Below are 56,025 nucleotides of genomic sequence, written 5' to 3'. Positions count from 1 at the left end.
GCAGCCTTTGTCAGCAAGCTGGACGAAACCCGTCGCAGCTTCAACTTCAAGAAAGTCCTGCTGCTGAACCCGCCGGTCAACCTCTATACCTCGATCACCAACCTCGACAAGCTGGTGCAGACCGAAGTGAAGGGCATCAACAACAGCACCACCTTCTATGAACTGGTGTTGAACAAGCTGACCCGCTACTTCCAGCAAAAGGGCTACATCGACCTCAACGATGCACTGCTCTACGACTTCCAGAACTCCAAGGAACACCTGACCAACGAACAGATGGCGATGCTGATCGGCACTTCGTTCCGCTTCTCGGCGGCCGACATTGCCTTCACCTCGGACCTGATCAACCGCCGCGGCCTGATCATCCCGCCCAAGTACCCGATCAGCGAAGGCACCAGCCTCACCCCATTCCTGAAGCGTGCGCTGCAGTGCGACTTCGACTGCTACCTCACCGAACAGGTGATCCCAATGTGGCGTGCCCGTTCCGACGGTGGCAGCCTGTTGCAACTGGTTGACCAGGTCAGCCTGTATGCCCTCAAGGACTACCTGCACGACAGCCCGAAAATCGCCGTCATGCACAACGCCGACGACGTGATCCTGGGCCCGGGCGACCTTGGCTTCCTGCGTAAAACCTTCGGCGATCGCTTGACCGTCTACCCCCTGGGCGGCCATTGCGGCAACCTCAATTATCGCGTCAACGCCGACGCCATGCTGGAGTTCTTCCGTGGCTAAATATCTTCTGCTGCTCGCCGCCCTGATGTGCGCGGGCGTGGCCAATGCCGACAACAGCAAGGCCCACACGCCGACTGTAGTGGACTCCGACGGCTTCAAGGAGCCACTGAGCCATCTCAAGTTCAACCCCGGCCTGGACCAGCGTGAGTTCGAGCGTTCGTCGGTCAACGCCCTGAATGTCTACGACCCGCTGGAGTCGTGGAACCGCCGGGTGTACCACTTCAACTACCGCTTCGACCAGTGGGTGTTCCTGCCGGTGGTGGACGGTTACCGTTATGTCACCCCAAGCTTCCTGCGCACCGGCGTCAGCAACTTCTTCAACAACCTGGGGGATGTGCCCAACCTGTTGAACAGCCTGCTGCAGCTCAAGGGCCACCGTTCCCTGGAAACCACCGGGCGTCTGCTGCTCAACACCACCATCGGCATCGCCGGCTTGTGGGACCCGGCTACCGCCATGGGCCTGCCTCGCCAGAGCGAAGACTTCGGCCAGACCCTGGGCTTCTACGGTGTACCGGGCGGCGCCTACCTGGTGCTGCCGCTCTTCGGCCCCTCCAACCTGCGGGATACCACCGGCCTGCTGGTGGACTACGGCGCCGAGACCGAGATCAACTTCCTGAACGTGTCCAAGGTCAGCGAAAACCACCCGGAAATCTGGGCCCTGCGTGCTGTCGACAAGCGCTACCAGACCAGCTTCCGCTACGGCCAGATGAACTCGCCGTTCGAGTATGAAAAGGTGCGCTACGTGTACACCGAGGCGCGCAAGTTGCAGATCGCCGAGTAATACCCCCTGTAGGCGCTGGCTTGCCAGCGCCTACATCCCCCGCCGACACCACTTCCGCCACGTAAACCGCAATTGCAGCACGGCCGCCCTGGCCATATCCCGGTCCTGCTCAGCCAGCACCGAAGGCTGCTCAAGGGCTTCAAGCATCGCAACGCTGGCCGCATCCATCAGTGACTCATTCGCCACGCTCGGTCCCCCCTCCTCCAGCGCCGCCTCCAGCGCCCGCAAATAGCGATCGCGTTCAATCGCCAACGCGCCCCGGCTGCCCGCCAGGCAGGCACGCAATTCCAGCAACTCATCCCCCAGGTCCAGCCCGAGCAATCCATTATCCCAATGGGCACGGCGATCAGCAGGCAAGGTTTCGCTGTAGCGCGACAAGCGAATCAGCCGGTCCGCCATGCGCCCGCCAAACCAGCTTTCAGCCTGCTCCAAGGGACGGGAAGTCAATTGCGCCAGGTCGAACAACGACGCCTTGAACATCCGCCGATAGTGATGCTCACCGGGATTGAGCTGGATCAGCCGAAACACCAGTACGGCGATCCCGACCCCCACCAACGTCGCAATGGCCTTGTTAAGGAAGGCGGCGAAGTCGTAGGTCATCACATTGCTGGGCCCGACGTTGTTGACGAAAAAGATGCAGAACGCTGAAGCCGTCGCCGCCAGTTTGAGGCGGCTCATGCACAGCGAAGCGAAAAACAGCGGCACGCCCAACGCCAGGCATAACAAGGGAAAGCCATCGAAGCCGGGCAACAGCACGAAGCACACAAACCCCGCCACCGGGATCGAAAGCGCAATGCCCTTGAGGAAATTCAGGCTTGAGGCCGACGGATTTTCCCGTGCCGCAAACAGGCTCAGCACCACACCACAAATCGACACCGCGCCCAACCCCGAAGGCCATGCCGTAAAGATCCAGAACGCCGCCACCGCCAGGAACGCCAAGGCACTGCGCAACCCACCGAGCACGCCCTGCTCAATATCCCGGTGCCAGGACATCGCCCCCGGCGCGCCGGGCGGCACCCTGCCTTCTTCGACCGCGACCAGCGTCAATCCCCCCCGCTCAATCAAACGCAGTACTCGAGCCAGTTGCATCAGGCAAAAGTGCGCCTCCTGGCCAAGATGCGAATCCTGCAAGACCAGGCCAAGCCGTTGCGCCAGCTCGGGCAGGTCATCGAGACGCTCCTGCTGCAACGCACCCGCCACCTCTTCAATCAGTGGCACCACCGCTGCCGTCTCATCGAGCATCATCCGCTGGCGCGCCACACCCCGCGCCGCCCGCAGCAGGCTGAGCAGGTCACGGCTGAGCACGCGCAAGGCCTGGGAGCGGCGTCGGCCCTTGGGCCCTTCAAACCAGGCGTGGTCGCGCTGGCTGTCCACCGCCACCAGGCGGCTCAACGCTTCGAGCAACCCTTTACGCTGATCATTGCCCAACAGCTCCGAAGCCGCGGCGCGCACCCCGGCCTGCCACGCGGCCCGCGCTTGAACCGCCAACACCTGCTCCACCCGGCGGGGCCATAAAATCGTGCTGGCGATGGAGGCGCAAAGGATCCCCAGGCTAATCTCCTGACAGCGTGCCACCGCCTCATCGAACACCCCCAGAGGTGCTGCGGTAGCCGGCAACGCAATAATCGCCGTGGTGTAACCCGCCAGTACAAAACCATAGGACGCGTGATTGCGCAGCAGCGAAGCCCCAGTGGTACAGAACGCCAGCCACAGCGCCATGCACAGCAGGAACAACAGCGGTGCCTGGCCAAACACGCCGATCATCGCGATGGAGACCATGGCCCCGACAAACGTGCCTACCAGCCGATACGCGCCTTTGGCCAAGACCATGCCGCTGGTGGACTGGCCAACGATAAACACCGTGGTCAAAGCCCATTGAGGCTGCTGCAAGTCAAAACAGAAGGCCAGGTACAACGCGACCCCGCCGGCGATCATGTTGCGCAAGGCAAACAGCAGATCGTTGCGGGACGGGGCCAGCGTCGCTTGCCAGAAATCAGGGAGCTGAAAGGTGGAAGATTTCATGGAACCCGCATATAGATAGCAAGCTAATGATTAGCATCGTATCTATATTTTTTGCGAATGCCAATGTCGCGGTTATTTGACCAACCGCTTTTCCTTGGACGGCCTGTAGCCAAAGTAGGCGCTGTAGCACTTGCTGAAATGGCTTGGTGAGACAAACCCGCAAGCCACCAGCACATCCACCTGGGACAGCTCGGTGTGTTGAAGCAGCCGGCGAGCCTCGGTAATGCGCAGTTCCAGGTAATAACGCTGAGGTGTGGTGCCCAGCTGCTCCTTGAACAAGCGCTCCAACTGGCGCCGGGAACGGCCCGCATAGACGGCCAGTTGCTCAAGTTCCAGAGGCTCTTCGAGGTTGGCGTCCATCAGGTTGACCACCTCGCGCAACGGCGCGCTCAAGCAGACGTTCTCAGTCGGTTTCACCCGCCGGTAGCGCGACTCCTCAAACGCCAGGATGTCCTCGATCCCCTCCACCAACGCTTTACCGTACAGCCCCTTGATCCAGTCCAGCGCCATATGAAACGCCCCGGACGGACTCGATGCCGTCAACCGGTCGCGGTCAATCACATACGGCTCGCTGCTGACCTGGGTCGCCTTGCAGAACTCGGCCAGGGCCGGGCGATGTTCCGGATGCACGGCGCATCGGTAGCCCCCCAGCAAACCCGCACGCCCGAGGAACCAAGCACCATTCCACAAACCGGCGAGGTTCACCCCCTGCTCCGCAGCGCTTTTCAGCAGATGGATGAATTCGTCGCAGGCCTTCAGTTCGGTGCGATAGCCACCGCAAATCACCAGCAGGTCCAACTCTTTAAGCACCGAAGACTCAAGCCGCGCATCGGGCCGGATCACCAGCCCCAGGTCGCTGGTCACCTCGCCTTCCTGCAAGCCGAAGGTCGAGGTAGAAAACGACGCGGGCCGCAGCAGGTTCGCGGTGATCAGCGTATCCAGCGCCTGGGTAAACGCCGGCAGCGAGAAATGTTCGAGCAACACAAATCCCGCACGCACCGTCTGACGGGCCTCGCCGGGACTTTCATTCAGGTAACGGAGGTTCTTGCCTTTCATGCCCCCGCTGAACTGCCGTCGCTCGATCAATTGCCTACGCCCTCGCCCGCTTCCAGAGGTTACCCACCACGCTGACCACCGCCAACACCACGGCCCCGGCGATGATCCCTGCCACGGCATTGAGCAACGTCGGCATCAACCACGCCAGCCCGCCGGTGCTCTGGCTCACCGTCTCGATCCAGTGATGCACCACCGGTACACCGTGGGTCAGGATCCCGCCGCCGACCATGAACATCGCCGCCGTGCCGATCACCGACAGGCTTTTCATCATGTACGGCGCCGCCCGCAAGATCGCCCCGCCAATGCTGCGCGCCGCCTGGCCGGGCTTCTGGGTGAGCCACAGGCCCAGGTCATCGAGTTTGACGATGCCGGCCACCAGGCCGTAGACGCCGATGGTCATGACGATGGCGATACCCGACAACACGATCACTTGCTGCATCAGCGGCGCATCGGCCACGGTGCCGAGGGTGATGGCGATGATTTCGGCGGAGAGGATGAAATCGGTACGGATCGCGCCCTTGATCTTGTCCTTCTCGAAGGCCACCAGGTCCGTGGCCGGATCCGCCACGGCTTCCACCAGGTGCGCCTGTTCTTCGGTGCGCTTGTGGAAGAAGCTATGGGCGAGTTTTTCGAAGCCCTCAAAACATAAATAAGCGCCGCCCAGCATCAACAGCGGCGTCACCGCCCACGGCGCAAACGCGCTGATCAGCAAGGCAGCCGGCACCAGGATCAGCTTGTTGACGAAGGAGCCCTTGGCCACCGCCCACACCACCGGGATCTCCCGCTCGGCGCGCACCCCGGAGACTTGCTGGGCATTCAGCGCCAGGTCATCCCCCAACACGCCGGCGGTTTTCTTCGCAGCCATCTTGGTCATCAACGCCACATCGTCGAGCACCGCAGCGATGTCGTCGATCAATACCAGCAAACTGCTTCCTGCCATGGCTCAGGCTTCCCGTGATTCAAAGTGCGCCGAGAATAACGCGGCGCACACCGGGTTAGCGAGCCGTTCAGTGCTGAGGGGTTTGCCAACCACCGCCCAGGCTCTGGATCAGCGCCACACTGCCCTGGCTGAGCTGGCCCTGGGTGTCGCGAAGATTCTGCTCGGCTTGCAGCAACACCAGTTGCTGGGTCAGCACGGCTTCCTGGCTGACGGTGCCGGCGCGCAGCTGCGCCTCCTGGCTGCCGAACAGTTGCTGGTTGCGCTGGTAGACCTGCTGGAAGGCGTCGGCCTGGGTTTGCAGGTGGTTGATTGCCGAGAGGTTATCTTCGACGTTCTGCAAGGCACTGAGCACGGTGCCCCGGTAATTGGCGGCGATCTGGTCGTAGCTGGCCTCGGCCTGCTTGACCGCCGCTTCACGGGCGCCGCCGTCAAACAGGGTTTCCGCCAGGGCCGGGCCCAGGGTCCAGATGCGATTGGGCAGCGAGAATAGCCCGCCAAGGGCACTGCCCCGATAGCCGGCTTCAGCGGTGAGGTCCAGGGTCGGGAAGAATGCGGCTTCAGCCACGCCAATTTTCGCGTTGGCCGCCGCCGCCGAGCGCTCCGCCGCGACCACATCGGGACGCCGTTGCAGCAGGGTCGATGGCAAGGTCAAAGGGGGGCGCGGCAGGACGAAGCTGTAGTCATCCCGCACAGCCACGGCAAACTCGCTCGGCGCCACACCCACCAGCACGGCCAGCGCATGTTCGTACTGCTCGCGGTCACGCAGCGAGGTCTGTAGATCGGCGATCGAGGTGGTCAACTGGTCTTGGGCCACCAGCAACTGGTCGTTGGTGGCGACGCCCTGGGTGAACTGCACCTGAATCATGTCCAGCAGTTGCTGATTGATCTTCTGCTGTTGTTGCAACAGGCGCACGTCGATATCCATCTGCCGCAGGGCCAGGTAGTTGCTGGCGACGCTGGAACTGATGGACAACCGCACCCCGGCCAGCAATGCGTCGGACTGCTGGGCGGTGGCCTGGCTGGACTCGATCCCGCGCCGCACCAGGCCCCACAGGTCCGGCTCCCAACTGGCGGTCAAGGTCGCGCTGACACTGTTCGAGACCCCGCCCGTCGTGGTACCGGTAGTCGACGTACCGCTGCCGCTGCCTGTCGACCCCCGCGAACCCGACAATCCTACGCCGACGGTCGGCCACAACCCTGCACGACTGGACGCCACCTGCGCCTGGGCCAAACGATAAGCGGCCTCCGCCGCGATGATCGACTGGTTGGCCTTGGCCGAGCGCGCCACCAGGTCGTTCAACACTGGGTCCTGATAGGCCAGCCACCACTGACTGTCCATCGCCCCCTGGGGATTCGACGCCGCACGCTGCCACTGCGCGCCTTCCTTGAATGACTGCGGCAGCTCCATGGCGGGCTTCTGGTAATCGGGCCCGACCATGCAGCCGCCGAGCAGCAGGCTGATGCAAAGCACGCTGTATTTCACGTTCATAACCTTGCTTCCTTACGCCGACCCAGGCGCTGTGACGCCCGGTCGAGCCACAGGTAGATCACCGGGGTGGTGTACAGCGTCAGCACCTGGCTGAACAGCAGGCCACCAATAATCGAAATCCCCAACGGCCGGCGCAACTCCGAACCGTAGCCGGTGCCCAGCACCAGCGGCAGCGCGCCAAGAATCGCCGCCAGGGTAGTCATCATGATCGGCCGGAAACGGATCAGGCACGCCCGGCGAATCGCTTCCTTGGCCGTGAGGCCGAACTCCCGTCGCTCGGTGATCGCGAAGTCGATCATCATGATCGCGTTCTTCTTCACGATACCGATCAACAGAATCACCCCCACCAGCGCAATGATCGACAGCTCGGTGCCGGTCAGCAGCAAGGCAATCAGCGCACCGACACCGGCCGAGGGCAAGGTCGAGAGGATGGTCAGCGGGTGCATCAGGTTTTCGTAGAGGATGCCCAGCACGATATACACCGAGAGCAACGCGGCGACGATCAGCAACGGTTCGCTGGCCACCGACGACTGGAACACCTGGGCCGTACCGGCAAACTGGCCCACCACACTGGCGGGCATGCGCAGCTGCTTCACCGCGTCGTCCACCATTGCCGTGGCCTGGCCGATGGACGTGCCGGGGGCCAGGTTGAACGAGACCGTCACCGCCGGGAACGTGCCTTGGTGACTGATGGAAATCGCCGTGCGCGCCACCGTGTTGTCCGCCAGGGCCGACAGCGGCACCAGGGTCTGTTGAGTGGTCAGGTTGGGCGCTGCCGTGGTGCCTTTGGTGCTCGTAGCCTGGGTGCCCGTCGGCACGTAAATACCCTTGAGCGCTGAAGGGTCGGTCCAGTATTCCGGGGCGACTTCCATCACCACGTGGTACTGGTTGGCCGCGCGATACAGGGTGGCGACCTGGCGCTGGCCAAAGGCGTCGTACAGCGCCTGGTCGACCGCCGAGATACTCACCCCGAGGCGCGCCGCCGTGTCGCGATTGATCTGCACATTGGCCAGCAGGCTGTTGTCCTGCTGGTCGGTATTGAGGTCGGTCAGTTGCGGCAACTTGTGCAGCACCTCCACCACCTTGGGCACCCATTCGTCCAGGGATTCCTGGTCATCGGCGGTCAGGGTGTACTGGTATTGCGCGCCACTTTGCCGACCACCTACGGTGATGTCCTGGGCCGATTGCAAATACAGCTTGGTGCCCGGCAGGTCGCCAAGGCTGCGCCGGATCTGCCCGATCACCTCGGTGGCGTTGTCCTTGCGGTCGCCCAGGGGCTTGAGCAAGACAAACATCTGCGCGCTGTTGACTGCCCCGCCGCCGCCTCCGCCACCCCCGACAAAGCCAGCCACGGTTTCGATGTTCGGGTTCTTCATCACCTTGCGGTTGATCTCGGTGAAGTCCTTCTGCATTGCCCCGTAGGAAATGCTCTGGTTCGCCAGGATGCTGCCTTGCAAGCGTCCGGTGTCTTCCTGGGGAAAGAAGCCCTTGGGCACCAGCACGTAAAGCACGCCAGCGAGGACGATCACCAGCACCGTGACAAAGCCCATCAGCACCGTATGGTCGATCACCCAGCCGAGGGTGCGATCGTAGAAGCGGTGAAAGCGCGAATCCGGGTGTTCGTTGCCTTGGTGAATCTCCTTCGGCGCCCGCAGCAGCACACTGGCGAGCATCGGCGTGACGGTCAGGGAGATCAGCATCGAGATCACGATGGCCACCGACAACGACACCGAAAACTCACGGAACAGCCGCCCGACAATCCCGCCCATCAGCAGCAGCGGAATAAACACCGCCACCAGGGACACGCTGATGGTCAGTACCGTAAAGCCGACTTCACGGGCCCCTTCCAGCGCGGCCTCCACCCGGGTCTTGCCGCGCTCCAGGTGGCGCATGATGTTTTCCACCACCACGATGGCATCGTCCACCACGAAGCCGGTGGAAATGGTCAGCGCCATGAGGGACAGGTTGTTCAGGCTGTAGCCGAGGAAGTACATCGCGCCGAAGGTGCCAAGCAACGACAGCGGTACCACGATCGCCGGCACCAGGGTGCTGCGCCAGTCGCGGAAGAAACCGAACGTCACCAGGGTCACCAGCAGGATCGACACCAGCAAGGTCACTTCCACGTCGTGCAGCGAGGCACGAATGGTGGTGGTGCGGTCCATCAGCAGGCTGAGCTTGATCGTCGCGGGAATCGAGCTCTGCAAAAACGGCAGCGAGGCTTTCACCGCGTCCACCGTTTCGATCACGTTGGCCCCCGGCTGCTTGAACACCACCAGCAACACTGCCGGCTTGCCGTTGGACAGGCCGAAGTTGCGCAGGTCCTGCACGTCTTCGCGCACGTAGCCCAGGTCGGAGATATGGATCAGGTCGCCGTTGTGGGCCTTGACCACCAGTGGTCCATAGTCCTTTTCATCGAGCAACTGGTCGTTCGCCGCAATCCCGTAGTTACGGTCGCCGATGGCCACGTTGCCCTTGGGCAGGTTGACGTTGGAGGCGTTGATCACCTGGCGCACCTGCTCCAGGCTGACGCCGTACTGGTTGAGCCGGTCGGGGTTCAATTCCACCCGCACCGCCGGCAGCGCGCCGCCGCCCACCGTCACGTCACCGACGCCGGTGGTCTGCAACAACTTCTGCTCCAGCAGGGTCGAGGCCACGTCATACATCTGCCCCGGCGTGGCGCTGTCGGAGGTCAGGCTGATGATCAGGATCGGCGAGTCGGCCGGGTTGACCTTGCGGTACGTCGGGTTGCCCGACAGGTCACTGGGCAGGTTGCTGCGGGCGGCGTTGATCGCGGCCTGCACGTCCCGGGCGGCGCCGTCGATGTCGCGGTTCAGGTCGAACTGCAAGATGATCCGCGCCGAGCCGAGGCTGCTGGACGAGGTCATCTGCGTGACCCCGGCGATCTGCCCGAACTGCCGCTCCAGGGGCGTGGCCACCGAACTGGCAACCGTGGTGGGATCGGCACCGGGCAACGAGGCGCTGACGCTGATGGTGGGGAAATCCACCTCCGGCAGCGGCGCCACCGGCAACAGCATAAAGGCCAGCGCGCCAAACAACGCGAGGCCGGCCGCCATCAAGGTGGTTGCAATCGGGCGGCGAACAAACGGCGCGCTGAGGTTCATCGCCATCAGACCGCTTCAGCCGGACGGCGGCTGAAGCGCTGCCCCAGGCTGTGCATGGCCAGAAAGATTACGGGTGTGGAAAACAGCGTCAGCAACTGACTGAGCAACAACCCGCCGATAATCGCGATGCCCAGCGGATGACGCAGCTCCGAGCCAATCCCGGTGCCCAGCGCCAGCGGTACCGCGCCGAACAGCGAGGCCATGCTGGTCATCAGGATCGGCCGGAACCGCAACTCCGCCGCCTGACGGATCGCCGCCACAGGGCTCAGGCCCCCCTCACGTAAGAGTTCCAGGGCGAAGTCGACCATCATGATGCCGTTTTTCATCACGATGCCGATCAGCAGCACAATCCCGATCAAACCGATAATGTCGAACTGCGTGCCGGTCACCAACAGCGCCAGCAAAGCCCCGAGCGCCGCGGAGAGCAACGTCGAGAGGATCGTCACCGGGTGCACGAAGCTCTCGTACAGAATCCCCAGCATCAGGTACACCACCACAATCGCCGCCACCACCAGGAACACCTGATTCGACAGCGACTGCTCGAACGTCGCCGCTGCACCTTCGAGGTTGGCCTGCACCGACAGCGGCAGGCCGACCTTGGCCTCGATGTCCTTGAGCCGCGTGACCGCCGCGCCAAGGGTCTGGCCGGGCGCGAGGTTGAACGACACGTCGGCATACGGAAACTGGCCCAGGCGGTTGATGGTCACGGGCGTACGCACCACCTGCAGGGTCGCCATGCTCGACAGCGGCGCGACCCCGCCGCCCGGGATGTCCACGTACAAGCCCGTGAGCAAGTCCGGCAGGTTGCGCGGCGGATGGTCGGTGGCGATCACCACGTGGTACTGGTTGAGCTGGGTGTAGATGGTCGAGACCTGGCGCTGACCGAAGGCGTCGTACAGCACGTCATCGATTGCCTGGGGCGTGATGCCCAGCCGCGACGCCGTGGCGCGGTCGAATGTCAGCTGGATCTGGTTGCCGAACTGCATCGCCTGGCTTTGCACATCGGTGAACATCGGGTCTTGCTTGATCGCCGCCAGCAGCTTGGTGGTCCACTGTTCCAACTCGTCCGGGTCGGTGGCTTGCAGGCCCAGGCGGTAACTGGTGGTGGACACCGTAGCGTCGAGGGTCAGGTCCTGTACCGAGTGCAGGTACAGGCGGATGCCGGCGTCATCGGCGTTGGCATCGGAGAGCCGGCGGATCACTTCGGTGGCGCTGTCACGCTCGCCCCGCGGCTTGAGGTTGATCAGCAGGTTGCCCTGGTTGATGGTCGGGTTGGTCTGGTCGATCCCGACAAAGGACGACAGGCTTTGCACCGCCGGGTCTTTGAGGATTCGGGCGGCCAGGCGCTGCTGTTCGGTCTGCATCTGCTGGAACGAAACCGTCGGCGCCGCCTGGGAGATGCCCTGGATCAGGCCGGTGTCCTGGTCCGGGAAAAAGCCCTTGGGCATGATCACCAGGGTCAGCAGCGTCAGTGCGGCGGTGAGCACCACCGAGATCAGAGTCAGGGTGCGGTGGGCCAGCACCCAGTCGAGGCCACGCACGTAGTGGGTGTTGATGCGGTCGAAGAAATCCGCGCGGCGTTCTTCGTGCTTATTCTTGAGCATCCGCGCGCACATCATCGGCGTCAGGGTCAGCGAGATGAAGGCCGAGATAACGATGGTCACGGCCACCGTCATGGCGAATTCGCGGAACAACCGGCCGACCACATCGCCCATGAACAGCAGCGGGATCATCACCGCAATCAGGGCAATCGACAGCGAAATAATCGTGAAACCAATCTGCTCCGAGCCCTTGAGCGCCGCCTCCAGCGGTGAGTCGCCGGCCTCGATATAGCGCGTGATGTTTTCGATCATCACGATGGCGTCATCCACCACAAAGCCGATGGCGATGGTCAATGCCATCAGCGTCAGGTTGTTCAGGGAGAAACCCAACGCATAGGCCACGGCCAGGGTGCCCACCAGCGTCAGCGGAATGGTGACGGCGGGAATGATCGTGGCCGGCACATTGCGCAGGAACGCAAAAATCACGATCACCACCAGCCCGATGGCCATGGCCAGTTCGTACTGCACATCGGTGACCGAGGCGCGGATGGTTTGCGTGCGGTCGGTCAGTACATCGACCTTCAAAGTGCCCGGCAAACTGGCCCGCAGCTTGGGCAGCAATTGCTGCACACGGTCGACCACTTGAATCACGTTGGCGCCGGGTTGGCGCTGGATGTTCAGCACGATCGACGGCGTGCTGTTGGTCCACGCGGCCTGGCGCGGGTTCTCCGGGCCCTGGGTGGAAGTGGCGATCTGCGACAGGCGAATCGGCGCGCCGTTTTTATAGGCAATCACCAGATCGCGGTATTCCTCGGCCGATTGCAGCTGGTCGTTGGCACCGATGGAATACGCCTGGAACTTGCCGTCGATATTGCCCTTGGCCTGGTTTACGTTGGCCGTGCCGAGGGAAGTGCGCAGGTCGTCGATGGACAGGCCCAGGCTGTTGAGCGCCGAGGTATTCGCCTCGACCCGCACCGCCGGGCGCTGGCCGCCGCTGATGGTCACCAGGCCGACACCGGTGATCTGCGAGATCTTCTGCGCCAGCCGTGTATCCGCCAGGTCTTCGACCTTGGTCAGCGGTAAAACGTCGGAGGTCAGGGACAGGGTCAGCACCGGCGCATCCGCCGGGTTGACCTTGCTGTACACCGGCGGGTACGGCAGGTTGGCCGGCAGGAAAGTGCCGGCGGCGTTGATGGCGGCCTGCACTTCCTGTTCGGCGACGTCCAGGGACAGCGACAGGTCGAATTGCAGGGTCACCACCGAAGCGCCGTCGGAACTGGTGGAGTTCATGGACTTGAGGCCCGGCATTTCGCCGAGCTGACGCTCCAGCGGCGCGGTGATGGATGAGCTGACCACATCCGGGCTCGCGCCGGGGTACTGGGTGAAGACCTGGATGGTCGGGTAATCGACTTCGGGCAAGGCCGACACCGACAGCAAGTGATACCCCAACAGGCCCAGCAACAGCACCGCCACCATCATCAAGGTGGTGGCGACGGGACGTTCGATAAAGGGCCGCGAAATGTTCATGCTCGGCAGCTCCTCACTGGGCGACGACCTTCACGGCCGAACCGTCATCCAGTTTGTCGGCGCCTTCGGTGATCACCTGCTCGCCTGGCTTGACGCCGTTTTCGAGCACCGCCGACACATCGCCCATGGACGGGCCGGTCTTGATATTGCGCAGGCTGGCCTTGTCGCCATTCACCACGAACACGAAATCGCCCTTGCTGCCATGCTGGATCGCCCGGGTGGGCACCACGGCGACCTGGGTCAAGGTGTCGGCCTTCAGGCGCGCATTGACGAACTGGTTGGGGAACAGCGCATTGCCCGAATCATCGAACTGCGCCTTGACCTTGATGGTGCCGGTGGTGGTGTCCACCTGGTTATCCAGAGCCAATAGGCTACCGGTGGCCAACAGCGCCTTTTTATTGCGGTCGTAGGCCAGCACCGTCACCGCGCCACGGCTCAACGCCTGATTGATCGGCCCCAAATCATCCTCGGGCACGGCGAATACCACAGTAGCCGGGTTCATCTGGGTGATGACTACGATTCCGGTGGTGCTGGTGGTCGTGACGTAGTTGCCGGGGTCTACCAGGCGCAGGCCTACGACACCGTCGACCGGCGAGGTGATGGTGCAGTAGCCGACCTGCACTTCAAGGTTCTGCACATTGCCCTGATCGGCGGCCACGGTACCCAGTTGTTGCTGGACCAAGGAGGCCTGGGTATCGACGGTTTGCTGGCTGGTGGACCCGGCCTTGACCAGTTCGCGGTAGCGTGCCAAATCGCGCTGCGCATTGCTCAATACGGCCTGGTCATGGGCCAGGGTGCCCTTGGCCACGGCCAGTTGCGCCTTGAGGGCACGGTCATCGATTCGCGCAATCACCTGGCCCTTGCTGACGTGCTGGCCTTCCTTGAATTCCACGCTGCTGAGGATGCCATCGACCTGGCTGACCACGGTCACGCTGCGGGTAGGTGTGACGGTACCGAGGGCATCGATGTAAACCGGCACGTCCTGCAAGGTGACAGGCACCACGGCTACCGGTTCGCCGGGGGCGGGTGGCTTGCCTTTATGCCCACCTGCAAAGAAGTGCAAACCCAGGGCAATCAACAACGCTACCAGTAACAACGTGCCAACTGCCCAGGCGAACGTACGTCGTCTGCTTCTCTCCACGGTTTCTCTCTCGAACGCCGAAATCAGGATGGAGCGAGCCGCCTGATTGGCCGCTCGCTGCCCTGAACTCTAGCAGTGCGTACAACTCATGCCTGTACGACCGTGAATGCGTTCAGCATCAAGACAGACAAAGTCAGCTGAGCGCCCCGTAAAGCAAGGGCTGCAGCGCGATTCTTGAGCCCTGCGCAAAGCCGGTGCTACCATGCCCGACCGCCTGTCTTGGCAAGGAACCTCCTGGTCTATGAGCACCATTCGCGAGCGCAACAAAGAACTGATCCTGCGGGCTGCCAGTGAGGAGTTTGCCGACAAGGGCTTCGCCGCGACCAAAACCAGCGACATCGCCGCCAAGGCCGGGCTGCCCAAGCCCAACGTCTATTACTACTTCAAGTCCAAGGACAACCTCTACCGCGAGGTGCTCGAAAGCATCATCGAGCCGATCCTGGCGGCCTCCACCCCGTTCAATCCCGACGGCGACCCCAAGGAAGTGCTAAGCGGGTACATCCGCTCGAAAATCTGCATCTCCCGGGATTTGCCGTTTGCCTCGAAAGTATTCGCCAGCGAAATCATGCACGGCGCCCCGCATTTGAGCCCCGAGCAGGTGGAACAGCTGAATGCCCAGGCCAAGCACAACATCGACTGCATCCAGAGCTGGGTGGACCGGGGGCTGATTGCGCCGATTGATCCACATCACCTGATGTTCAGCATCTGGGCGGCGACGCAGACGTATGCGGATTTTGACTGGCAGATTTCAGCGGTGACCGGGAAGGCGAAGCTGGATGAAGCGGATTATGAGGCGGCGGCGCAGACGATTATTCGGTTGGTGCTTAAAGGGTGTGAGCCGGACTGATAGACCGCAGCGCCTTCAAGATTCGCGAGCAAGCCCGCTCCCACATTTGGATTTGTGCCAGACATAAATTGTTTAAACGCCGCAGATCCAATGTGGGAGCGGGCTTGCTCGCGAAAGCGCCCTCCCAGACACATCCAGCACCAAGCCAGACCATCACCTCCAGGTTCCCCGATCTAGCCTCTCAGGACACTTTCCGAAGAGAGGCAAAGGAATGCCTGATCCAGCTGCTTCATATCGCCTGCGTATCGGGCGATTCAGCGAATCCAACCGCATTTACCTGATCACCACCAACACCCACGAACGCGTGCCAATATTCAGCGACTTTTATCTGGGTCGGCTGGTGGTCTGGCAATTCAGGCTCGCTCAATACCAAGGGTTGGCGAACTCCTTGGCCTGGGTGGTCATGCCCGACCACTTTCACTGGTTGATTGAGCTGAAAAAAGGCTCATTGGGAGACCTGATGTGCCAGGTGAAGTCCAAAAGCACTCGAACCGTGAATGGCGCTACGGGCCGCAAGGGGCGGCTTTGGCAAACCAGCTTTCATGATCGTGCGCTGCGCAAGGACGATGACTTGGTGAAGATGGCTCGGTATGTGGTGGCGAACCCATTAAGAGCCGGGTTGGTGGAGCGGATTGGCGACTATCCGTTGTGGGATGCGGTTTGGGTTTAGAGCCGGGACCGAGTTGCCGCTTTCGCGAGCAAGCCCGCTCCCACATTTGACCGCATTCCAAAGCTGGAACTCGGTCAAATGTGGGAGCGGGCTTGCTCGCGAAGAGGCACTCCCAGTCACCTCAAATCAAGCACTAACCCCCGCATCCGCCCACAACCCCTGCCCCTCGATCGCACTGATCGCACACTGCTCATCAATATCCGACGTATCCCCGCTGATCCCGATTGCCCCCAGCACCACACCCTCTTGATCCCGAATCAACACCCCGCCCGGTGCCGGCACCACGCTGCCCTGCCCCAAACTGTTCAACGCCGCAATAAACGCCGGCCGCTGCTGCGCATCCAGCGCCAGCAGCCGCGAGCCTTTGCCCAGGGCTATCGCACCCCAGGCCTTGCCGATCGCGATCTGCGGGCGCAGCAGGCTCGCGCCATCTTCGCGCTGCAACGTAATCAAATGCCCGCCGCTGTCGAGTACCGCAATGGTCAGCGGCGCTGACGAAATGGTGCGGCCTGCCGCGATGGCATGACTGGCCAGGTTGACTGCGACTTTCAAGGTTAAAGCGCTCATGGGTGCCGTCCTTATCTTGTTATGGGAAAGCCGTGGGGCTCTGTTTGATCAGAAGCCGGATCAAACAAATAGAACACAATAGATTTATTTTTTGTATACAATATTTCGAAACATACGCACCACACGTCGAAATATTCCTGTCCAGAAGCCTTCCGACGAACGTAAAGGTCACCCAAGAAAATGGATTGACCTGCCACGCTCGCCGTGAATACACTTCGGACCAACACCACTTGTATACAATTACAAAACGCAAGAGGCACCAAAACCATGAGCAAAATGAGAGCAATCGAAGCCGCTGTCCTGGTGATGCGCCGTGAAGGGGTCGACACCGCCTTCGGTATCCCGGGCGCCGCGATCAACCCGCTGTATTCGGCCTTGCAGAAGGTCGGTGGCATCGATCACGTCCTTGCTCGCCACGTTGAAGGCGCCTCGCACATGGCCGAGGGCTACACCCGCACCAAGGCCGGCAATATCGGCGTGTGCATCGGCACATCGGGCCCGGCGGGCACCGACATGGTCACCGGCCTGTACAGCGCTTCGGCCGACTCGATCCCGATCCTGTGCATCACCGGCCAGGCGCCCCGTGCACGGATGCACAAGGAAGACTTCCAGGCCGTCGACATCACCAGCATCGTCAAGCCGGTGACCAAGTGGGCCACCACCGTCCTGGAGCCGGGCCAGGTGCCGTATGCCTTCCAGAAAGCCTTCTATGAAATGCGCTCCGGCCGCCCTGGCCCGGTGCTGATCGACCTGCCATTCGACGTACAAATGGCCGAGATCGAATTCGACATCGACGCCTACCAGCCGCTGCCCCTGGCCAAGCCGTTGGCAACCCGCATCCAGGTGGAAAAAGCCTTGGCCCTGCTGGACCAGGCCGAACGCCCATTGCTGGTGAGCGGTGGTGGCGTGATCAACGCCGACGCCAGTGAGCTGCTGGTGGAGTTCGCCGAATTGACCGGCATCCCGGTGATCCCGACCCTGATGGGCTGGGGCACAATCCCGGACGATCACCCGCAGATGGTGGGCATGGTCGGCCTGCAAACGTCCCACCGTTATGGCAACGCGACGATGCTGAAATCGGACGTGGTGCTGGGCATCGGCAACCGCTGGGCCAACCGTCACACCGGTTCGGTAGAGGTGTACACCGAGGGCCGAAAATTCATTCACGTGGACATCGAGCCGACGCAAATCGGCCGCGTTTTCACCCCGGACCTGGGCATCGTTTCCGACGCCGGTTCTGCCCTGACCATGTTCATAGAAGTGGCCCGTGAGTGGAAAGCCGCCGGCAAGCTCAAGGACCGCAGCGCCTGGCTGCACGACTGCCAGCAACGCAAGGCCACCCTGCACCGCAAGACCCACTTCGACAACGTGCCGGTGAAACCACAACGGGTGTACGAAGAGATGAACCAGGTGTTCGGCAAAGACACCTGCTACGTCAGCACCATCGGCCTGTCGCAGATTGCCGGCGCGCAGTTCCTGCACGTCTACAAACCCCGCCACTGGATCAACTGCGGCCAGGCCGGCCCGCTCGGCTGGACCATTCCGGCGGCGCTGGGTGTGGTCAAGGCTGATCCGACCCGCAAAGTCGTGGCGCTGTCGGGCGACTATGACTTCCAGTTCATGATCGAAGAACTGGCGGTGGGCGCCCAGTTCAAGCTGCCGTACATCCACGTGGTGGTGAACAACTCCTACCTGGGGCTGATCCGCCAGGCCCAGCGTGGGTTTGAAATGGACTACTGCGTGCAGCTGTCCTTCGACAACCTCAATGCCCCGGAACTCAACGGTTATGGCGTGGACCACGTGGCCGTGGCCGAAGGCCTGGGTTGCAAGGCCCTGCGCGTGTTCGAACCAGGTCAGATCCAGCCTGCACTGCGCAAGGCTCAGGAGATGATCGAAGAGTTCAAGGTGCCGGTGATCGTTGAAATCATTCTGGAGCGGGTGACCAATATTTCCATGGGCACCGAGATCAACGCCGTCAACGAATTCGAAGATCTGGCACTGGTGGGCAACGACGCACCGACTGCCATTTCACTGCTCGATTAAGGAGAACCCCATGCCGCGTTTTGCCGCCAACCTGTCCATGCTGTTTACCGAACAGGACTTTCTTGCCCGTTTCAAAGCCGCCGCCGACGCGGGATTCAGTGGCGTGGAATACCTGTTTCCCTATGAATTCAGCTCAGCTGAAATCAAGGCGCAACTCGATGCCCACGGCCTGACCCAAGTGCTGTTCAACCTGCCGGCCGGTGACTGGGCCAAGGGCGAACGCGGCCTGGCGTGCCACCCGGATCGGGTCGAGGAATTCCGTGCTGGGGTCAACCTGGCCATCGCCTACGCCCAGGTGCTGGGCAACACCCAGATCAACTGCCTGGCGGGGATTCGTCCTGCCGGTGTGGATGACGCCACCTTGGAAAAAACCTTCGTCGCCAACCTCAAGTACGCCGCCGACAAGCTGCAAGCGGTGGGCATCCGGCTGGTGATGGAGATGATCAACACCCGCGACATTCCGGGCTTCTACCTGAACAACACGGCCCAGGCCCTGTCGATTCGCGAACAGGTGGGCAGTGCCAACCTGTTCCTGCAATACGACATCTATCACATGCAAATCATGGAAGGCGACCTGGCCCGCACCATGGCCGCGCACCTGGGTGAGATCAACCACATCCAGCTGGCGGACAACCCGGGGCGCAACGAGCCGGGCACGGGTGAGATCAACTACCGCTTCCTGTTCGAACATTTGGACCGCATTGGTTATCAAGGTTGGGTCGGCTGTGAGTACAAGCCGTTGACCACCACCGAAGCGGGTTTGGGTTGGCTCAAAAGCCACAACGCGATCTAACCCACAACACAGAACCCAATGTGAAAGCAGGGCTTGTGTGGGAGCTGGCTTGCCTGCGATGCAGGCAACTCGGTCTCTCAGTTAAACCGAGGTGATGCCATCGCAGGCAAGCCAGCTCCCACACAAGCAGCTCTCACATCGAATAAAGAGAGGATTTTCATCATGGCTAAAATCGGATTTATCGGCACCGGCATCATGGGCCAACCCATGGCCGCCAACCTGCAAAAGGCCGGTCACCAACTGTTCCTTTCCGAGCACCACGGCAAGGCGCCGGCTGAATTGATCGACGCTGGCGCGGTGGCCCTGGCCAACCCGCAGCAAGTGGCTCAGGAAGCCGAGTTCATCATCGTCATGGTGCCCGACACCCCGCAGGTCGATGACGTGCTGTTCCGCGCCGACGGCGTTGCCGCAGGCCTGGGCCCGAACAAAGTAGTGATCGACATGAGCTCGATCTCGCCCACCGCCACCAAAACCTTCGCCGCGAAGATCAACGAGACCGGCGCGCGCTACCTCGATGCACCGGTATCCGGTGGTGAAGTCGGGGCCAAGGCCGGCACCCTGAGCATCATGATCGGCGGCGACCCGCACACCTTCGAACGCGCCCTGCCGCTGTTCCAGGCCATGGGCAAGAACATCACCCTGGTGGGCGGCAATGGCGATGGCCAGACCGCCAAAGTGGCGAACCAGATCATCGTTGCCCTGAACATCCAGGCGGTGGCCGAAGCGCTGCTGTTCGCCTCGAAGAACGGCGCCGATCCGGCCAAGGTGCGTGAAGCGCTGATGGGTGGTTTTGCCTCCTCGAAAATCCTCGAAGTGCATGGCGAACGGATGATCAAGGGCACCTTCGACCCGGGCTTCCGTATCAGCCTGCACCAGAAGGATTTGAACCTGGCGCTGGCCGGTGCCAAGGAGCTGGGGATCAACCTGCCAAACACCGCCGGCACCCAGCAGGTATTCAGCACCTGCAACGCAATCGGTGGCGGCAACTGGGACCACTCGGCGCTGATCAAGGGCCTGGAACATATGGCGAATTTTTCGATTCGCGATAAATAACCTCCCCTGTTGGAATGCAATCCCTTGTGGGAGCTGGCTTGCCTGCGATAGCGATCTTTCAGACACCTTCCCATTGCCTGATACACCGCTATCGCAGGCAAGCCAGCTCCCACACTTAATCGCATTTCAAGTTTGAAAATGATGCACCCCTAATAACAAGAATCCCCGGGAGCCCGCTTATGTCGGTCGATCCGCAACACCTGCTTCGCGAGCTGTTTGCCACAGCCATCGACGCCGCCCACCCCCGGCAAGTCCTCGAACCCTATCTGCCCGCCGACCGCAGCGGCAGTGTCATCGTGATCGGCGCCGGCAAAGCCGCCGCCGCCATGGCGCTGGTGGTGGAAAACTGCTGGCAAGGCGAAGTCTCGGGCCTGGTGGTGACCCGCTACGGCCACGGCGCGCCCTGCAAGAAAATCGAAGTGGTCGAAGCCGCGCACCCGGTCCCGGATGCCGCAGGCCAGGCCGTCGCCAAGCGTGTGCTGGAGCTGATCAGCAACCTCAGCGAAGACGACCGCGTGATCTTCCTGCTCTCCGGCGGCGGCTCTGCACTGCTCGCCCTTCCGGCCGCCGGCATCACCCTGGCAGACAAGCAAGCGATCAACAAAGCCCTGCTCAAATCCGGCGCCGCCATTGACGAGATGAACTGCGTGCGCAAGCACCTCTCGGCGATCAAGGGCGGGCGCCTGGCCAAGGCCAGCTGGCCGGCCACGGTCTACACCTATGCGATTTCCGATGTGCCGGGTGACCAGGCCACGGTCATCGCTTCAGGCCCCACCGTCGGCGACCCGAGCACTTCGCAACAGGCGCTGGCGATTCTCAAGCGCTACCAGATTGAAATCCCGGCGTCCGTACGCACCTGGCTGCAAAGCCCGGAGTCGGAAACCGTCAAGCCCGGCGACCCGGTCCTCGCCCGCAGCCATTTCCAGCTGATCGCCCGCCCGCAGCAATCCCTGGAAGCGGTGGCGGTGAAAGTCCGCCAGGCCGGTTTCAGCCCGCTGATCCTTGGCGACCTGGAAGGCGAAGCCCGAGACGTGGCCAAGGTGCACGCCGGTATCGCCCGGCAGATCATCCAGCACGGCCAACCGCTGGCGGCGCCTTGCGTGATCCTTTCTGGCGGTGAAACCACCGTGACCGTGCGCGGCAATGGCCGTGGCGGGCGCAATGCCGAATTCCTGCTGAGCCTCACCGACAGCCTCAAGGGCCTGCCCGGCGTCTACGCCCTGGCGGGTGACACCGATGGCATCGACGGCTCGGAAGACAACGCCGGCGCGATCATGACGCCCACCAGCTACGCCCGCGCCGAAGCCCTGGGCTTGAGCGCCAGTGACGAACTGGACAACAACAATGGCTACGGCTACTTCGCGGCCCTCGACGGCTTGATCATCACCGAGCCCACCCGCACCAACGTCAACGATTTTCGCGCCATTCTGATCCTAGAGCCCTGAAAGAGAGTCCCCTGAACATGACGCCTGACAAGAAGGTCAAGATCCTCGCCACGCTGGGCCCGGCCACCGACAGCATCGATGACATCCGCGAACTGGTGGAAGCCGGGGTGAATATCTTCCGGTTGAACTTCAGCCATGGCGATCATGCCGACCACGCCCAGCGCTACCAGTGGATTCGCCAAGTGGAACGCCAGCTCAACTATCCCCTCGGCATCCTCATGGACCTGCAGGGCCCGAAGCTGCGGGTCGGGCGTTTTGCCGAAGGCAAGGTGCAACTGATTCGCGGCCAGGCCCTGCGCCTGGACCTCGACCCGACGCCCGGCGACCAGGGGCGGGTCAACCTGCCGCACCCGGAAATCATCGCCGCCCTCAAGCCCGGCATGGACCTGCTGCTGGACGACGGCAAACTGCGCCTGCGGGTGATCACCAAGCACGCCGATGCCATCGACACCACCGTGCTCAATGGCGGCGAACTGTCAGACCGCAAAGGCGTGAACGTGCCCCAGGCGTTGCTGGAACTCAGCCCGCTGACCACCAAGGATCGCCGCGACCTGAGCTTCGGCCTGGAACTGGGTGTGGACTGGGTGGCGCTGTCGTTTGTGCAACGCCCGGAAGATATCCGCGAAGCCCGCGAGTTGATCGGCGACAAGGCATTCCTGATGGCCAAGATCGAGAAGCCCTCGGCGGTGCAGCGCCTGCAGGAAATCGCCGAGCTGAGCGACGCGATCATGGTCGCCAGAGGAGACCTGGGGGTGGAAGTGCCGGCGGAGAGCGTGCCGCAAATCCAGAAGGACATCATTGGCGTCTGCCGTCAGCTGGGTAAACCGGTGGTGGTGGCCACGCAGATGCTCGAGTCCATGCGCTTCTCACCGGCGCCGACCCGCGCCGAGGTCACGGACGTGGCCAACGCGGTGGCTGAAGGGGCGGATGCGGTGATGCTCTCGGCGGAAACCGCTTCCGGTGAATACCCGCTGGAAGCGGTGTTGATGATGAGCAAGATCATTCGCCAGGTGGAAAACGGCCCGGACTACCAGACGCAACTGGACGTCAGCCGGCCCAAGGCGGATGCCACGGTGTCGGACGCCATCAGCTGCGCGATTCGCCGTATCAGCAGCATCCTGCCGGTGGCGGTGCTGGTGAACTACAGCGAGTCGGGCAGTTCCAGCCTGCGCGCGGCGCGGGAACGGCCGGCGGTGCCGATTCTGAACCTGACACCGAACCTGTCCACGGCACGGCGCTTGAGCGTGGCGTGGGGCGTGCATTCGGTGGTGAATGATCGGCTGCGGCAGGTGGATGAGGTGTGTTCCACGGCGCTGGAAATTGCCCAGGCACAGGGCATGGCGCAGCGCGGGGATACGTTGGTGATCACCGCGGGGGTGCCGTTTGGGCAGCCGGGGTCGACCAATTCGTTGCGGATAGAGACATTGATCTAGCGCCTGTAAGGGCCCCTTCGCGAGCAAGCCCGCTCCCACATTTTGATCACTGTTCGACATGACAACTCGGTCGAATGTGGGAGCGGGCTTGCTCGCGAAGGGGGCAACTCGGTCCCTCAGACTCACTCACCATGCCCAACCAATCCTGCCCCGACTGGGCCGAAGCCCTGCTCAACGGCTTCAGCCAGATTTTCCTCCAGCGCCACCCGCTGTGTGGCCTGCTCTGCCTGCTGGCGATCCTGATCGGCGCCCCGGCCCTGCTCGGCGGTGCACTGCTGGGCGGTGTCGCCGGTTTGCTGACCGCCCAACGCCGCGGCTATCCCAAGGCCGAGCGCCAGGCTGGCCTCTATAGCTATAACGGCGTGCTACTCGGCTTGCTGATCAGCCAGCATTTCACCTGGTCGGCACTCTTGCCACCGTTGATCCTCGCCTGTGGCGGCCTCAGCGCGATCGTCACCCGCCAGTGGCTCAAACGCGCCTCCACCCCGGACGACCTGCCCGCCTACACCGCACCGTTTGTCGTGCTCGGCTGGCTGCTGCTCGGCACCACTCCACCTGTCGCATTCGCCGCCAGCGAACCCGGCACCTGGGCGCTGCTCTGCGCACCGTTTAATGGCCTTGCCCAAGTCATCCTGCTGAACCAGCCTCTGGCCGGTCTGTTGATCGGCCTCGGCCTGCTGCTCGCCAACCGCCGCGCCGCGTTGTGGGCATTGACCGGTGCGAGCCTCGGCGTGCTGCTCGCCCTGCTGATGGACGAGCCCGCCAGCGCCCTGCTCGGTCTGCACAGCTACAACCCGGCTCTGGCGGCATTGGCCCTCAGCCAGCAACGCCGCCACCCCTGGCTGCCGCTGACCGGCATCCTGCTGGCGATCATCCTCACGCCGGGCTTTACCGGCCTGAACCTGCCAGCGCTGACCGCGCCGTTTATCCTCGCCACCTGGCTGGTGCGCGCCAGTCAGCGGGTGATGCAGAAAACCCGCATGGACAGCCCCTTCGAATCCCCCTAGGCTTCGCTGATCTTCGATTCAGGCGACTTCCATGGACAGCAACAAACACTGGCGTGAACGTCTCTACGTCATGGTGTTCCAAAGCGACACCCCGGCCGGCCGGCGCTTCGACAGCACCCTGCTGTTGATCATTCTCGCCAGCCTGGTGATCGTGATCCTCGACAGCATCCAGGCGGTCCACGACAACTACGCCAACGTGCTGGCCTATATCGAGTGGGGCTTCACGATCATCTTCGCCATCGAGTACGGCCTGCGGCTGTATTGCTCGCCCAAGCCGTTGCGCTATGCCTTCAGCTTTTATGGGCTGGTGGATTTGCTGGCCATCGTGCCCGGGATCCTGGCCCTGTATTACAGCGACGCGCAGTACCTGTTGATCATCCGGATCATTCGTATGCTGCGGATCTTCCGGGTGCTCAAGCTCGGCCCGTATCTCAAGCAGGCCAACTACCTGATGTCGGCGCTGCGGGGCAGCAAGCAGAAGATCGTGGTGTTCCTGCTGAGCGTCTGCACCCTGGTCACGGTGTTCGGCACCTTGATGTACGTGATCGAAGGCCCGGAACACGGCTTTACCAGCATTCCCAAGGGCATCTATTGGGCGATCGTGACCCTGACCACCGTGGGTTTTGGCGATATCGTGCCGAAGACCCCGCTGGGCCAGGTGATTTCGTCTCTGGTGATGATCACCGGTTACTCGATCATCGCCGTGCCCACCGGGATCTTCACCGCCGAGCTGGCCAACGCCATGCGTGGCGAAATGCTGCAAACCGATTGCCCGGTGTGCAAGAAAAACAGCCATGAGCCGAACGCCGCGTTTTGCTCACGCTGCGGCAATGGGCTTTTCAAGAAAGTGGAATAAGCAAAGTTCTTTTTAATCTTTAAGCGACTATGCGCCCCCCGTTATAGTCGCTGGCATATTGCCCCTATGTGTTTCAAAACCTTCTCGAACAACAAGGAATGAGCAGTGAAAAAACTCGTTAGTGCCTCTCTCCTGGCCGCCGGCCTTGCACTGGCTGGCGTCGTCCAGGCCGCCCCGGTCACCCTGCTCAACGTCTCCTACGACGTGATGCGCGACTTCTACAAAGACTACAACGCCGCCTTCCAGAAGCACTGGGCCGCCGAGCACCCGGACGACAAGCTGACCCTGCAGATGTCCTTCGGTGGTTCGAGCAAACAAGCGCGCTCGGTGATCGACGGCCTGCCGGCTGACGTGATCACCATGAACATGGCCACCGACATCAACGCACTGGCAGACAACGGCAAGCTGGTGCCCGACAACTGGGTCACCCGCCTGCCGAACAACAGCGCGCCCTTCACCTCGGCCACGGTGTTCATCGTACGTAAAGGCAACCCGAAAGCCCTGAAAGACTGGCCGGATCTGCTCAAGGACGGCGTACAAGTCATCGTGCCGAACCCGAAGACTTCCGGTAACGGCCGCTACACCTACCTGTCGGCCTGGGGTTATGTGCTGAAGAATGGCGGTGACGAAGAGAAGGCCAAGAAGTTCGTGGGCGACCTGTTCAAACACGCCCCCGTGCTGGACACCGGTGGCCGTGCGGCGACTACCACGTTCATGACCAACCAGATCGGCGATGTGTTGGTGACCTTTGAGAACGAAGCAGAAATGATCGCCCGTGAATTTGGCCGTGATCAGTTCGAAGTGATCTACCCGAGCGTTTCCGCAGAAGCTGAGCCGCCGGTGTCGATTGTCGACAAAGTGGTCGAGAAGAAAGGCACCAAAGTGGCTGCCGAGGAATACCTGAAGTACCTGTGGTCGCCGGAAGGCCAGGAAATTGCCGCCAACAACTACCTGCGTCCACGTGACCCGAAAGTGCTGGCCAAGTACACCGACCGTTTCCCGAAGGTCGACTTCCTGTCGGTAGAGAAAACCTTTGGTGACTGGCGCACCGTGCAGAAGACCCACTTCAATGATGGTGGGGTTTTTGACCAGATCTATTCCGGGCAGTAAACAGCTCTAACTGGAGAAACCCGGTCAAAAATGTGGGAGCGGGCTTGCTCGCGAATGCGGTGGATCAGTCGGTACATCCGGTGACTGTCACACCGCATTCGCGAGCAAGCCCGCTCCCACATTTGTTTCAGTGTTCAGCCGTTACATCGGTGGCGTCACGCCATCCTTGCCCGCAGAAATCGCCTGGGCCGTCACGCTCCCATCCTCACCCTTCGCCGCAAACATCACCACTTTCACCCCCGGCTTCAGCAAGCTGCGATCACCCGGTTCCAGGTTGACGATCGGCACATCATCCGGCACCACGATCTTTTGCTCGCCGCCCTTGTACTTGACGGTCAACGTCCGGCCCTTGCTCACCACCAGGTCACCCACGGTACCGTTGGTCATGCTGCTGCCTTCCTTCAGGTCGAACGCCCGATGCCCGTCGCCGGTACCCGCCATGGCCGGTGGGAACACATGCACTTCCAACGCCGTCAGGGTGCCATCCGCGTTAGGCATGGCCGCCGAGCCGATATAACTGCCAGGCTTGATGTCTTCGATCTTGGCCAAGGTGACTGCACGCACCAGCGTGTCCTTGGTCAGGTGCACGGTGACGTCTTCACCGCTGTTGACCTTGACGTGCATCGCGTCGCCGTCCATCGCGGTAATTGCACCCCGTACGCCGACACGCGGGGCATCCGCGGCCTGGGCAACGCCCACGGTCATCAGCGCGGCCAGACTTGAGGCCAGGAGCATCTTGTTGAATGTCGTCTTCATGGCAGTCGATTTCCTGTTTATGCAGTTGTGACTGAATGTATCATCGACCTTCAGCCCAAAAGTTAACGTTTCAGTCATTAATTCCCGGCATGAGTGTTATCACCGCAGACGGGCTACTCCCGCTCCGGCTCAATCATTATTCTCGCTCGCCTCTTTCCTTCGCTTTTATGAGAACACCATGAACGCTACGCCCCACGCTACAAACACCATGACCCGAGGCATGGTGATGCTGTTTGCGTTCTGTTGCGGCGCCATCGTCGCCAACATCTACTACGCGCAACCGATCATCGAACTGATCGCCCCGGACATCGGCCTCACGCCGGCCATGGCCAGCCTGATCGTGTCCCTGACCCAGATCGGCTATGCCCTGGGCCTGTTCTTCCTGGTGCCGCTGGGCGACTTGCTGGAAAACCGCCGGCTGATGATCATCACCACCGTGGTGGCCATCGCCAGCCTACTGGGTGCGGCGTTCACCGAACAGCCGAACCTGTTCCTGCTGGTGTCGCTGCTGATCGGCTTCAGTTCGGTGTCGGTACAAATCCTGATTCCGCTGGCGGCGCACCTGGCGCCGGCCGAATCCCGTGGCCGGGTGGTCGGCAGCATCATGGGCGGCTTGCTGCTGGGTATCCTGCTGGCCCGGCCGGTGTCCAGCGTGGTGGCCGACCACTTCGGCTGGCGCGCCATGTTCATGGCTGCCGCGGCACTGATGGCGTTTATCAGCGTGGTGCTGATGCTGACCATCCCCAAGCGTCAGCCGGATCACGCCGCCAGCTATGGCCAGTTGCTGGGCTCCCTGGGCACCTTGCTGCGCCGCCAGCCGGTGCTGCGCCAGCGGGCGTTTTACCAGGGCTGCATGTTCGCCACCTTCAGCCTGTTCTGGACCGCCGCCCCGCTTGAACTGTCCCGCAACCATGGCCTGAGCCAAAGCCAGATTGCCCTGTTTGCCCTGGTCGGTGCCCTGGGCGCCATCGCCGCCCCCATCGCCGGGCGCCTGGCGGATGCCGGCCACACTCACCGCGCCTCACTGCTGGCGATGGTGTTTGCTGCGCTGAGTTTCCTGCCGGCCTTCGTGCACCCGCTGTACAGCGTGATTGGCCTGGCGGTGACCGGCGTGGTCCTGGACTTCTGCGTGCAGATGAACATGGTCCTCGGCCAACGCGCCATTTACGCCCTCGACGCCAACAGCCGCAGCCGCCTGAACGCGCTGTACATGACCAGCATCTTCATCGGCGGCGCCTTCGGCTCGGCGATTGCCAGCAGCGTGTACGAACATGGCGGCTGGCTGGGGGTGATGCTGGTGGGCAGCGCCTTCCCGCTAGTGGCGTTGTTGCGTTTCCTGAGTGCATCGCGGCAAGGCGCGGTAGCGACTGCCTAGTTACAACCGCACCAATTTCTCCAAAGCCGTATCGGCCAGAAATGACGAGCGGCTTTTCACTTTGTGCTCCCGCACATAACGGTCGATACGCTGGATCACATAGCCGGGCAAGGTCACGTTGACCTTCTCGGTCTTGCCCAGATACGGCGAGATGTCGAGCTCCAACATTCCCCAGCCCATGCCGGCGTAATCCTCATTATCGTGATGGGCGGCCACCGACGTTGGCATCGGAATCACCCGGCCTTCTGCGGCGATCTCTTGCAGCATGATGTGCGCCACTTCAACCGCCGCGTTGTAAGCCTCTTCAAAACTGTCCCCGGCGGTCACCGCACCTGGAATGTCGGGGATCTGGATACCGGTGGCGACAAAGTCATCGCCCCATTCGATACAGATTGGGTATTGCATGGAAAATCTCCTTAAACCGTCCTAAAACGAAAACAGCCCGGCACGTTTCCTGATACTTCACACGGTGCCCATGGGCAGATCCTTCTTGGGATGGGGCACCGGTATCGTGTACGGGTTATAGCGGTGGGTGAAAAGATGATGGCTGCCCGTCACCCGATCCAGCACCCAACCTGCCTCTTGCAGCTCTTTGATCAATAGCCTGCTTTGCACCACAGCCTCCTTGCTCTGGCTCGAATAAAGGTAACTCCAGAGTTATCTTTACTCAAGCACAGAATTCATCAGGCTGACTGGCGGCTGTTTTACCGGATGTTGGAAAAACAACGAATCTATTCCCTTAAGGAATAAATTCTATGCCCCCGAATTGACTTCCACGCTTTTCCTAAAGGCCCCATGATTCCCGAAACGCCACGCCAGAAGGACACCCGATGGACCGCCTCACTGCCATGGAAACCTTCGTCCACGTCGTCGAGACCGGCTCGTTTTCCGCTGCCGCAAAACGTATGGGAGTCGGCCAGCCCGCCGTTTCCAAAGGCATAGCGCAACTGGAAGCCCGGTTGGCGGTCAGCTTGCTGATGCGCTCCACCCGGGGCCTGACGCCCACCGAGGCCGGGCTGGTATTTTTTGAAAAGGCCAAGCGCGCGGTCGACGAAGCCAACGGTGCCGACGACGCCGCCCGGGGCGCCGGCAACGGCCTGTCGGGCAACTTGCGTATCAGCGCCGGCGTGACCTTGTCCCGCTTGCACATCATTCCCAACCTGGGCCCGTTCCTTGAGCAGCACCCCGGTTTGAATGTGGACGTGGTACTCGACGACCGCCTCCTCAACCTGGTGGAAGAAGGTATCGACGTCGCCCTGCGCATCGGCAACCTGAGTGACTCAGGCCTCACTGCCCGCAAGATCGGCCAAAGCCCCAGCCGGGTGTTCGGCACCCCGGCCTACTTCGAACGTTACGGCGAGCCCCACACCCCGGCAGATCTGCTGCACCACCAGGCGGTGATCTATAGCTTGAGCGAAAGCACCTGCTGGCCCTTCAGCCAAGGTGCTCATCAATACCCCATCGTCGCCGACGGACGCCTGCGTGTTACGTCATCCGAGGGCATACGCGCAGGCGTCCTCGCCCACCATGGGGTGGCCATGACCGCCGAATGGATGTTCGCCCCGGAGATCGCCAGTGGCGAGGTCAAGGCGGTTCTGACCGACTGGGAACTACCGCCCCGGGACTTGTGGGCGGTAACGCCGACAGGCCGGATGGCAGGTGCCAAGGCCCGGGCGTTTATCGAGTACGTGGAGGGCGTGTTCAGCCGCTAAACCACCCGCCCATCCCAGCCTACCGTCACATGGCGCGGCAACTCCCGCCGATGCTGCAACAACCACGCATCCAGCGTGTGCCCCACATGGGTCAGCACACCCAACTCGGCCTTCACCTCATCAATGCACTGCAACGCCAACGTCAGGTCATTGTGATTACGCGGAGCCTGGGGTTGCGGCGGCATGGAGCAGTCCAGCACCAGTACATCCAGCGGTTCACGCTGCAGCCAGTCGCGGGTAGCCGGTGGCAGGCCAACGGTGTCGGTGAGGTAGGCGATGCGCCTCCCCTCGCCTTCCAGCAGATAACCCAAGGTGGGTTTGGAGTGCACCAACGGCAGCGCAGTGACGCTCAGCTCACCCAACTGGCGGGTTTCAAACTCGGCAAACGGCTGGCTGAAATCGAGGATGCCGGGGTGCTTGTACAGGTCGGACAACCCTTCCGGATCCACCGGACCATGCACCGGAATCACCAGCCCTTGCCCCCAACGCAAATGCAGCAGGCCTTGGGCGTGATCGGCGTGGTAGTGGGTCTGGAGAATCCCGTTGAAACTGCGGGGCGGGAAGCGTTCGGTGAGGTCGGGCAACCCGCTGTCGATCAACCAGCGCTGGTCGCCGCACTCAATCAACGCGCTGCATGGGCGACGCCGCAGGCTCTCATCACGGCGGGCCAAATCACAGGCCGCGCACTCACAGCCATACACCGGGACTTGCCGCGCATCGCCGGTGCCCAGCAGGGTCAGGCGCATGCCGGTTGCCCGTCGAGGCAGCCCAGCAGGCGCTCGACCGTGTGTTCCAGTTGGCCGGAGTTGTCGAGCAGGAAGACATCCGGTGCCGAGCTCAAGCCTTCGGCGAATCGCGCATTGCGTGCCAGCCGCTGATCAATCTCCGCCACGGATTCGCGGCCCCGCGCCAGCAAACGCTGGCGCAAAACGCCTTGATCCACCGTCAGCAATACCACCAGCAGGTTCGGGTAACGTAAGCGGGTTTGCGTCAGGTGGCCGCGAGAGCCGTTGACCAGCACGTCATCTCCCGCCGCCAGCCACCCATCGATTTCCCGGGGGATGCCGTAGGACAAACCGTTGGCGTGCCAACTGAGGGCAAACGCGCCCTCGGCTTCCATCGCGGCAAACTGCTCCGGGCTCACACCCTGCGCCGCTTCGCCCACCGCTTCCGCCGAGCGGGTGATGACCCGCCGCACAATGCGGCAGCCACGCTCGGCCAAACGCGGGCGTGCGGCATCCAGCAGGCTGTCCTTGCCCGAACCCGATGGTCCGATGAGATAGATCAACCTGCCTGCCATCAAAACACCCTCTTCGCTTGTCGCCAGACTTGTTGGACCACTGGCAGTCCGTCGCGGCTTTTTTTGGCTTGCACCAGGTCGGCCCGCAGACCGATAGCGATTTCGCCGCGATCACTCAGGCCCGCCGCGTGTGCGGGTGCCAGGCTGATCATCTTGACCGCCCGGGATAGGTCGCCACCGTCCTGTTGATCGGCCAGCACGAACGCCGCCTGCAGCAGGCTGGCCGGGTAGTAGTCACTGGAAAGTATATCCAGCAATCCTTCGGCAGCCAGGCCGGCGGCGGCCACATTACCCGAGTGGGACCCGCCACGCACCACGTTCGGCGCGCCCATCAGAACTTTCATGTTCAGTTCCTGGCAGCCACGTGCCGCTTCCAGGGTGGTAGGGAATTCGGCGATGGTCATCCCGTAGCGTGCCGACTCCTCGACGTGAGCCAGCGTTGCATCGTCATGGCTGGCCACCGACAGCCCGCGCGCCAGGCAATGCTCGACGATCGCGGCGCGGTAGCGGTCGCTGTATTCCTTCGAGTTGGCCATTTGCAGCTTGATGAACGCGTCCATGGTCTCGTCGTTCAGGTGGTACTTGCCCATGTAGTACTCACGGTACTTGGATTCGAGCACGAACTGGCGCTGGCCCGGCGAGTGGTCCATCACCGACACCAACTGCACCAGCGGGTTTTCCACCAGGTCACGAAACACGCTCAAGGTGTCGGGGTGGCACAGCTCGCAGCGCAGGTGCAGACGGTGTTCGGCGCGGGTCAGGCCGGCGCTTTCTGCCGAGGCGATGGCATTGAGCATCGCCGGCAGTTTTTGCATGCGGTTGCCCTTGGGGTTCACGTCGCCGATGGACACCGCGTCGAATACCGTGGTGATGCCGGCCGCGATGATTTGCGCGTCATGGCTGAGCACCGCCGAGGTCGACGGCCAGTCCACGCCGGGGCGCGGGGTCATGTGTTTTTCCAGGTTGTCGGTGTGCAGTTCCACCAGCCCCGGCAGCAGGAAATCACCGTCGAGGTCCTGGGCCTGGGGCAACTGGCTGCGGCCTTCGGCGATGTCGGCGATCAGTCCGTCCCGCAGCACTACGCTGCCAAGGAACATGCGATCAGCCGTCACCAGCCGGGCATTACTGAGGATCTGTTCAGCGGGCATGGGCGTATTCCTCTTGGGCAACGGGCGCGGGAGTCATGTCGAAATGGCGGTCGGCCACCGCTTCACGGGCGGCGCGGTCGTGGAAGATGCCGATCAGTGCGGCACCGCCGGCCTTGGCTTCGTTCATCAGCTCCAGCACCACCTGGCGGTTGCTGTCGTCGAGGGACGCGGTGGGTTCGTCCAGCAGCATCACCGGCCAGTCCACCATGAAGCCACGGGCGATGTTGACCCGCTGCTGCTCGCCGCCGGAGAACGTGCCGGGTGCCAACTGCCATAGGCGCTGGGGAATGTTCAGGCGGGTCAGCAGATGCTCGGCGCGCGACTGTGCATTGGCCTTCGACCAGCCACGGGCCAGGGCGGGCTCCATCACCACATCCAGGCAGGCCACGCGCGGGATCACCCGCAGAAACTGGCTGACGTAGCCCAGGGTCTGCTGGCGCACTTGCAACACCTCCCGAGGCTCGGCACCGACCAACTCCAGCCACTCGCCGAGGTGCTGCACACGAATGCTGCCGCCTGCCGGTAAATAGTTGCCGTACAAGGTGCGCAGCAACGTACTTTTACCGGCGCCGGACTGGCCATGCAGCACCAGGCATTCACCGCCTTTCACGCTGAACTCCACCCCGCGCAGCACGTTCAGCACTACGCCGTTCTGCTGGTGCAAGGTGAAGGTTTTCGAGAGGTCACGGACCTCGATCAAGGCATTCATCATGGCTGCAATACCGAAGACACCAGCAGTTGAGAGTAAGGGTGCTGTGGATCGTCGAGGATCTGGTCCGTCAGCCCGGTTTCCACCACGCGGGAACGGCGCATCACCATCAGGCGGTCGGCCAGCAGGCGTGCCACGGCGAGGTCGTGGGTCACGATCACCACCGCCAGATCCAGCTCGCGAACGAGGCCGCGCAGCAGGTCGAGCAAGCGCGCTTGCACCGACACATCCAGGCCGCCAGTGGGTTCGTCCATAAACACAAGGCGCGGGCTGGAGACCAGGTTGCGGGCGATTTGCAGGCGCTGTTGCATGCCGCCGGAGAAGGTCCGGGGCAAGTCATCAATGCGCTGCGGGTCGATTTCCACCTGGCCGAGCCAGTCGAGGCCGGCGCCGCGCAGTTGCTCATAGTTGCGCACGCCTTGAGCCATCAAGCGCTCGCCGATGTTGGCGCCGGCCGACACGTCCATGCGCAAACCGTCCCGTGGGTTTTGCTCGACAAAGCCCCACTCGGTGCGCAGCAAGGTGCGGCGTTCGGCTTCGCTGGCGCTGTACAAATCCAGCCATTCGCCGCCCTTGCCGCGATAGCCGATGTTCCCGGCCTGCGGCGGCAAACGTCCGCTGAGCAACGAGAGCAAAGTGGACTTGCCCGAGCCGGATTCGCCAACAATCCCCAGCACTTCGCCAGGGTACAAATCGAAGCTGACGTCCTGGCAGCCCTTCTCTTCGCCGTATAACAACGACAGATCACGCACTTGCAAAAGAGGCTGGCTCACTGGTTGTTCTCCTTGACCCGTTGGGCGCAATACCAGGTGTCGGAACACACAAAACTCTGGGTACCGGCGTCGTCGAGAATCAGCTCATCGAGGAACGATTCATGGCTGCCGCAGATGGCGCAGTTGTGTTCCCACTTCTGCACTTCGAACGGATGGTCTTCAAAGTCCAAGCTAGTGACCTGGGTGTACGGCGGCACTGCGTACAGACGCTTTTCGCGACCGGCACCGAACAGCATCAGCGCCGGGCTCATGTCGAGTTTCGGGTTGTCGAATTTCGGGATCGGCGACGGGTCCATCACGTACCGCTCATCCACCATCACCGGGTAGGCGTAGCTGGTGGCGATATGGCCAAAGGTGGCGATGTCTTCGTAGAGTTTTACGTGCATCACCCCGTAGTCATTCAGGGCGTGCATGGTGCGGGTCTCGGTTTCCGACGGTTCGATAAAGCGCAGCGGCTCCGGGATCGGCACCTGGTAGACCATGATCTGGTCGGCGTGCAGCGGGGTTTCCGGGATGCGGTGGCGGGTCTGGATCACCGTGGCGTCCGGGGTGCTTTCAGTGGTGGCGACGCCGGCGGTGCGCGCGAAAAAGCGCCGGATCGACACGGCGTTGGTGGTGTCGTCGGCGCCTTGGTCGATGACCTTGAGCACGTCATCGGCCCCCAGAATCGCGGCGGTCAGTTGCATGCCGCCGGTGCCCCAACCGTAAGGCAGCGGCATCTCGCGACCGCCGAACGGTACCTGGTAACCGGGGATCGCCACGGCCTTGAGCAAGGCGCGGCGGATCATGCGTTTGGTCTGCTCGTCGAGGTAGGCGAAGTTGTACGCCGGGTCACGGGCAGGTGTTTGGGTCAGGTCATTCATGGCGCGTGCCCTCGGCCGGTTGGCGCAGTTTGCGGATCAGTTCCAGTTCGGACTGGAAGTCCACGTAGTGAGGCAATTTGAGGTGGGAAACAAAGCCCGCCGCCTCGACGTTGTCGCAGTGGGACAGCACGAATTCCTCCTGCTGGGCCGGCGAGACGATCTCTTCGTTGAACTCATTGGCCCGCAGCGAGCGGTCCACCAGCGCCATGCCCATCGCCTTGCGCTCGGCATGCCCGAATGCCAGGCCGTAGCCCCGGGTGAACTGCGCCAGCTCGGTGGCCGAGCCGACGAACTGGTTGACCATCTCGCACTCGGTGACTTCGATGCTGCCCAGGCAGACCGGGAAACCCAACTCTTCCGGGTCGATCCACACCTCCACATCGCCGATACGAATCTCACCGGCAAACGGGTGGTTGCGGCCGTAGCCGCGCTGGGTCGAGTAACCCAGTGCCAGCAGAAAACCTTCATCGCCACGAGCCAGGGCTTGCAGACGCTGGGCGCGGTTGGCCGGGTATTCCAGCGGGTCGCGGGTGATGTCGGCGACGCTGCCGGTGTCGTCGGATTCGTTCTTGATCAGCCCTTCCTTGGCCAGCAAGCCGAGTACCCGAGGGCATGGTTCAAGGGCAGCATCCGGCGTGGTTTGCGGGCCAGGGTATTCACCTTCGGCCAGCAGTGCGAAGTCCAACAGGCGGTGGGTGTAGTCGAAGGTCGGGCCCAGCAGTTGCCCACCCGGCACGTCCTTGAAAGTCGCCGACAAACGCCGGCTCAGGGACATCTGCGCGGTATCAATCGGCAGGCTCGGGTTGAAGCGCGGCAACGTGGTGCGGTAGGCCCGCAGCAGGAAGATCGCTTCCACCAGATCCCCCGCCGCTTGCTTGATTGCCAGCGCAGCCAGCTCTGTGTCGTACAGCGAGCCTTCGCTCATCACTCGCGCGACCGCCAACGGCAGTTGCTCGCGGATCTGCTCCACGCTCAGTTCCGGAATGGAGGTATCGCCCCGGCGTTTTTTCGCCAGCAGGCGGTGGGCATTGTCGATGGCCTGTTCGCCACCCTTGACGGCTACGTACATCAGGCATGCTCCTGTGTAATTCGGGTGCTGCGTGGCAGGCCGATCAGGTGATGGCCCGCGGCGAACAACACGTCCAGGCCACGGGGAAACGTCTCCCGGCGTTGGCGCTCCAGCCAGAACGCCTGGGGCACCGGCAGGTTGACCTGACGCTGGGTCTTGATCCCCGGACCGCGCCAGTTCAAGGCGCGACCGGCTTCCAGGTCGGTCAACTGGACCAGCAAGGTGCAGGACTGATCGGGGTAGCGGTCATTGCCGTGGTCGAAGCCGCTGAGGTCGAGCAAGTCCTGTTCACCGAGCAAGGCGAACGCGGCCTCTTCACGGTTGGCGGTCAGCGGGCAGCCGCAGTGGAACGCCAGGTTGGCGCGAATCAGCGGTGTGTCGAAGCACGGCGCCAGCCACAGCGGCGTGTCCATATCCAGCAGCGCCAGGCACAGCGCGTAGGTAGCGGGGGCCAGGCCTTCAAGGCTTGGGGCCGCGGGCAAGGACTGGATCAGGCCGGGCTCGGCGAGGGCCTTGAGGGCCCCGCGAAAACCGCGCTGGGCGTCCAGCACCGGGTCTACAAAGGCCGGTTGCAAGCGTTGGGCATTCATCAGTTTTCTCCTCGAACCAGGGTGAAGAACTCGACCTTGGTGGCGGCGGTGTCGGCCTCTTTGTGCGCCCGGCGTTCGGCCTGGGCGTTGGCCAGTGAGCCGATCAGGTCGCTGAGCCAGGGGCTCGGGTGCGCGCCCTGCAAATGCGCATCCGCCAGGGCCGCCAGTTCGGCATGGACCTTGTCGCGCCCGGCCAGGTAGCTGTAGCCGGTGCGCCCATCGGCCAGGCGCACCACGCAGCGGGTCACGCTCATTTCGCCGAGGTTGAACGGCGCGCCATTGCCGCCCATGCGGCCGCGCACCAGGGTCATGCCGATTTCCGGGGCGCGGATCAGTTGGTAATCCACGTCGCGCAGGGCGTCTTCATGGGGCAGCAATTCACTGCGAAAGGCGCGGGCGAGCACGCCGATCCAGTGTTGACGCGGGGACAGGTTCATCGAGGTCTCCATCAGGTCACCACTTGGTACTGGAAGCGATCCGAACGGCTGGTGGACTGCGCCAGCTCCACCGGGCGGCCGTCGCGATCGCGGGAAAGGGTGAATACGGTCAGCGCCGGCAAGTGCCGGGGCATCATCAGCAGTGCGGCTTCGTCGCGGTTGGGCAAACGAGCGCCGATGAGGCTTTGGGTGCGGGTCAACGGCAGGTCGCGTTCACGCAGGTACTGGCGCAGGGAGCCGCCGTTGTAATCCGCCAGCAACGGTGCATGGCTGGCGCAGTAACGATGGCGGATCAGGCTGACCGGCTGGTGGTCGAGCTTGCGCAGGGTCTGCAGCTCGATCATTGGCGCCATCTCCGCGATGCCCAATTGCTGCGCCTCTTCGCGGCTGGCGAAGCAGTAGCGACGCTTGAGCAGCATCGCTTCCACGCCCACGCCTTGGGCCGACAACGACTGGCTGTAGGAGGTCTCGGCCCCCATCGGGTAAATCAGCGGGCGGTCCAGCACTTGGGTGCCCTTGCCCTGGCGGCGCAACAGGCTGCCTTCGAACACCAGCTCATCGATGGCGCGGCGCAGGGTGTGGCGGTTGACGCCGAAGCGTTCAGCCAGTTGCACCTCGCCCGGCAGGAATTCACCGGCCTGGTAGCTGCTCAGTTCGCGGCGCAGGATGTCGGCGAGTTCGCGGTACACCGGCTCATCTTGTCTAGACAACTGCATGCTTAAAAAAAAGCGCCCTGGGGCACCCCTCCGACGTCAGATGAACTGCTTGCGCAGGCGTTGGGACAGCACGTCGATACAGCTCACCACCACGATGATCACCAGCAGCACCGCGCAGGTCTGCACGAACTGGAAGGCGCGGATGTTTTCCCAGAGGATCACGCCGATCCCGCCGGCACCGACCATCCCCACCACCGTCGCCGAGCGTACGTTGGCCTCGAAGCGGTAGAGCGCGTAGGACACCCACAGCGGCATCACTTGCGGGATCACGCCGTAGATCACTTCCTGCAAGGCACTCGCGCCGGTGGCTCGCACACCTTCAACGGGGCCCGGGTCGATGGCTTCGACGGCTTCGGCAAACAGCTTGGCGAGGACGCCGGTGGTGCTGATCCACAAGGCCAGGACACCCGCGAAAGGACCGAGGCCCACCGCGACCACGAACAACATGGCGAACACCATTTCGTTGATCGAACGGAAAGCATCCATCACCCGGCGCAGTGGTTGGTGAATCCACCACGGCGTGATGTTGTCGGCGCACAGAATGCCCAGCGGCACCGAGCAGACAATCGCCAGTACCGTGCCCCAGAGGGCGATTTGCACGGTGACGATCATTTCCTTGAGGTAGGAGCGCCATTCGTGGAAGTCCGGCGGGAAGAAGTCGGCGGCGAAGGTCGCCATGTTTCCGGAATCGCGGTACAGCGCCAGCGGGTTCATCTCGGCACCGTGCCAGGCCCAGGCCAGCAGGATCAGGAACAGGCCCCAGCCCAGGTATTGCGGCCAAGTCCTTTTGCCCACTGCTTCAGCATGCAAGGTAGTCATGGGTCACTCTCGGTGTAGGGTTGGAACTGGGCTTAATGTGGGAGCGGGCTTGCTCGCGAATGCGGTGACTCAGTCGCCGGATGCGTTGAATGACACACCGTATTCGCGAGCAAGCCCGCTCCCACATGAACCCGGTTCCTACAGGGGGTTAGCCGTTGGCTGCGGTCTTTTTGTCCAGTTCGGTGATGCGCTGTTGCAGCTTGGCGAGGTCGGCGTCGATATCCGCCAGCTTCTTGGCCTTGTCAGCCGCTTCCAGCTTGTCGTCGGCGCTGATGGTGGTGCGCTGCTTGAACAGCTCCAGTTGGCGGATCGGCAACAGCTGGTCGTCGCTGGACTTGAGGAACTTGCCCAGTTGCATGTTCTTCAGCACGGCCTTCTCTTCGTCGGTGTCACCGTAGTTGGCGAAGAAGTCGCGGATCTTGGTCTTCTCGCTGTCGCTCAGGGCCTTGCTCCACACCATCGGGTCGGCCGGGATCAGCGGCGACTTCCAGATCACCTTGAGCATCGCGGCCTTGTCCGGCTGGGTGACTTCCAGGCGGTCCCAGCTTTCGGTGTTGAAGGTGGCGACGTCCAACTGCCCCTTGGCCACGCTCAGTGCGTTGACTTCATGGCTGGAGTTGAGGGTGCGCTTGAAGGCGGTGGCGGCGTCGACGTGGTTCTTGGCGAACACGTAGTAGCCGGGTACCAGGTAGCCCGAGGTGGAGTTCGGGTCACCGTTGCCGAAGGTCAGGTTCTTGGCGTTCTTGAGCATGTCTTCAACGTTATTGATCGGGCTGTCCTTGCGCACGATCAGCACGCTCCAGTAACCGGCAGCCCCGTTGGCGGCGGCGGTCTGGGCGAAGATTTCGCCGTTGGAACGGTCCACCGCTTCCATCGCGGCCTTGTTGCCCAGCCAGGCCACGTCGACCTTGTTGAAACGCATGCCCTGGATCAGGCCGGCGTAGTCGGAGGCGAAGGTGGCGTTGATGGTCAGGCCGGTCTTCTTGTGCATGTCATCCAGAAAGGGCTGCCAGATGCTCTTGAGGTTCTGCGAAGACTCGGTGGACATGATGCCGAAATTGATCGCCTTGTCGGCGGCCTGGGCATTGCCCATGGCCACGCTGGCTAACAGCACGGCGGACAGAAACACATGACCGATACGGTTCAACATGGAGAGGATTCCTGTGGGTCGTTAGTAAGGTTTCAAGCGCGGGCCAGGGCCAACCGTGCGGGGACGACGGGTGTGCGGGTCTGGTCGGAAAACATCAGGCTGGTGTCGACATCGGCACCGTACAAATCATTGAGGAACTGGCTGCTCAGGTCGCTGGCCTGCCCATCGAAGTGAATCCGCCCACCCTTGAGCGCCACGGCTCGGGGGCAATAACGCATGGCGTAATCGACCTGGTGAAGGGTGACCACCACGGTCTTGCCGTCGCGGCCGTTGATGTCGGCGAGGATCTCCATGACCTTGCGCGCCGACTCCGGGTCCAGGGAGGCGATGGGTTCATCGGCGAGGATCACTTCGGCGCGTTGGGTCAGGGCACGGGCGATTGCCACGCGTTGCTGCTGGCCACCGGACAAGGTAGAGGCGCGTTGGCTGGCCAGGTCCGCCAGGCCGACGCGGGCCAGGGATTCCATGGCGAACTGTTTTTCCTCGGAGTTGAACAACCCGAGGTTGCCACGCCAGCGCGGCATGCGGCCCAGGCAACCGAGCAGTACGTTGTCGAGCACGCTCAAGCGGTTGACCAGGTTGAACTGCTGGAAGATGTAGCCGATATCGGCGCGCAGGCGCCGCACCTTGCCATTCAACCGCCCGCTGGCCTGCACTTCCCGGCCCAGCACCTTGACGCTGCCGCCGTTGCTCTTGTCGCAACAGGCCAGGCCCGCGAGGTGGCGCAGCAAAGTGGATTTGCCGGAGCCGGAAGCGCCAATCAGCGCGACCATCTCACCGGTGGCAACGGTAAGCTCGAGGTCGACCAATGCGGATTTTTTCGCAAAGGTCTTGTTCAGATGATCGACATGGATAGCTGGAGTCATGGGCTTCTCTGTCTGGTTGAACAGCCATCCGTGGCTGCGTTTGAGTTCAAACGACAGTAGGCGCGGGCTGTGTCAGCCCTATGACTTGCACATGACTGGAGTAAAACCGTTTGATGAAGGTTTGATGAAAGGTTGGAAGTAGCTGTAGGACTTTGATCGTTCCCACGCTCTGCGTGGGAACGCCGCCTCGGACGCTCTGCGTCCAGCTGGGGATGGACGGTTGAAGTCTTGCGCAGTGATGACGCGGAGCGTCACGGGATGCATTCCCACGCAGAGCGTGGGAACGATCCAATGAAAGGTCTTCGCCCGGCATTGGAAATATGCCGGACTGTGGTGCAATAGCTGGTCGTCAATATGTGCAAGAGCGCAACGTGATGGGAAAAGACAAGGCATGTCCGGTCGTTCTGCGAACCCGCCAATCGCTGGAAATCCTCGCCTTCAAACACCCACTGGCCGGCCTTCAACTGGTCAAGGGCAGCGTGGAGCCTGGCGAAAGCACCGACGCAGCTGCGATTCGGGAATTACAGGAAGAAGCCGGGATAACCGGCAAGGTGATACGTGACCTGGGCACTTGGCACTCAGCGTCCACGGGGCATACATGGGCCTTTCATCAATGCCTGATCCCTGAAGACCTGCCAGATACCTGGACCCATTTTGCAGAGGATGATGGCGGCCACGAGTTCCAGTTCTTCTGGCACCCGCTGGCGAGCGAGTCGTCAGAAGAGTGGCATCAGGTGTTTAAAGATGCCCTGGAGTTTCTAAAGTCGCGCCTTGCCGAGATCTAACTGGCAACGTAAATCCAATGTGGGAGCCGGGCTTGCCCGCGATAGCGGTGTATCAGCAACAGTTTCAAAACCTGATACACCGCTATCGCAGGCAAGCCAGCTCCCACATTTTGATTTTCATCAGGTTCAAATTCGTCGGTGTTATTGGGCGGTGCGGGCGCGCAATCGCGGCATCACAAAATCCAGAAACGCCCGCAGCTTCAGCGGCAACGGCGACTGGCCTTTGTGCACCAAACTGATGGGCAGCGGCGCCGACTCGAACGCCTCAAGCACCACCGCCAACGCCTCCTCCCGCAGCGCATCCGCCACTTGATACGACAGCACCCGAATCACCCCAACTCCCAATGTCGCCGCCGCAATCGCCGCTTCTGCGGTGTTCACCGACAACCGCGAATGCACCGGTACCGAGAGCCCGGTTTTACCCGCACCAAATCCCCACGCCCCTTGGGATGCCAGCACTTCGAAAGTGATGCAGTCATGTCCCGCCAAGTCCTGGGGTTCGGCCGGTACACCGCGAGCGGCCAGGTACGCCGGGCTGGCGCACACCACCCGCCGCACCGTGCCCACCTGCATGGCCTTGAGCGAGCTGTCGGGCAGTTCACCGATGCGCACGGCCACATCGCAGTGTTCTTCCATCAGGTGCACGACGCGGTCGGTAAGGATCAGGTTGATGTCGATCTCCGGGTACTGCGCCAGGAATTCCGCCACCACCGGCACGATGTGCAGCCGCCCGAAGACCACGGGCGCGGTGACCACCAACTCGCCCCGGGGCTCGGAATATTCGCCAGTGGCCGCGCGCTCGGCCTCGCTGATGTCTTCAAGAATGCGCCGGCATGCGTCGAGGTAAGAGGCGCCGGCATCGGTCAACGACAGCTGGCGCGTGGTGCGGTGCAGCAGGCGGGTTTTCAGGTGCGTCTCGAGTTCGGCCACCTTGCGGCTGACGCTGGCCAGCGGCATGTCGAGGCGCCGCGCGGCAGCGGTCAGGCTGCCTGCATCAACCACGGCAACGAAGATGGACATGGATTCAAGACGGTTCATGGCAACCTATCAAATTCTGGAAGGATGATTCCAAATCCTAGGGGATTATCCTGCCAAGCGCGAGTGCGTAACGTTGGCCACTCATCTCCGCCCCCGGAGATCTGCATTGAAGGAGAGCGCCGTGAGTGGCCAACCGATTACTGACCAAAGTCCTGCAGCGCCTGCGGTCGCGCCGCGCGGCAAGATCATCATGATGGCGGTGATCGCCGGCGCGGTGATCACCAATATTTACTGCACCCAGCCAATCCTTCCATTGATTGCTTCGGACATGGGCGTGGACGTGACCACCGTGGACCTGGTGGCCGGCTCCGCCCTGCTGGGGTTTGCCACCGGCCTGGCATTGCTGTTGCCGATGGGCGACCGCTTTGACCGGCGCAAACTGGTACTGGGGCAGATCGCCCTGGCGTTCTGTTTCGCCCTGGCGGCGGCGTTTTCACCGGGTATCTGGGCGCTGGTTGCGGCGTCATTTGGCTTGGGGATTGTGAGCTGTGTACCGCAGCAACTGGTGCCGTTCGCGGCGGTGATGTCGCAGCCCCACGAACGCGGGCGCAATGTAGGCACGGTGGTCAGCGGGATCATGGTGGGCATTCTGCTGGGGCGCACTATCGCCGGCGTGGTCGGTGAGGCTTATGGCTGGCGGGCGGTATACGCGATGGAAGCGGCGTTCATGATCCCGGTGTGGATCGCCGCCGCCAAGCTGCTGCCACGGGGCGTGCCCAGCACCAACCTGTCCTACCCTCGCCTGCTGGCTTCGCTGTGGCCGCTGATGCGCGACAACAGCCCGATTCGCCAATCAATGATGGTGCAGGCGCTGTTGTGGGCTTGCTTCAATGCGTTCTGGGTGAATCTGGCGGCGTTGCTGGCCCACGGGCCGTGGCAGTTGGGCAGTGCCTGGGCCGGTGGCTTCGGGATTATTGGGGCGGCAGGTGCATTGGCGGCGTCGCTCGGTGGACGGGCTTCCGATCGGTTGGGTTCGCGTAAGGTGATTGGGGCGAGTATTGGTATTGTCACCTTGGCATTCCTGCTGCTGGCGGGGGCGGAAACCTCGATCATTTTGCTGGTGCTGGGGGTGATCGTGCTGGATATCGGGGTGCAGTCGGGGTTGGTGTCGAATCAGACGCGGGCGTTTGCGGTGGACCCGAAAGCCCAGGGCCGCATCAACAGTTTGTACATGACGGCGACGTTTTTTGGCGGCGCGGTGGGGGCGACGGTCAGCGGCTGGTTGATGGCGCGGTTGGGCTGGATGGGGATTGTCGAGTTTGGGGTGATGCTGGGGGTGATTGCCGGGGTGATCCACTGGATCAGTGGCGCAGGCCAGGCCGAATATCAAAAACAGTAGAAATCCTGTGGGAGCCGGGCTTGCCCGCGATGGCGGTGTATCAGCCACAACTTCATAACCTGACACACCGCTATCGCAGGCAAGCCAGCTCCCACAGTTGATTGCATTTCACGCTCACAAAAAAGGCGACCCGAAGGTCGCCTTTTTTTCATTGCGCGTACTGCTTGCTCAACCCCGGCGGCACGCCATGGACGTCGGTCTCTTCCCAAGGCCCGTTCGGGCTGATGGAGCGGCTCCAGCCGTTGCTCCAGCGGTAGTAGGTGCGCTGGCGATAGAACGTATCCGGCTGTTCGTCCAGCACGTACACCTGCATCTTCCCGTCCCAGTGGCTGGCAGCACCTGGCGGAGGTGCGAAGGTCGGCGAGGAGCTAGGCACTGGCTTCGACGGTTTGATCACCGGGCCGGAAGGCTGGGTGCCTGGCTGCGTGCTCGGCTGGGTCGACGGCCCTGTCGGTGGAATGGTCGGCCCGGTAGGCGACGGAGGCCGGTGGACCGCACAAGCACTCAACCCCAATACCAGGCTGAGCAGGGTGATACGTGCGATAGCGGTCATGGGCATTTCCTCGAATTATTTATCCGGACTGTCGATGGTCAACTGCTGCAGCGCAGTGGTGCTGCTGGCCAAGGGTTGGCTGCGGCCGATCCACTCGCCAGCTGTCGGAACACCTGCCCGGGATATGCGCGCAACCAGTTGGACTTCGGGAAAGTTGGACAGTTTCAACTGCGGCATCATCGCGTCGGCATCGCCCAGTTCGACGGTGATCGGCAGGTCGGCCACGGTCACGCGCTTGGCGGCCAATGGCGCTGGCGGGCCTTTGACGGCACGGGCGAAGATGAACACGCTGTCGGTCGGCGAGGCCTTGGCCTTCACATCCGCCGCCAGGTCTACGCGCACTTGCATCTGCTTTTGTGCCTTCACGGGCGCCACGCTACCGCCACTCTCTCTGAGCTTCTCGGCAGCCCGGTCAATGCCGCCTTGCAGTGCGACACGGGAGTTGTCTTCCGGCGGCAGTTGCGCCAGCAGGCGGTTCCAGTAGTCGATCGCTTCCTGGTAACGCTGGCCTTCAAAGGCGGCGATACCCAGCAGGCCGAGGCTGGTGACTTCTTTCGGATCGAGTTTCAGTGCTTCGTCGGTCAGGGCCTGGACCTTGGGCGACCACTGTTTGTTATCGGCAAAGTACTGGGCCTGGGCCCACTGCCCGAGCAGCTCCGGCTGGCGACCGGCCAAAGCCACGGTGCGCTCGAAGACTTTGGCCGCATCGGCGGAACGGTCCTGGGCCATGTAGGCACGACCGAGGAAGTACAGGCCTTCCGGCGAATCCGGTTGGGCGGCAGCGGCGCGCTCCAGGCGGCGGGTCATGTCTTCCATGGACACAGGCGGCTGGGAGAATTCGCGGGTCAGTTCGACCTTGTCACTGGCGCCGTAATGCAGGTACAGCGCCACGCCCAGCACCGGCACCAGAAAGGCCGCGAGCAACGGCAACGGTTTGCCGAGACGTGATTCCCGGGGCTTTTCCACGCCCTCGGTATCCGCCAGCAACTCGCGAGCCGCTTCAGCGCGGCCACTGTCCAGTTGGGCCGCATCCAGCACGCCTTCGGACTGCTGGGTTTGCAGCTCCGCCACACGCTCTTGATACAGCGCCACGTTCAGCGCGGTGCGATCCTCTTCACGCTGGGCACGGCGGCCGCGTAACACCGGGATCAGCAGGAAACTCAAGGCAATCAGAAGCAGCAGACCGGCTGCGAGCCAGAAATCAATCATCAGTTTTTTTGTCCAGCAGTTGGTCGAGGCGTTGACGCTCATCGACGGAAAGCGAGTCCGAGCCATCGGCCGGGGCGACACGACGGCGGCGCACAATCACCGCCATCACCACGACACCGGCGAGCAACAACCCGGCCGGGCCGAACCACAGCAACGCGGTCTTGCCGGTGAGCGCCGGCTTGTAGCGCACGAAGTCACCGTAGCGGTCGACCATAAAGTCGATGATCTGCTGATTGTCCTTGCCCTCGCCGAGCATGCGGAAAATCTCTTTGCGCAGGTCGGCGGCGATCGGTGCGTTGGAGTCGGCGATGTCCTGGTTCTGGCACTTGGGGCAGCGCAGTTCCTTGGTCAATTCGCGAAAACGCTCGCGGTCTCCGTCCTTGGCAAATTCGTAGGTGTCGATGGCGGCGTGGGCCACGCCAACCATGCTCAAGCCCAACACAGCGGCGGCTAACCAACGCTTCATGGCTTGGCCTCATCCACCAGCGCCTGGTACTTGGCGGCCAGTTGCTCGCGCCACACCACTTCGTCGATCACGCCCACGTACTTGTCGCGGATCACGCCCTTGGCGTCGATGAAGAAGGTTTCCGGGGCGCCGTAGACGCCGAGGTTCAGGCCGAGGTTGCCGTCTTCGTCGCGGATATCCAGCTGGTACGGGTTGTGGAACTCTGCCAGCCACTTCAGGGCGGCAGCATTGTCGTCCTTGTAGTTGATGCCGTAGATCACCACGCCCTGCTCCGCCAGCTTGTTCAGCACCGGATGCTCCACGCGGCAGGAAATGCACCAGGTGCCCCACACATTGACCAGCGCCGGTTTGCCCAGCAAGTCAGCCTGGGTCAGGGTTTTGTCGCCTTGCACCGTCGGCAGCGAGAACGCCGGGAATGGCTTGCCGATCATGGCCGACGGCAGCTCGGCCGGGTCCAGGTACAGCCCGCGATACAGGAACACCGCCACCACCAGAAATGCCGCCAGCGGTAACACCATCAACCAACGCTTCATACCGCCGCTCCTTGCAGGCCGAGGGCTTCACGCACCCGGCTCTTGACCTTGACCCGGTAGCGCCGGTCCATCGCTGCCAGCAAACCACCGAACCCGGTGAGCAGGCCGCCGAACCAGATCCAGCGCACAAACGGTTTGACGTGGACCCGCACGGCCCAGGCGCCATCGCCCAGCGGTTCACCCAGGGCGACGTAGAGGTCGCGGGTGAAACCGGCGTCGATCCCGGCTTCGGTCATCATCGAGCTTTGTACGGTGTACAGGCGTTTTTCCGGGTGCAACACCGCCACTTCCTTGCCATTGCGCACCACACGTACGGTGCCTTTGTCGGAGGTGAAGTTCGGGCCTTCGAAGTGCTTGGCGCCTTCGAAAATGAAGTGGTAACCGGCCAGGTCCATGGACTCGCCGGGCGCCAGGCGCAGGTCGCGCTCGGCACTGTTCTGGCTGGACAACACCACGCCCAACGCACACACGGCGATGCCGATGTGGGCGACCTGCATGCCCCAGTAGCTGCGGGTCATGGTCGGCAGGCCTTTGATCAAACCTTTGTGGCGGGTCTTGTCGATCAGGTCACGTACGCCGGCCAGCAATACCCAGGCAGCCAGCATGAAGGTGGCGAGCACGGCCCAGTTGAAGTCGCCGTAGGCTATACCGGCGATCACGGCCAGCGCGGCGCTGCCGAGCAGTACCGGGGTGAGCATGCCCACCAGCCATTTCACCGGGGTGTCTTTCCAGCGCACCAGTACGCCGACCGCCATCACCACCATCAACAGCGCCATCAACGGGATAAACAGTGCGTTGAAGTACGGCGGGCCGACGGACAGTTTGGCGCCGCTCAGGGCATCCAGCACCAGCGGGTACAGGGTACCGAGCAGGATCATCGAAGCCGCCACCACCAGCACCAGGTTATTGCCCAGCAACAGGGTTTCCCGGGACCAAAGGTTGAATCCCACATGACTTTTGACCACTGGCGCGCGCAGGGCAAACAGGGTCAGCGAGCCACCAACCACGAACAGCAGGAAGATCAGAATGAACACGCCGCGCTCCGGGTCGGAGGCAAACGCGTGAACCGATGTCAGCACACCGGAACGCACCAGGAACGTACCCAGCAGGCTCAGGGAAAACGCGGCGATGGCCAGCAACACGGTCCAGCTTTTGAACACGCCGCGTTTTTCGGTGACTGCCAGCGAGTGAATCAGCGCCGTGCCCACCAGCCAGGGCATGAAGGAGGCGTTTTCCACCGGGTCCCAGAACCACCAGCCGCCCCAGCCGAGTTCGTAGTAGGCCCACCAAGAGCCCAGGGTGATGCCGATGCCGAGGAACGCCCAAGCGACGATGGTCCATGGCCGCGACCAGCGCGCCCAGGCCGCATCGAGACGCCCGCCGAGCAAGGCGGCGATGGCGAAGGCGAAGGCGACCGAGAAACCGACATACCCCATGTAGAGCATCGGCGGGTGCACGATCAGGCCGATGTCTTGCAGCAGCGGGTTGAGGTCGTGACCGTCTACCGGGATCTGCGGCAGGATGCGGGTGAACGGGTTGGAAGTCATGATCAGGAACAGCAGGAAGCCGATGCTGATCATGCCCATCACCGCCAGCACCCGGGCCAGCATGACTTGCGGCAGTTGGCGGGAGAAGATCGAGACAGCAAAGGTCCAGCCGCCGAGGATCAACGCCCACAGCAGCAACGAACCTTCGTGGGCACCCCACACGGCACTGAACTTGTAGTACCAGGGCAAGGCGCTGTTGGAGTTGTTGGCGACATAGGCGACGGAAAAGTCGTCGGTCATGAAGGCGTAGGTCAGGCAACCGAAGGCGAACACCAGAAAGGCGAACTGGCCCCAGGCGGCCGGCTGGGCCAGGCTCATCCACAGGCGGTCACCGCGCCAGGCACCCAGCAACGGGACCACGGCCTGGACGATGGCAAAGCACAGGGCGAGGATCATCGCCAACTGGCCCAACTCCGGAATAAACAATGCGGACGTCATGACTTAGCCCTCCTTGGCAGGGGTCGGGGCGGATTGGCCGCTGTCTTTGAGGGCCTTGGTGACTTCCGGCGGCATGTATTTTTCATCGTGCTTGGCCAGCACTTCGTCGGCCACTACCACGCCGTCGGCGTTGAGCTTGCCGAGGGCGACGATGCCCTGCCCTTCGCGGAACAGGTCCGGGAGGATGCCGCGGTAGGTGATGGTCACGGATTTGTTGAAGTCGGTGACGATGAATTTCACGTCCAGGGAGTCCCCGGAACGTTGCAGCGAGCCCTTCTCGACCATGCCACCGGCGCGGATTCGCGTGTCCAGCGGCGCTTCGCCGTTGGCGATCTGGGTCGGGGTGTAGAACAGGTTGATGTTCTCCCGCAGGGCACTCAGGGCCAGGGTCACGGCAATGCCGACACCGGCCATGATGGCCAGGATGATCAACAGACGCTTTCTACGCAGCGGATTCACTTTTCGGTCTCCCGGCGCAAACGACGCGCCTCTTGTTGCAGGTAACGCTTGCGGGCCAGGATCGGCGCGGCGACGTTGAGGGCCAGCACCGCCAGGCAGATGCCATAGGCCGTCCAGACATACAGGGCGTGATGGCCCATGGCGAGAAAATCACTGAAAGAGTTGAAGCTCATCCACGGGCTCCCAGGCTGTTTTGCACTTCGGCCTTGACCCAACTGGTGCGGGCTTCACGCTTGAGCACTTCGAGGCGCATGCGCAGCAGCAGCACGGCGCCGAAGAAGCAGTAGAACCCCAGCACCATCAGCAGCAGCGGCGCCCACATTTCCACGGGCATTGCCGGCTTTTCGGTGAGGGTGAAGGTGGCGCCCTGGTGCAGGGTGTTCCACCACTCCACCGAGTATTTGATGATCGGGATGTTGATCACGCCGACAATCGCCAGCACCGCGCAGGCCTTGGCGGCGCTGTCACGGTTGCTGATGGCGTTGCCCAGGGCGATCAGGCCGAAATACAGGAACAGCAGGATCAACATGGAGGTGAGGCGCGCGTCCCAGACCCACCACGAACCCCAGGTCGGCTTGCCCCAGATCGCGCCGGTGACCAGCGCCACGGCGGTCATCCAGGCACCGATGGGCGCGGCGCATTGCAAGGCCACGTCCGCCAGCTTCATCTTCCACACCAAGCCGACGACGCCGCACACCGCCAGCATCACGTAGCAGGACTGGGCCAGCATCGCGGCGGGAACATGGATATAGATGATGCGAAAGCTGTTGCCTTGCTGGTAGTCCGGCGGCGCGAAGGCCAGGCCCCAGACCAGGCCGATGCCGATCAGCAATACGGCGGCGATGCTCAACCACGGCAGCAGTTTGCCACTGATGCCGTAAAACCATTTGGGCGAGCCGAGCTTGTGAAACCAGGTCCAGTTCATGCTGTTTCCATCACGGTTGCTTCTCGTCGTTGCGAGAAGCTTAGGGTCTTTACTGGTTAAGGTTATATCCCTTAACCAGACCTCATTATTCGCCGACGCTGATCTTCAGGCCAGCCGCTATAGCAAAGGGTGTCAGGGTTACCGCCAGGGCGGCCAGGCTGCCAAGCCACAGGAGGTAACCGGTCGCCGGCATGCCCTGGAGCGCGGCTTGCAAAGCGCCGCTGCCCAGGATCAACACCGGGATATACAAAGGCAAAATCAGCAGGGCCAACAACAGGCCGCCGCGTTTCAAACCCACAGTCAGCGCCGCACCCACCGCGCCCAGTAGACTGAGAACCGGCGTGCCAAGCAACAAGGAAAGGAGCAACACCGGCAGGCACTCGGTGGGCAATCCCAGCATCATCGCCAGCAACGGCGCGAGCAATACCAGCGCCAGGCCGGAAAACACCCAGTGTGCCAGTACCTTGGCCAATACCAGAAGTGGCAGGGGGTGCGACGAAAGGACCCACTGCTCAAGGGAACCATCTTCGAAATCACTGCGAAACAGCCCGTCCAGCGAGAGCAGGACCGACAAAAGCGCCGCCACCCAGACCAGTCCCGGAGACAAGGTTTGCAACAGTTTAGTCTCGGGGCCCACCGCCAACGGGAACAGCGCGATCACAATCGCGAAGAACACCAGCGGGTTGGCCAGTTCGGCCGGGCGGCGACAGAGTAACCGCGCTTCGCGGGCGACCAACAGGGCAAAAACACTCATACCGACCACCGGCCCAGGTCGAGGTCGCGGTAACCGGCAGGCATGCGCGTCAAGGTGTGGTGAGTGGTCAGGACCACCATGCCGCCCTGCTCGCAGTGCGCGGCAAGGTGTTCTTCCAACTGGGCGACGCCTTGTTTGTCGAGGGCGGTGAAGGGTTCGTCGAGAATCCATAGCGGCGGGCCGTCCAGATACAAACGGGCCAGGGCCACGCGGCGCTGCTGGCCGGCGGACAGGGTGTGGCAGGGAACGTCTTCGAAACCCTTCAGGCCAACGACAGCGAGGGCCTGCCAGATCGCCTCGCGGCTTGCGGGATGATGCAGGGCGCTGAGCCAACTGAGGTTTTCTTCGGCGGTGAGCACATCCTTGATCCCGGCGGCGTGGCCGATCCAGATCAGGTTGCGCGCCAGCTCGGTGCGTTGCTCGTGCAACGGTTTGCCGTTGAGCCGCACTTCCCCCGCCGTCGGCTGCATCAGGCCGGCCAACAGGCGCAACAGGCTGGTCTTGCCGCTGCCGTTGGGGCCGCTGACCTGCACCATGTCGCCGCCCGCCAGACGCAGTTCGAGGTGTTCGAACAGCATCCGCAGGTCACGTTCACAGGCGAGCGCTACGGCTTCTAGAAGAGGGCTGGTCAAGAGATCGCGGGCCTTTACGGTTCAAGTCGGCGGTGGAACGGCCGTTAAAGAGATGCACATTAACTGCTTTGGCGACCGTTTTTAGAGAGCTGGATCAATCAGTTGTGTTGTTTTTAACGCTCTCTTTGAAGACGGGCGGCATTATACATGTGATGCCCTACTCTAAAGAGGGCAATTTCCCTTGAGACGGCGCGCACGATGACCGGTGAGATCAATCTTCCCACGCTTCCCCCGACGCTGCCGGCCGGGCCTGCGCCCGCGCCCGCGACGGGTGAGCTGCTGAAACTGCTGGAGCCGCAGACCGGCCTGATTGACCCCGGAAAAACCGTGAATGCCGAGGTGCTGGCACTGAAACAAGGCGGCGATGCGTTTCAGTTGCTGCTCAAGCTGACCCTGGAAGGCGGTCGGCAAACCCTGGTGCAGGCCAGCAGCAGCCAGCCGCTGCCGCTGGGCGCCCAGGTGGAAGTCAGCCAGACCCCTTCGGGCAATTTATCCATCAGCCTTCAGCAGGCGTTGAGTTCCAGCGTGGCTGCGCTGACTCGCATCGACACCACCCAACTGCCGGTGGGCACCCTGCTGCAAGGCAAGGTGCTGACCACCCAGGCGCTGCCACAGGGTGCCAACCAGCCGGTGGTGTATCGCTCGCTGGTGTCGGTGCTCAATAACGTCCTCAGCGGCGCGACCCTGACCGTCGAAAGCCCGCAGCCGCTGCGCATCGGCAGCTTGCTCAGCGCCGTGGTGCAAAGCGCCCAGACCTTGAGCTTTGTGCCCCTGAGCGGGCGCCAGGACCAACTGGCCGTGGCCCAGCAACTCTCCACCCAACAAAGCCGCCAGGGCTCGCTGGACGTGGTGTTCACCGCGCTGCAAAGCCTGCCGGCGACCAGCAGCGACAGCACCTCGGTCGATTTGCGTGCCGCCGCCGAGCGATTGCTGGCGAGCCTGCCCGACCTGGCCCAGGCCAGTAATCCGAAGGTACTGGCGCAACTGATCCAGAACAGCGGCACATTCCTGGAAGCCAAGCTGCTCGCCGGGCAAAACCCGCAGATACCGCCGCTGGACATGAAGGGCGCCCTGCTGCGCTTCGTCGCCGACCTGCTGCCGGCCCTGCCCGCCAACACCAATCTCAATGCGATCCTGGCGTCCAACACCCTGGCGCAACTGCTGCCCAGCTTCGTGCGCAGCCCGTTGGGCACCCTCGGCCAGGTCGGCGCCCGCCAAGCGCCCGCAGGCTTTCCGCTGCCGGATCGGCTGATGCAACGCCTGGAAGGTGAGAGCGATCTGGAAAACCTGCTGCGCCTGGCCGCCGGCGCCATTTCCCGGCTGCAAAGCCATCAGCTGTCGAGCCTGGAACAAACCGGCACCACCGCCGATGGCAAGCTCTTGACCACTTGGCAGTTGGAAATCCCGATGCGTACCTTGCAGGACATCGTGCCGTTGCAGGTCAAGTTCCAGCGCGAACAGCCCGCACCCGACAAAGATCAGCCGGAACGCAAGGACAGCAAGGACCCCAAGCAAATGCTCTGGCGCGTGGAAATGGCCCTCGACATGGAGCCCCTGGGCCCGTTGCAGGTCCAGGCGCAACTGAGCCAGGGCAAACTGTCGAGCCAGCTGTGGGCGACCCGTCCGTTCACCGCCAGCCTGATCGAAAGCCACCTGAGCAGCCTGCGCGAGCGTCTGGTGTCGTCGGGACTCAACGTCGGCGACCTGGACTGCCACCTCGGCACCCCGCCGCGTGGCCCGAAGACCGGACTGGAACAACGCTGGGTGGATGAAACCGCATGAAAAATCCCAACCCGCCCCGCCAGGCCATTGCTCTCAAATACGACGGGCAACAAGCACCGACCCTGACGGCCAAGGGCGACGACGCCCTGGCCGAAGCCATCCTCAAGCTGGCCCGGGAAAACGAAGTCCCGATCTACGAAAATGCCGAGCTGGTCAAATTACTGGCGCGCATGGAGTTGGGGGACAGTATCCCGGAAGAGCTGTACCGCACCGTCGCCGAGATCATCGCGTTCGCCTGGACGCTGAAGGGCAAGTTCCCGGTGGGATATGACCCGGACGCGGGGCCGGTGGAGCGGGATGTGACGGAAAGAGGCGACGATTATTAATGTGGGAGCGGGCTTGCTCGCGAATGCAGCGTATCAGTCAATACATCTGAGACTGATCCAGCGCTTTCGCGAGCAAGCCCGCTCCCACACTTGATTGGCTCACATTAAGCCGTAACAACGGCGGATTAATCTGTCGCGACCCCCTAATCCCGGAGCGCGGCAGTTGAAACGGACTTCAATCCTGACAGCACTGAGTCTTTGTGTGTTTTCCCTGACGGCAACGGCCAGCAACGAGGCCCATGACTACCTCACGGCCTGTCGCGAAGCCAGGAAGCAATCGCCGGATGCACCACCGTCCTACCAGGCCGCCTATTGCCTCGGCATCACCACGGGCGTGCTGAGGACGCTGGAATACAAAGACGAATTCACCCGCAGAAACCGCCGCCTTTGCCAGCCGGAAAACCTGGAGCCAGGGCATTTGGTAGAGATGGTTCTGGAGCACAGCAAGAAATACCCTGCGGCAGAGCGAACTGGCACGACCCGGCTGGTGAGGGGCGCAATTACCGAGCGCTATCCGTGCCCGAAGAGAAACAACACGCTCTAGCGGAAGCCGCAGCCGCTGATGTATAGCAATTATATCTTTCAAGGTATAGATTATCTCGAACTCGATAGTTCAGGATAAAACCCATGAGCCCCACCCGCCCAATCCTCAGTCGAAAGCTACTCGCCGAAGCGCTCGCCCGTGATTTGGCGGGCGAGTCATTTGCCGATTACAGCTCCGGCATGTTCCTCGCGGCACCCCGTCGCACGGGCAAAAGTACTTTCCTGCGCAACGACCTCATCCCCGAATGCAAGGCCCGAGGCTGGCTGCCGGTTTACGTGGACCTCTGGATGAACCGCGAAATCGACCCCGCCGAGCTGATCTCCGGCGCCATCGGCAAAGCCCTGGGCGAGTTCGAAAGCGCGGTGAGCAAGGCGGCCAAGAAAGCCGGTATCGAAAAGATCAGCCTGCTGCGCACCTTGAGCTGGGATTTCACCAAGCCTCAACTGCCCGCCGGCACCACGCTCAGCCACGCCCTGGACGTGCTGCATCAGGTCTCGGGGCAAATGATCGTGCTGATCGTCGACGAAGCCCAGCACGCCCTCAACAGCGAAGGTGGGGTGAACGCAATGTTCGCCCTCAAGGCAGCGCGAGATCATCTCAACGGCAGCAGCACCACCGATGGCCTGCGCCTGGTCTTCACCGGGTCCAGCCGGGACAAACTGGCCAACCTGGTACTCAAGAGCAAACAACCGTTCTTTGGCGCCCACATCACGCCGTTCCCACTGCTGAGCCGGGACTTTGTGGAGTTCGTGACGGACCTGTGGAACCAGCGCCTGGCCGCAACCAACCAGTTCAACCTCGAAGATATGGACTATGCGTTCCAGCTCGTCGGCCGGCGCCCGGAAATGCTCAACAAGCTATTGACCGAAGTGAGCGTGGGTCTTGGCGAGGCCAGCAATCTTGGCGAGCTGCTGAGGACGGGAGCACTGAATCACCAGGCCGGAATCTGGAGCGACTACGAGAGCGCCTACAACGACCTTTCCCCCCTGCAACAGGCGGTACTCGAAGTGATGGGCGAACGAACCCTGGGCAAGCAAGCGTTTTCGCCTTTTGCGGAAAAAACCTTCCAGGATGTGAACCGCAAACTGGAGCAGGCCCAGGTCGAGCCGAACGCCAGCACCCCAAACGTGCAGAAAGCACTGGAAGTGCTGCGGGAGAAGGAGTTGGTCTGGAAAGCCAACCGTGGTGAATATGCGCTGGAAGACTCGACCATGGCCGAATGGCTGAGCAATCGGCATCAGCTATAAGCGACAAGCCAACCTGCTTGCCGCTCGTAACCTTCAGTTGTCCTTGTGCAACCGGCTCATCAACTGCGCTTCAGCCTGGGTCAACCCGCAGGACTGCGTCAGCTCATCCACCGTCGCGCCCATGCCCACCAGCTTCGCCGCCTGGGCGAATGAGAGGCTCGACGGGTCACGCTGCTCGAGCGCCGACAGCTTGTCCGGCAACGGCGCCAGCACCGCACGCAGTTCGTGCACTTCATCCCCCACACGCACCGCGCTTTGCTGGAAGTGGTCGACCCGCTTGGCCAGCTCCAGGATTCGCCGGTCGCGCGCAGCGTCGCGCTCGACCTGTCGAGCAGCCAATTCCCGTTGCTGGCGCACGTAGCGCAGCAGAAAGCCCAAAGTACCGGCCCACAGGATGGCCAGGACGATCACCGCTACCTCAAGGAACAATCAGATATTCTCCAGATCCTGCCATTCTTCTTCGCTCATCATCTTGTCCAGCTCAACCAGAATCAGCAGTTCGCCGTTCTTGTTGCAGACACCCTGGATGAACTTGGCCGATTCTTCGTTGCCGACGTTCGGCGCGGTCTCGACTTCAGATTGGCGCAGGTAAACCACTTCCGCCACGCTGTCGACCATAATCCCGACCACTTGCTTGTCGGCTTCGATGATCACGATGCGGGTGTTGTCGTTGACTTCGGTCGGCACCAGGCCAAAACGCTGGCGAGTGTCGATCACGGTCACCACGTTGCCGCGCAGGTTGATGATGCCCAGCACGTAGCTTGGGGCACCCGGCACCGGAGCGATTTCGGTGTAGCGCAGCACTTCCTGCACACGCATCACGTTGATGCCGTAGGACTCGTTGTCCAGCTTGAAGGTGACCCATTGCAGGATTGGATCATCCACCAGACCTTGTGCGGACACTGACTTGTTCATACTCCAGACCCCTTCAAATACCGTTGGTTACGGTGTGTGTTCTTGGGCAGCGCCGTAGCACTGCTGCTTGTTATCAAG

General features: G+C 62.4%; 58 protein-coding genes (2 of these 58 running past the window's edge). 20 read left to right on the top strand and 38 right to left on the bottom strand.

Going from position 1 to position 56,025, the window contains the following annotated elements:
- Both BLU46_RS25520 and BLU46_RS25515 read left to right on the top strand, forming a co-directional pair.
- A protein-coding gene (locus tag BLU46_RS25520) for a serine protein kinase PrkA (protein WP_010166231.1) crosses the window boundary here: on the top strand, positions 1–729 show its 3' portion. It extends 570 nt beyond the left edge of the window; 729 of the gene's 1,299 nt are visible here — the last part of the coding sequence; the start codon falls outside the window, past its left edge; it ends in the stop codon at positions 727–729.
- Positions 722–1,510, top strand: a complete 789-nt coding sequence (locus BLU46_RS25515; RefSeq protein ID WP_003210582.1) for an MlaA family lipoprotein — start codon at positions 722–724, stop codon at positions 1,508–1,510. Before BLU46_RS25520 ends, BLU46_RS25515 begins: the two co-directional genes overlap by 8 nt.
- A gap of 30 nt (positions 1,511–1,540) precedes the next feature.
- Here BLU46_RS25515 and BLU46_RS25510 read toward each other — a convergent pair whose 3' ends face one another.
- The 7 genes from BLU46_RS25510 to BLU46_RS25480 form a co-directional block, all read right to left on the bottom strand.
- Positions 1,541–3,532, bottom strand: a complete 1,992-nt coding sequence (locus tag BLU46_RS25510) for an FUSC family protein (protein ID WP_093207579.1) — start codon at positions 3,530–3,532, stop codon at positions 1,541–1,543.
- A gap of 72 nt (positions 3,533–3,604) precedes the next feature.
- A complete protein-coding gene (locus BLU46_RS25505; protein WP_093207576.1) occupies positions 3,605–4,588 on the bottom strand; it encodes a GlxA family transcriptional regulator in 984 nt (327 codons plus the stop codon).
- A 34-nt stretch (positions 4,589–4,622) separates the two neighbouring features.
- Positions 4,623–5,528 carry a DUF808 domain-containing protein gene (locus tag BLU46_RS25500; RefSeq protein ID WP_063028192.1) on the bottom strand — a complete coding sequence of 302 codons (906 nt, stop codon included), beginning with the start codon at positions 5,526–5,528 and terminating at the stop codon, positions 4,623–4,625.
- 67 nt (positions 5,529–5,595) lie between these two features.
- Positions 5,596–7,017 (bottom strand): efflux transporter outer membrane subunit, encoded by a 1,422-nt coding sequence (locus tag BLU46_RS25495; RefSeq protein ID WP_093207573.1) that lies wholly within the window; start codon positions 7,015–7,017, stop codon positions 5,596–5,598.
- Positions 7,014–10,139, bottom strand: a complete 3,126-nt coding sequence (locus tag BLU46_RS25490; protein ID WP_093210194.1) for an efflux RND transporter permease subunit — start codon at positions 10,137–10,139, stop codon at positions 7,014–7,016. The genes BLU46_RS25495 and BLU46_RS25490 overlap by 4 nt, the downstream gene beginning before the upstream one ends.
- A 5-nt stretch (positions 10,140–10,144) precedes the next feature.
- A complete protein-coding gene (locus tag BLU46_RS25485; protein WP_017477517.1) occupies positions 10,145–13,207 on the bottom strand; it encodes an efflux RND transporter permease subunit in 3,063 nt (1,020 codons plus the stop codon).
- 13 nt (positions 13,208–13,220) lie between these two features.
- Positions 13,221–14,348: an efflux RND transporter periplasmic adaptor subunit gene (locus BLU46_RS25480; RefSeq protein WP_093207571.1), complete on the bottom strand. Its 1,128-nt coding sequence runs from the start codon at positions 14,346–14,348 to the stop codon at positions 13,221–13,223.
- Between the two features lie 241 nt (positions 14,349–14,589).
- Here BLU46_RS25480 and BLU46_RS25475 point away from each other — a divergent pair, with 241 nt between their 5' ends.
- A complete protein-coding gene (locus BLU46_RS25475; RefSeq protein ID WP_063028186.1) occupies positions 14,590–15,195 on the top strand; it encodes a TetR/AcrR family transcriptional regulator in 606 nt (201 codons plus the stop codon).
- Between the two features lie 211 nt (positions 15,196–15,406).
- The gene (locus BLU46_RS25470) at positions 15,407–15,865 is read left to right on the top strand and encodes an REP-associated tyrosine transposase (RefSeq protein WP_017477514.1); all 459 of its coding nucleotides are present in this window, start codon (positions 15,407–15,409) and stop codon (positions 15,863–15,865) included.
- A 126-nt stretch (positions 15,866–15,991) separates the two neighbouring features.
- On the opposite strand, the gene BLU46_RS25465 is transcribed toward BLU46_RS25470, so the two are convergent.
- Positions 15,992–16,432, bottom strand: a complete 441-nt coding sequence (locus BLU46_RS25465; RefSeq protein ID WP_093207568.1) for a GlcG/HbpS family heme-binding protein — start codon at positions 16,430–16,432, stop codon at positions 15,992–15,994.
- Between the two features lie 267 nt (positions 16,433–16,699).
- Between BLU46_RS25465 and gcl the strand changes: the two genes are divergently transcribed.
- The 8 genes from gcl (at position 16,700) to BLU46_RS25425 (ending at position 26,172) form a co-directional block, all read left to right on the top strand.
- Positions 16,700–18,475 (top strand): glyoxylate carboligase, encoded by a 1,776-nt coding sequence (gene gcl, locus BLU46_RS25460; protein WP_063028181.1) that lies wholly within the window; start codon positions 16,700–16,702, stop codon positions 18,473–18,475.
- Between the two features lie 10 nt (positions 18,476–18,485).
- Positions 18,486–19,268, top strand: coding sequence for a hydroxypyruvate isomerase (gene hyi, locus BLU46_RS25455; RefSeq protein ID WP_093207565.1), 783 nt, complete (start codon positions 18,486–18,488; stop codon positions 19,266–19,268).
- Positions 19,269–19,430: 162 nt separating this feature from the next.
- Entirely contained in the window at positions 19,431–20,321 is an 891-nt protein-coding gene (locus BLU46_RS25450; protein ID WP_063028177.1) for a 2-hydroxy-3-oxopropionate reductase, read from the top strand.
- Positions 20,322–20,500: 179 nt separating this feature from the next.
- Positions 20,501–21,766 (top strand): glycerate kinase type-2 family protein, encoded by a 1,266-nt coding sequence (locus BLU46_RS25445; protein ID WP_093207562.1) that lies wholly within the window; start codon positions 20,501–20,503, stop codon positions 21,764–21,766.
- A 17-nt stretch (positions 21,767–21,783) separates the two neighbouring features.
- The gene (gene pyk, locus BLU46_RS25440) at positions 21,784–23,199 is read left to right on the top strand and encodes a pyruvate kinase (RefSeq protein ID WP_093207560.1); all 1,416 of its coding nucleotides are present in this window, start codon (positions 21,784–21,786) and stop codon (positions 23,197–23,199) included.
- A 131-nt stretch (positions 23,200–23,330) separates the two neighbouring features.
- A complete protein-coding gene (locus BLU46_RS25435) occupies positions 23,331–24,206 on the top strand; it encodes an urea transporter (RefSeq protein ID WP_093207557.1) in 876 nt (291 codons plus the stop codon).
- Positions 24,207–24,237: 31 nt separating this feature from the next.
- Positions 24,238–25,062, top strand: coding sequence for an ion transporter (locus BLU46_RS25430; RefSeq protein WP_017477506.1), 825 nt, complete (start codon positions 24,238–24,240; stop codon positions 25,060–25,062).
- A gap of 105 nt (positions 25,063–25,167) precedes the next feature.
- The gene (locus tag BLU46_RS25425; protein ID WP_063028168.1) at positions 25,168–26,172 is read left to right on the top strand and encodes a sulfate ABC transporter substrate-binding protein; all 1,005 of its coding nucleotides are present in this window, start codon (positions 25,168–25,170) and stop codon (positions 26,170–26,172) included.
- A gap of 141 nt (positions 26,173–26,313) precedes the next feature.
- On the opposite strand, the gene BLU46_RS25420 is transcribed toward BLU46_RS25425, so the two are convergent.
- Positions 26,314–26,928 carry a DUF5666 domain-containing protein gene (locus BLU46_RS25420; RefSeq protein WP_017477504.1) on the bottom strand — a complete coding sequence of 205 codons (615 nt, stop codon included), beginning with the start codon at positions 26,926–26,928 and terminating at the stop codon, positions 26,314–26,316.
- Positions 26,929–27,106: 178 nt separating this feature from the next.
- On the opposite strand from BLU46_RS25420, the gene BLU46_RS25415 reads away from it, so the two are divergent.
- Positions 27,107–28,303 (top strand): MFS transporter, encoded by a 1,197-nt coding sequence (locus BLU46_RS25415; protein ID WP_081253098.1) that lies wholly within the window; start codon positions 27,107–27,109, stop codon positions 28,301–28,303.
- Here BLU46_RS25415 and BLU46_RS25410 read toward each other — a convergent pair whose 3' ends face one another.
- On the bottom strand, positions 28,304–28,708 hold the full coding sequence (locus BLU46_RS25410) for a type II toxin-antitoxin system HicB family antitoxin (protein ID WP_093207553.1): 405 nt from the start codon (positions 28,706–28,708) through the stop codon (positions 28,304–28,306).
- Between the two features lie 57 nt (positions 28,709–28,765).
- Entirely contained in the window at positions 28,766–28,918 is a 153-nt protein-coding gene (locus BLU46_RS25405) for a type II toxin-antitoxin system HicA family toxin (RefSeq protein ID WP_093207550.1), read from the bottom strand.
- Positions 28,919–29,133: 215 nt separating this feature from the next.
- On the opposite strand from BLU46_RS25405, the gene BLU46_RS25400 reads away from it, so the two are divergent.
- Positions 29,134–30,015 (top strand): LysR family transcriptional regulator, encoded by an 882-nt coding sequence (locus BLU46_RS25400; RefSeq protein ID WP_063028164.1) that lies wholly within the window; start codon positions 29,134–29,136, stop codon positions 30,013–30,015.
- Here the strand turns inward: BLU46_RS25400 and phnP are convergent.
- The 13 genes from phnP to phnC form a co-directional block, all read right to left on the bottom strand.
- Positions 30,012–30,761: a phosphonate metabolism protein PhnP gene (gene phnP, locus BLU46_RS25395; RefSeq protein WP_093207547.1), complete on the bottom strand. Its 750-nt coding sequence runs from the start codon at positions 30,759–30,761 to the stop codon at positions 30,012–30,014. The genes BLU46_RS25400 and phnP overlap by 4 nt on opposite strands.
- Positions 30,752–31,315 (bottom strand): phosphonate metabolism protein/1,5-bisphosphokinase (PRPP-forming) PhnN, encoded by a 564-nt coding sequence (gene phnN, locus BLU46_RS25390; RefSeq protein ID WP_093207544.1) that lies wholly within the window; start codon positions 31,313–31,315, stop codon positions 30,752–30,754. The genes phnP and phnN overlap by 10 nt, the downstream gene beginning before the upstream one ends.
- Entirely contained in the window at positions 31,315–32,463 is a 1,149-nt protein-coding gene (locus BLU46_RS25385; protein WP_063028157.1) for an alpha-D-ribose 1-methylphosphonate 5-triphosphate diphosphatase, read from the bottom strand. The genes phnN and BLU46_RS25385 overlap by 1 nt, the downstream gene beginning before the upstream one ends.
- The gene (phnL, locus tag BLU46_RS25380) at positions 32,453–33,172 is read right to left on the bottom strand and encodes a phosphonate C-P lyase system protein PhnL (RefSeq protein ID WP_063028155.1); all 720 of its coding nucleotides are present in this window, start codon (positions 33,170–33,172) and stop codon (positions 32,453–32,455) included. Before phnL ends, BLU46_RS25385 begins: the two co-directional genes overlap by 11 nt.
- Positions 33,172–33,981 carry a phosphonate C-P lyase system protein PhnK gene (gene phnK, locus BLU46_RS25375; protein WP_093210193.1) on the bottom strand — a complete coding sequence of 270 codons (810 nt, stop codon included), beginning with the start codon at positions 33,979–33,981 and terminating at the stop codon, positions 33,172–33,174. The genes phnL and phnK overlap by 1 nt, the downstream gene beginning before the upstream one ends.
- Positions 33,942–34,808: an alpha-D-ribose 1-methylphosphonate 5-phosphate C-P-lyase PhnJ gene (locus tag BLU46_RS25370; protein ID WP_063028151.1), complete on the bottom strand. Its 867-nt coding sequence runs from the start codon at positions 34,806–34,808 to the stop codon at positions 33,942–33,944. Before BLU46_RS25370 ends, phnK begins: the two co-directional genes overlap by 40 nt.
- Positions 34,801–35,877 carry a carbon-phosphorus lyase complex subunit PhnI gene (locus BLU46_RS25365; RefSeq protein ID WP_093207541.1) on the bottom strand — a complete coding sequence of 359 codons (1,077 nt, stop codon included), beginning with the start codon at positions 35,875–35,877 and terminating at the stop codon, positions 34,801–34,803. The genes BLU46_RS25370 and BLU46_RS25365 overlap by 8 nt, the downstream gene beginning before the upstream one ends.
- On the bottom strand, positions 35,877–36,467 hold the full coding sequence (phnH, locus tag BLU46_RS25360; protein WP_093207538.1) for a phosphonate C-P lyase system protein PhnH: 591 nt from the start codon (positions 36,465–36,467) through the stop codon (positions 35,877–35,879). The genes BLU46_RS25365 and phnH overlap by 1 nt, the downstream gene beginning before the upstream one ends.
- Positions 36,467–36,904: a phosphonate C-P lyase system protein PhnG gene (gene phnG / locus BLU46_RS25355; RefSeq protein WP_017477491.1), complete on the bottom strand. Its 438-nt coding sequence runs from the start codon at positions 36,902–36,904 to the stop codon at positions 36,467–36,469. The genes phnH and phnG overlap by 1 nt, the downstream gene beginning before the upstream one ends.
- 11 nt (positions 36,905–36,915) lie before the next feature.
- The gene (gene phnF, locus BLU46_RS25350; protein ID WP_166742177.1) at positions 36,916–37,620 is read right to left on the bottom strand and encodes a phosphonate metabolism transcriptional regulator PhnF; all 705 of its coding nucleotides are present in this window, start codon (positions 37,618–37,620) and stop codon (positions 36,916–36,918) included.
- A 36-nt stretch (positions 37,621–37,656) separates the two neighbouring features.
- Positions 37,657–38,439: a phosphonate ABC transporter, permease protein PhnE gene (gene phnE / locus BLU46_RS25345; protein ID WP_003210621.1), complete on the bottom strand. Its 783-nt coding sequence runs from the start codon at positions 38,437–38,439 to the stop codon at positions 37,657–37,659.
- Between the two features lie 148 nt (positions 38,440–38,587).
- Positions 38,588–39,589, bottom strand: a complete 1,002-nt coding sequence (gene phnD, locus BLU46_RS25340) for a phosphonate ABC transporter substrate-binding protein (protein ID WP_093207535.1) — start codon at positions 39,587–39,589, stop codon at positions 38,588–38,590.
- A gap of 32 nt (positions 39,590–39,621) precedes the next feature.
- Positions 39,622–40,455, bottom strand: a complete 834-nt coding sequence (phnC, locus tag BLU46_RS25335; protein ID WP_093207532.1) for a phosphonate ABC transporter ATP-binding protein — start codon at positions 40,453–40,455, stop codon at positions 39,622–39,624.
- A gap of 374 nt (positions 40,456–40,829) precedes the next feature.
- On the opposite strand from phnC, the gene BLU46_RS25330 reads away from it, so the two are divergent.
- Positions 40,830–41,240: an NUDIX hydrolase gene (locus BLU46_RS25330; protein WP_017477487.1), complete on the top strand. Its 411-nt coding sequence runs from the start codon at positions 40,830–40,832 to the stop codon at positions 41,238–41,240.
- A gap of 141 nt (positions 41,241–41,381) precedes the next feature.
- Here BLU46_RS25330 and BLU46_RS25325 read toward each other — a convergent pair whose 3' ends face one another.
- Positions 41,382–42,278 carry a LysR family transcriptional regulator gene (locus BLU46_RS25325; protein ID WP_172834551.1) on the bottom strand — a complete coding sequence of 299 codons (897 nt, stop codon included), beginning with the start codon at positions 42,276–42,278 and terminating at the stop codon, positions 41,382–41,384.
- A 106-nt stretch (positions 42,279–42,384) separates the two neighbouring features.
- Between BLU46_RS25325 and BLU46_RS25320 the strand changes: the two genes are divergently transcribed.
- Positions 42,385–43,617 (top strand): MFS transporter, encoded by a 1,233-nt coding sequence (locus BLU46_RS25320; protein ID WP_172834550.1) that lies wholly within the window; start codon positions 42,385–42,387, stop codon positions 43,615–43,617.
- Positions 43,618–43,765: 148 nt separating this feature from the next.
- Here the strand turns inward: BLU46_RS25320 and BLU46_RS25315 are convergent, their stop codons facing one another.
- From BLU46_RS25315 to ccmA, 10 genes are all read right to left on the bottom strand, one after another.
- Positions 43,766–44,170, bottom strand: a complete 405-nt coding sequence (locus BLU46_RS25315) for a hypothetical protein (protein ID WP_003210627.1) — start codon at positions 44,168–44,170, stop codon at positions 43,766–43,768.
- Between the two features lie 15 nt (positions 44,171–44,185).
- Positions 44,186–45,379 (bottom strand): c-type cytochrome biogenesis protein CcmI, encoded by a 1,194-nt coding sequence (gene ccmI / locus BLU46_RS25310; protein WP_093207523.1) that lies wholly within the window; start codon positions 45,377–45,379, stop codon positions 44,186–44,188.
- On the bottom strand, positions 45,372–45,845 hold the full coding sequence (locus BLU46_RS25305) for a cytochrome c-type biogenesis protein (protein ID WP_010166149.1): 474 nt from the start codon (positions 45,843–45,845) through the stop codon (positions 45,372–45,374). The genes ccmI and BLU46_RS25305 overlap by 8 nt, the downstream gene beginning before the upstream one ends.
- A complete protein-coding gene (locus BLU46_RS25300) occupies positions 45,842–46,378 on the bottom strand; it encodes a DsbE family thiol:disulfide interchange protein (protein WP_063028134.1) in 537 nt (178 codons plus the stop codon). The genes BLU46_RS25305 and BLU46_RS25300 overlap by 4 nt, the downstream gene beginning before the upstream one ends.
- The gene (locus BLU46_RS25295; RefSeq protein ID WP_017477482.1) at positions 46,375–48,363 is read right to left on the bottom strand and encodes a heme lyase CcmF/NrfE family subunit; all 1,989 of its coding nucleotides are present in this window, start codon (positions 48,361–48,363) and stop codon (positions 46,375–46,377) included. The genes BLU46_RS25300 and BLU46_RS25295 overlap by 4 nt, the downstream gene beginning before the upstream one ends.
- Positions 48,364–48,366: 3 nt before the next feature.
- The gene (ccmE, locus tag BLU46_RS25290; protein ID WP_008434786.1) at positions 48,367–48,822 is read right to left on the bottom strand and encodes a cytochrome c maturation protein CcmE; all 456 of its coding nucleotides are present in this window, start codon (positions 48,820–48,822) and stop codon (positions 48,367–48,369) included.
- Positions 48,819–48,995, bottom strand: coding sequence for a heme exporter protein CcmD (ccmD, locus tag BLU46_RS25285; RefSeq protein WP_008434788.1), 177 nt, complete (start codon positions 48,993–48,995; stop codon positions 48,819–48,821). The genes ccmE and ccmD overlap by 4 nt, the downstream gene beginning before the upstream one ends.
- Positions 48,992–49,747 (bottom strand): heme ABC transporter permease, encoded by a 756-nt coding sequence (locus tag BLU46_RS25280; protein WP_093207520.1) that lies wholly within the window; start codon positions 49,745–49,747, stop codon positions 48,992–48,994. Before BLU46_RS25280 ends, ccmD begins: the two co-directional genes overlap by 4 nt.
- An 85-nt stretch (positions 49,748–49,832) precedes the next feature.
- Entirely contained in the window at positions 49,833–50,501 is a 669-nt protein-coding gene (gene ccmB / locus BLU46_RS25275; protein WP_093207517.1) for a heme exporter protein CcmB, read from the bottom strand.
- Positions 50,498–51,079 (bottom strand): cytochrome c biogenesis heme-transporting ATPase CcmA, encoded by a 582-nt coding sequence (gene ccmA / locus BLU46_RS25270; protein WP_231988907.1) that lies wholly within the window; start codon positions 51,077–51,079, stop codon positions 50,498–50,500. Before ccmA ends, ccmB begins: the two co-directional genes overlap by 4 nt.
- A gap of 252 nt (positions 51,080–51,331) precedes the next feature.
- Between ccmA and fliK the strand changes: the two genes are divergently transcribed.
- The 4 genes from fliK to BLU46_RS25250 all read left to right on the top strand — a co-directional run bounded on the left by fliK (position 51,332) and on the right by BLU46_RS25250 (position 55,032).
- Entirely contained in the window at positions 51,332–52,915 is a 1,584-nt protein-coding gene (fliK, locus tag BLU46_RS25265; protein WP_093207509.1) for a flagellar hook-length control protein FliK, read from the top strand.
- Positions 52,912–53,241 (top strand): EscU/YscU/HrcU family type III secretion system export apparatus switch protein, encoded by a 330-nt coding sequence (locus tag BLU46_RS25260; RefSeq protein ID WP_003210638.1) that lies wholly within the window; start codon positions 52,912–52,914, stop codon positions 53,239–53,241. Before fliK ends, BLU46_RS25260 begins: the two co-directional genes overlap by 4 nt.
- Before the next feature lie 163 nt (positions 53,242–53,404).
- Positions 53,405–53,785: a Rap1a/Tai family immunity protein gene (locus BLU46_RS25255; protein WP_157721314.1), complete on the top strand. Its 381-nt coding sequence runs from the start codon at positions 53,405–53,407 to the stop codon at positions 53,783–53,785.
- Between the two features lie 83 nt (positions 53,786–53,868).
- Complete coding sequence (locus BLU46_RS25250; RefSeq protein ID WP_063028124.1) at positions 53,869–55,032, top strand: ATP-binding protein; 1,164 nt, start codon at positions 53,869–53,871, stop codon at positions 55,030–55,032.
- Positions 55,033–55,065: 33 nt separating this feature from the next.
- On the opposite strand, the gene BLU46_RS25245 is transcribed toward BLU46_RS25250, so the two are convergent.
- The 3 genes from BLU46_RS25245 to BLU46_RS25235 all read right to left on the bottom strand — a co-directional run.
- Entirely contained in the window at positions 55,066–55,461 is a 396-nt protein-coding gene (locus tag BLU46_RS25245) for a DUF2802 domain-containing protein (RefSeq protein ID WP_017477477.1), read from the bottom strand.
- Complete coding sequence (locus BLU46_RS25240; RefSeq protein WP_003210641.1) at positions 55,462–55,947, bottom strand: chemotaxis protein CheW; 486 nt, start codon at positions 55,945–55,947, stop codon at positions 55,462–55,464.
- A 73-nt stretch (positions 55,948–56,020) separates the two neighbouring features.
- A protein-coding gene (locus tag BLU46_RS25235; protein ID WP_093207501.1) for a chemotaxis protein CheW crosses the window boundary here: on the bottom strand, positions 56,021–56,025 show its final stretch. It continues 790 nt past the right edge of the window; the window shows 5 of its 795 coding nt (coding positions 791–795); its start codon lies off the right edge, out of view; its stop codon occupies positions 56,021–56,023.

The organism is Pseudomonas yamanorum (assembly GCF_900105735.1).
Lineage (GTDB): Bacteria > Pseudomonadota > Gammaproteobacteria > Pseudomonadales > Pseudomonadaceae > Aquipseudomonas > Aquipseudomonas yamanorum.
This window is presented reverse-complemented; position numbering and strand designations above follow the sequence as displayed.

Excerpts from the sequence above, each read along its gene's own strand:
- BLU46_RS25485 (WP_017477517.1), bottom strand. The coding sequence starts at position 13,207 with ATGAACATTTCGCGGCCCTTTATCGAACGTCCCGTCGCCACCACCTTG.
- phnP (WP_093207547.1), bottom strand. The coding sequence starts at position 30,761 with ATGCGCCTGACCCTGCTGGGCACCGGCGATGCGCGGCAAGTCCCGGTG.
- phnC (WP_093207532.1), bottom strand. The coding sequence starts at position 40,455 with ATGACTCCAGCTATCCATGTCGATCATCTGAACAAGACCTTTGCGAAA.
- BLU46_RS25330 (WP_017477487.1), top strand. The coding sequence starts at position 40,830 with ATGGGAAAAGACAAGGCATGTCCGGTCGTTCTGCGAACCCGCCAATCG.
- BLU46_RS25315 (WP_003210627.1), bottom strand. The coding sequence starts at position 44,170 with ATGACCGCTATCGCACGTATCACCCTGCTCAGCCTGGTATTGGGGTTG.
- BLU46_RS25445 (WP_093207562.1), top strand. The coding sequence starts at position 20,501 with ATGTCGGTCGATCCGCAACACCTGCTTCGCGAGCTGTTTGCCACAGCC.
- hyi (WP_093207565.1), top strand. The coding sequence starts at position 18,486 with ATGCCGCGTTTTGCCGCCAACCTGTCCATGCTGTTTACCGAACAGGAC.
- phnF (WP_166742177.1), bottom strand. The coding sequence starts at position 37,620 with ATGCAGTTGTCTAGACAAGATGAGCCGGTGTACCGCGAACTCGCCGAC.
- BLU46_RS25365 (WP_093207541.1), bottom strand. The coding sequence starts at position 35,877 with ATGTACGTAGCCGTCAAGGGTGGCGAACAGGCCATCGACAATGCCCAC.
- BLU46_RS25370 (WP_063028151.1), bottom strand. The coding sequence starts at position 34,808 with ATGAATGACCTGACCCAAACACCTGCCCGTGACCCGGCGTACAACTTC.
- BLU46_RS25505 (WP_093207576.1), bottom strand. The coding sequence starts at position 4,588 with ATGAAAGGCAAGAACCTCCGTTACCTGAATGAAAGTCCCGGCGAGGCC.
- ccmD (WP_008434788.1), bottom strand. The coding sequence starts at position 48,995 with ATGAGCTTCAACTCTTTCAGTGATTTTCTCGCCATGGGCCATCACGCC.
- phnD (WP_093207535.1), bottom strand. The coding sequence starts at position 39,589 with ATGTTGAACCGTATCGGTCATGTGTTTCTGTCCGCCGTGCTGTTAGCC.
- ccmI (WP_093207523.1), bottom strand. The coding sequence starts at position 45,379 with ATGATTGATTTCTGGCTCGCAGCCGGTCTGCTGCTTCTGATTGCCTTG.
- phnH (WP_093207538.1), bottom strand. The coding sequence starts at position 36,467 with ATGAATGCCCAACGCTTGCAACCGGCCTTTGTAGACCCGGTGCTGGAC.
- BLU46_RS25240 (WP_003210641.1), bottom strand. The coding sequence starts at position 55,947 with ATGAACAAGTCAGTGTCCGCACAAGGTCTGGTGGATGATCCAATCCTG.
- gcl (WP_063028181.1), top strand. The coding sequence starts at position 16,700 with ATGAGCAAAATGAGAGCAATCGAAGCCGCTGTCCTGGTGATGCGCCGT.
- BLU46_RS25250 (WP_063028124.1), top strand. The coding sequence starts at position 53,869 with ATGAGCCCCACCCGCCCAATCCTCAGTCGAAAGCTACTCGCCGAAGCG.
- BLU46_RS25305 (WP_010166149.1), bottom strand. The coding sequence starts at position 45,845 with ATGAAGCGTTGGTTAGCCGCCGCTGTGTTGGGCTTGAGCATGGTTGGC.
- BLU46_RS25490 (WP_093210194.1), bottom strand. The coding sequence starts at position 10,139 with ATGAACCTCAGCGCGCCGTTTGTTCGCCGCCCGATTGCAACCACCTTG.
- fliK (WP_093207509.1), top strand. The coding sequence starts at position 51,332 with ATGACCGGTGAGATCAATCTTCCCACGCTTCCCCCGACGCTGCCGGCC.
- BLU46_RS25420 (WP_017477504.1), bottom strand. The coding sequence starts at position 26,928 with ATGAAGACGACATTCAACAAGATGCTCCTGGCCTCAAGTCTGGCCGCG.
- phnG (WP_017477491.1), bottom strand. The coding sequence starts at position 36,904 with ATGAACCTGTCCCCGCGTCAACACTGGATCGGCGTGCTCGCCCGCGCC.
- BLU46_RS25280 (WP_093207520.1), bottom strand. The coding sequence starts at position 49,747 with ATGAACTGGACCTGGTTTCACAAGCTCGGCTCGCCCAAATGGTTTTAC.
- BLU46_RS25260 (WP_003210638.1), top strand. The coding sequence starts at position 52,912 with ATGAAAAATCCCAACCCGCCCCGCCAGGCCATTGCTCTCAAATACGAC.
- BLU46_RS25470 (WP_017477514.1), top strand. The coding sequence starts at position 15,407 with ATGCCTGATCCAGCTGCTTCATATCGCCTGCGTATCGGGCGATTCAGC.
- ccmA (WP_231988907.1), bottom strand. The coding sequence starts at position 51,079 with ATGCTGTTCGAACACCTCGAACTGCGTCTGGCGGGCGGCGACATGGTG.
- BLU46_RS25435 (WP_093207557.1), top strand. The coding sequence starts at position 23,331 with ATGCCCAACCAATCCTGCCCCGACTGGGCCGAAGCCCTGCTCAACGGC.
- BLU46_RS25410 (WP_093207553.1), bottom strand. The coding sequence starts at position 28,708 with ATGCAATACCCAATCTGTATCGAATGGGGCGATGACTTTGTCGCCACC.
- BLU46_RS25415 (WP_081253098.1), top strand. The coding sequence starts at position 27,107 with ATGAACGCTACGCCCCACGCTACAAACACCATGACCCGAGGCATGGTG.
- BLU46_RS25430 (WP_017477506.1), top strand. The coding sequence starts at position 24,238 with ATGGACAGCAACAAACACTGGCGTGAACGTCTCTACGTCATGGTGTTC.
- BLU46_RS25325 (WP_172834551.1), bottom strand. The coding sequence starts at position 42,278 with ATGAACCGTCTTGAATCCATGTCCATCTTCGTTGCCGTGGTTGATGCA.
- BLU46_RS25450 (WP_063028177.1), top strand. The coding sequence starts at position 19,431 with ATGGCTAAAATCGGATTTATCGGCACCGGCATCATGGGCCAACCCATG.
- BLU46_RS25500 (WP_063028192.1), bottom strand. The coding sequence starts at position 5,528 with ATGGCAGGAAGCAGTTTGCTGGTATTGATCGACGACATCGCTGCGGTG.
- ccmB (WP_093207517.1), bottom strand. The coding sequence starts at position 50,501 with ATGAGTGTTTTTGCCCTGTTGGTCGCCCGCGAAGCGCGGTTACTCTGT.
- phnN (WP_093207544.1), bottom strand. The coding sequence starts at position 31,315 with ATGGCAGGCAGGTTGATCTATCTCATCGGACCATCGGGTTCGGGCAAG.
- BLU46_RS25385 (WP_063028157.1), bottom strand. The coding sequence starts at position 32,463 with ATGCCCGCTGAACAGATCCTCAGTAATGCCCGGCTGGTGACGGCTGAT.
- BLU46_RS25400 (WP_063028164.1), top strand. The coding sequence starts at position 29,134 with ATGGACCGCCTCACTGCCATGGAAACCTTCGTCCACGTCGTCGAGACC.
- phnL (WP_063028155.1), bottom strand. The coding sequence starts at position 33,172 with ATGAATGCCTTGATCGAGGTCCGTGACCTCTCGAAAACCTTCACCTTG.
- pyk (WP_093207560.1), top strand. The coding sequence starts at position 21,784 with ATGACGCCTGACAAGAAGGTCAAGATCCTCGCCACGCTGGGCCCGGCC.
- BLU46_RS25510 (WP_093207579.1), bottom strand. The coding sequence starts at position 3,532 with ATGAAATCTTCCACCTTTCAGCTCCCTGATTTCTGGCAAGCGACGCTG.
- BLU46_RS25295 (WP_017477482.1), bottom strand. The coding sequence starts at position 48,363 with ATGACGTCCGCATTGTTTATTCCGGAGTTGGGCCAGTTGGCGATGATC.
- BLU46_RS25495 (WP_093207573.1), bottom strand. The coding sequence starts at position 7,017 with ATGAACGTGAAATACAGCGTGCTTTGCATCAGCCTGCTGCTCGGCGGC.
- BLU46_RS25300 (WP_063028134.1), bottom strand. The coding sequence starts at position 46,378 with ATGAAGCGTTGGTTGATGGTGTTACCGCTGGCGGCATTTCTGGTGGTG.
- BLU46_RS25465 (WP_093207568.1), bottom strand. The coding sequence starts at position 16,432 with ATGAGCGCTTTAACCTTGAAAGTCGCAGTCAACCTGGCCAGTCATGCC.
- phnE (WP_003210621.1), bottom strand. The coding sequence starts at position 38,439 with ATGACTACCTTGCATGCTGAAGCAGTGGGCAAAAGGACTTGGCCGCAA.
- BLU46_RS25475 (WP_063028186.1), top strand. The coding sequence starts at position 14,590 with ATGAGCACCATTCGCGAGCGCAACAAAGAACTGATCCTGCGGGCTGCC.